The sequence below is a fragment of the Parapedobacter soli genome (assembly GCF_025460835.1).
GTDB lineage: Bacteria > Bacteroidota > Bacteroidia > Sphingobacteriales > Sphingobacteriaceae > Parapedobacter > Parapedobacter soli.
This window is the reverse complement of record NZ_JAMXAY010000029.1, coordinates 1-57671: the sequence shown is the minus strand read 5'-3', so window position 1 is coordinate 57671 and position 57671 is coordinate 1. Positions and strand designations below refer to the sequence as shown.

Annotated in this window: 29 protein-coding genes (1 of these 29 running past the window's edge); 4 read left to right on the top strand and 25 right to left on the bottom strand. The window is 52.8% G+C overall.

Features of this window, described 5'->3' with window-relative positions:
• On the top strand, positions 1-71 hold the 3' end of the coding sequence (locus NGM62_RS13260) for a DUF4136 domain-containing protein (RefSeq protein WP_262248623.1). The gene continues 505 nt to the left of window position 1, outside the view; 71 of the gene's 576 nt are visible here — the last part of the coding sequence; the start codon falls outside the window, past its left edge; its stop codon occupies positions 69-71.
• Positions 72-108: 37 nt separating this feature from the next.
• Here NGM62_RS13260 and NGM62_RS13255 read toward each other — a convergent pair whose 3' ends face one another.
• Positions 109-1140, bottom strand: a complete 1032-nt coding sequence (locus NGM62_RS13255) for a GntR family transcriptional regulator (protein ID WP_262248621.1) — start codon at positions 1138-1140, stop codon at positions 109-111.
• A 46-nt stretch (positions 1141-1186) separates the two neighbouring features.
• Positions 1187-1501, bottom strand: a complete 315-nt coding sequence (rhaM, locus tag NGM62_RS13250) for an L-rhamnose mutarotase (RefSeq protein WP_262248620.1) — start codon at positions 1499-1501, stop codon at positions 1187-1189.
• A gap of 106 nt (positions 1502-1607) precedes the next feature.
• Between rhaM and NGM62_RS13245 the strand changes: the two genes are divergently transcribed.
• On the top strand, positions 1608-3461 hold the full coding sequence (locus NGM62_RS13245; protein ID WP_262248619.1) for an SLC13 family permease: 1854 nt from the start codon (positions 1608-1610) through the stop codon (positions 3459-3461).
• Here the strand turns inward: NGM62_RS13245 and NGM62_RS13240 are convergent.
• Genes NGM62_RS13240 through NGM62_RS13230 form a run of 3 tightly spaced genes read right to left on the bottom strand, consistent with a single transcriptional unit; the run spans position 3424 to position 8777 of the window.
• Positions 3424-3645: a hypothetical protein gene (locus NGM62_RS13240; RefSeq protein ID WP_262248618.1), complete on the bottom strand. Its 222-nt coding sequence runs from the start codon at positions 3643-3645 to the stop codon at positions 3424-3426. The two genes, NGM62_RS13245 and NGM62_RS13240, sit on opposite strands and share 38 nt — an antisense overlap.
• A 4-nt stretch (positions 3646-3649) precedes the next feature.
• Entirely contained in the window at positions 3650-5650 is a 2001-nt protein-coding gene (locus NGM62_RS13235) for a RagB/SusD family nutrient uptake outer membrane protein (RefSeq protein WP_262248617.1), read from the bottom strand.
• Between the two features lie 10 nt (positions 5651-5660).
• Entirely contained in the window at positions 5661-8777 is a 3117-nt protein-coding gene (locus tag NGM62_RS13230) for a SusC/RagA family TonB-linked outer membrane protein (RefSeq protein WP_262248616.1), read from the bottom strand.
• Between the two features lie 286 nt (positions 8778-9063).
• Here NGM62_RS13230 and NGM62_RS13225 point away from each other — a divergent pair, with 286 nt between their 5' ends.
• Positions 9064-12789, top strand: coding sequence for a hybrid sensor histidine kinase/response regulator transcription factor (locus NGM62_RS13225; RefSeq protein WP_262248614.1), 3726 nt, complete (start codon positions 9064-9066; stop codon positions 12787-12789).
• Positions 12790-12923: 134 nt separating this feature from the next.
• On the top strand, positions 12924-14222 hold the full coding sequence (locus NGM62_RS13220; protein ID WP_262248612.1) for a rhamnogalacturonidase: 1299 nt from the start codon (positions 12924-12926) through the stop codon (positions 14220-14222).
• A 294-nt stretch (positions 14223-14516) separates the two neighbouring features.
• Here the strand turns inward: NGM62_RS13220 and NGM62_RS13215 are convergent, their stop codons facing one another.
• From NGM62_RS13215 to NGM62_RS13120, 20 genes are all read right to left on the bottom strand, one after another.
• On the bottom strand, positions 14517-17300 hold the full coding sequence (locus NGM62_RS13215) for a glycosyl hydrolase (protein WP_262248610.1): 2784 nt from the start codon (positions 17298-17300) through the stop codon (positions 14517-14519).
• A 15-nt stretch (positions 17301-17315) separates the two neighbouring features.
• On the bottom strand, positions 17316-19478 hold the full coding sequence (locus tag NGM62_RS13210; protein ID WP_262248607.1) for a hypothetical protein: 2163 nt from the start codon (positions 19476-19478) through the stop codon (positions 17316-17318).
• Between the two features lie 22 nt (positions 19479-19500).
• A complete protein-coding gene (locus tag NGM62_RS13205) occupies positions 19501-23130 on the bottom strand; it encodes a DUF4450 domain-containing protein (protein ID WP_262248605.1) in 3630 nt (1209 codons plus the stop codon).
• 2 nt (positions 23131-23132) lie between these two features.
• Positions 23133-24599 carry a glycoside hydrolase family 28 protein gene (locus NGM62_RS13200; protein ID WP_262248604.1) on the bottom strand — a complete coding sequence of 489 codons (1467 nt, stop codon included), beginning with the start codon at positions 24597-24599 and terminating at the stop codon, positions 23133-23135.
• 532 nt (positions 24600-25131) lie between these two features.
• Positions 25132-26043: a PorP/SprF family type IX secretion system membrane protein gene (locus NGM62_RS13195; RefSeq protein WP_262248603.1), complete on the bottom strand. Its 912-nt coding sequence runs from the start codon at positions 26041-26043 to the stop codon at positions 25132-25134.
• A gap of 13 nt (positions 26044-26056) precedes the next feature.
• Positions 26057-32587, bottom strand: a complete 6531-nt coding sequence (locus tag NGM62_RS13190; protein ID WP_262248601.1) for a LamG-like jellyroll fold domain-containing protein — start codon at positions 32585-32587, stop codon at positions 26057-26059.
• A gap of 3 nt (positions 32588-32590) precedes the next feature.
• Positions 32591-34201, bottom strand: coding sequence for a RagB/SusD family protein (locus NGM62_RS13185; RefSeq protein ID WP_262248600.1), 1611 nt, complete (start codon positions 34199-34201; stop codon positions 32591-32593).
• A 13-nt stretch (positions 34202-34214) separates the two neighbouring features.
• Positions 34215-37343 (bottom strand): SusC/RagA family TonB-linked outer membrane protein, encoded by a 3129-nt coding sequence (locus NGM62_RS13180; RefSeq protein ID WP_262248598.1) that lies wholly within the window; start codon positions 37341-37343, stop codon positions 34215-34217.
• Between the two features lie 11 nt (positions 37344-37354).
• The gene (locus NGM62_RS13175; protein WP_262248596.1) at positions 37355-38944 is read right to left on the bottom strand and encodes a fasciclin domain-containing protein; all 1590 of its coding nucleotides are present in this window, start codon (positions 38942-38944) and stop codon (positions 37355-37357) included.
• Between the two features lie 11 nt (positions 38945-38955).
• Positions 38956-40566 (bottom strand): fasciclin domain-containing protein, encoded by a 1611-nt coding sequence (locus NGM62_RS13170; RefSeq protein ID WP_262248594.1) that lies wholly within the window; start codon positions 40564-40566, stop codon positions 38956-38958.
• A 9-nt stretch (positions 40567-40575) separates the two neighbouring features.
• Positions 40576-42045, bottom strand: coding sequence for a RagB/SusD family nutrient uptake outer membrane protein (locus tag NGM62_RS13165; RefSeq protein ID WP_262248593.1), 1470 nt, complete (start codon positions 42043-42045; stop codon positions 40576-40578).
• A 12-nt stretch (positions 42046-42057) separates the two neighbouring features.
• Positions 42058-45312, bottom strand: a complete 3255-nt coding sequence (locus tag NGM62_RS13160) for a SusC/RagA family TonB-linked outer membrane protein (RefSeq protein ID WP_262248592.1) — start codon at positions 45310-45312, stop codon at positions 42058-42060.
• 33 nt (positions 45313-45345) lie between these two features.
• Positions 45346-47547, bottom strand: a complete 2202-nt coding sequence (locus tag NGM62_RS13155) for a fasciclin domain-containing protein (protein WP_262248591.1) — start codon at positions 47545-47547, stop codon at positions 45346-45348.
• 187 nt (positions 47548-47734) lie between these two features.
• Positions 47735-48937: a glycoside hydrolase family 88/105 protein gene (locus NGM62_RS13150; RefSeq protein ID WP_262248589.1), complete on the bottom strand. Its 1203-nt coding sequence runs from the start codon at positions 48935-48937 to the stop codon at positions 47735-47737.
• Between the two features lie 344 nt (positions 48938-49281).
• Positions 49282-50442, bottom strand: coding sequence for a glycoside hydrolase family 88/105 protein (locus tag NGM62_RS13145; RefSeq protein ID WP_262248588.1), 1161 nt, complete (start codon positions 50440-50442; stop codon positions 49282-49284).
• Between the two features lie 24 nt (positions 50443-50466).
• Entirely contained in the window at positions 50467-51252 is a 786-nt protein-coding gene (locus NGM62_RS13140) for a rhamnogalacturonan acetylesterase (RefSeq protein WP_262248587.1), read from the bottom strand.
• Positions 51249-51416 (bottom strand): hypothetical protein, encoded by a 168-nt coding sequence (locus NGM62_RS13135; RefSeq protein WP_262248586.1) that lies wholly within the window; start codon positions 51414-51416, stop codon positions 51249-51251. Before NGM62_RS13135 ends, NGM62_RS13140 begins: the two co-directional genes overlap by 4 nt.
• Positions 51417-51524: 108 nt before the next feature.
• Complete coding sequence (locus NGM62_RS13130) at positions 51525-53189, bottom strand: RagB/SusD family nutrient uptake outer membrane protein (protein WP_262248585.1); 1665 nt, start codon at positions 53187-53189, stop codon at positions 51525-51527.
• An 18-nt stretch (positions 53190-53207) separates the two neighbouring features.
• Positions 53208-56492 carry a SusC/RagA family TonB-linked outer membrane protein gene (locus NGM62_RS13125; RefSeq protein WP_262248583.1) on the bottom strand — a complete coding sequence of 1095 codons (3285 nt, stop codon included), beginning with the start codon at positions 56490-56492 and terminating at the stop codon, positions 53208-53210.
• Between the two features lie 45 nt (positions 56493-56537).
• Positions 56538-57629 (bottom strand): DUF4990 domain-containing protein, encoded by a 1092-nt coding sequence (locus NGM62_RS13120; RefSeq protein ID WP_262248581.1) that lies wholly within the window; start codon positions 57627-57629, stop codon positions 56538-56540.
• Between the last annotated feature and the right edge of the window lie 42 nt (positions 57630-57671).

The following is a 57671-nucleotide window of genomic DNA, read 5'->3' as shown; positions in this document are numbered from 1 at the left end:
AAGAAGCTATCAACAAGCTGCCCGAAATCGTTATGGGCGTATTCGGCGAATTCCCGGTTGCTAAGCAATAAGCGGCCAAGGCCAATGACCCACTATTCCTATTCCATGTTATATGGATTGCCGTAACGTGAGGTAAAACGGTACCTCCTCGTGCCGCTGGGTGTCTTCTAAGATGAGTCGGGCGGCCGTCTCCCCCATCCGCTTAAAGTCTGTCGAAATGGTCGTGATACCGTCGAGGATGAACTTCTTCAGCGGGGTCTCATTGTAGGAGATGATACCGACGTCGCGGCCGATTTTCAATTTGAGCGGGATGATCCGGTCTAACAACTTCACCAAATCATCTTCCATCAGATTGATGTAGACCTCACCTGCGGAGATGGGTTCATCCGAAATGTCACTCACCAACAGGTGATTGAAGGCATATTGCTGGCAGAATCGGTAAAACCCTTTAATAATCCCCTTCGGGAAGTAGCTCTTGTCTGGAAAAATCAGCTTCAACGTGTGGTATTTGCTTAGCCGTTCTTTGGCCTGCTCCAATGCATTGTAGATGTCCTTCTCGAAATTTTCATAAACCGCGGCGTATTCACCGCCGACCTCCGGCACCAACTTATCCACGAGCACCAGTTTCTCTTTGGGGATATTGTTGATGATTTCGCCCGCCTTATCACGCCCTTCAATGAAATGGGGGATGATAACATAATGCGTGTAAGTCTGTCTAAGATTCTCCAGCAGCTTACGGAACAGCGAAAGGTCGTTGTTATAAACATAAAAATCGACAGAAGCATCGCTACCTATTGCATCCACAAATGCATCATAAACAATTTTCTTATGTGCACTCAACTTGTTGAAAAATAAAACAATCTGAAGTTTGCGCTTAAAGTCTGCATTCGTTACATAATACCCTTTTCCGGGCACAGACCCTAAAACCTCCAATTGTTTAAGATGTTTATATCCCTTTTCGGCCGTATCACGTGATATTTCCAGTGCATAACTCAGCTCATTGATAGAGGGAAGCATCTCATCCTTTTTGATGTTCCCGTTTTCTATGGCACTTATAATCGCATTGGCCAGCTGTTGGTATTTAGGTGTGGCCGAGTATTCGTTGATATGGATATGTTCAAGTACAGACGCTGGTTTCATAATTTATTCCTTTTTATTACCAACTTCAACCGTGATATTTCGTTCATTATGGCAAGTAAAATACCTCCATGAGGGGGACGGCAACCGGCGAGTTATCCGCATTGGTCTCCATAATATCGGCCATATAGGCCCACCATCGCTGCACAATGGGGTTGCTGCCCAAATCCTGCGACGATTGCCCACCCTCCTGCCCCTGCACGGCAAACAGGGTATTGGTATCTTCATCCAGAAAAATGGAGTAATCACACACCCCATTCGCTTTCAACAGCTCAGCCAATTCAGGCCAGATTTCATCGTGGCGCCTCTTATACTCTGCTTGGCACCCCGCCATCAATTTCATCTTAAACGCTATCCGTTGCATATCTTGTCAATTATAAGTCCATGCGATCGGGAACTGCCCGCGGTATAATAACCGAAGACAATAATACGATAAAATTTCTATTTTTGGGTGGTCCATACCGACGACTATGGTTATTACACTCCTTATCTTAGGTGCTGCCATCGTACTATTTGTTTCGGGCAAAATACGTTCAGACCTCGTGGCATTATGCGCGTTGTTGTCGCTCGTCCTTTTTGAGGTACTTACGCCCGAGGAGGCGCTATCCGGCTTCTCGAGCACGATTGTGGTGATGATGATCGGGTTGTTCATCGTAGGTGGCGGTATTTTCCAAACCGGCTTGGCCAACATGGTAAGCAACCGCATCGTCCTCCTGGCTGGCAGCAGTCCTTTCAGGCTGTATGTATTGGTTATGCTCACTGCCTGTGTAATCGGTGCGTTTGTGAGCAATACGGGGGTTGTAGCTATGCTGTTGCCTGTCGTTGTCAGCCTAGCCGCCACGGCAGGTATGAGCAGCAGCCGCCTGCTTATGCCAATGGCTTTTGCGAGCAGCATGGGCGGCATGCTTACGCTTATCGGCACACCGCCAAACTTGGTCATCAGTGATGAGTTGGTGAAGGCTGGATTTGAGCCGCTTTCGTTCTTCTCGTTTACACCGGTGGGACTGATTTGCGTGGCAACCGGCATGCTTGTACTATGGCCCCTAAGTAAGAAATACTTATCTAAAAACACCAAGCAAGAAAAGGAACGGAAACACCAAAAAACATTACTGGAACTCACCAGAGACTACCAACTGGCCAAAAGCCTATACCGTGTACACATAAAATTCGGGTCGCCGCTCGTCAACAAAAAAATCCGAGAGATGCGCCTGGGTGAGAGATATGGTATCACAATTTTGGAAATTGTGAAGAAAAGCAAAAAGCACATCCCTTTCTCTAAGGCGTTTTATCAAAAGGTGGTTTCTCCAGACACCGTTTTGGAATACGGCGACATCCTGTATGTAAGCGGCTCGCTTACATCCATCGAGTCTCTTGTGAAGGACAATAAACTGGCATTCGACGACTATGGGGCAGATGGAAGCCCAGTGCCGTTTACGGGCAACCTGATGTTTGATGAAGTGGGGCTTGCCGAAGTGGTTGTACTCTCAAACAGCCGCTTGGTTAACCAAACGGTCAAAGAATCCCTATTCCGCCAGAATTACCGGCTCAACATCCTGGGCATCCACCGTCGCAACCGCTACCTGGTTGACAACATCAAAGACGAAACCATCCGTGCCGGCGATGCTTTGCTCGTCCAGGGTGAATGGAAAAACATCGATCGGCTCAGCGGCGCGTCCAATGAGTGGGTGGTGGTGGGGCAGCCCCTTACGGAAGCCTCGAAAATAACGATAGACCACAAGGCTCCCTTGGCGGCCTCCATCATGGTGGCCATGGTAATGTTGATGGCTTTCAATATTTTGCCAGCTGTCACCGCCGTGATGGTGGCTGCCATGGCGATGGTGATATCGGGCTGCCTTCGCAATGTGGAGGCAGCCTACCAGACCATCAATTGGGAGAGCATCCTCCTGATTGGCGGTATGCTGCCCATGTCGCTGGCTTTGGAGAAAACAGGGATTTCTTCGGCGATATCCGAAATGCTGGTGACCCAACTCGGTGGCCAAAGCCCTGTGATCCTGCTTGCGGGCATCTACCTTGCAACATCGGCGTTGACCATGTTTATCAGCAATACCGCTACAGCTGTACTGTTTTCCCCCATCGCGGTTCAATCGGCCCTGCAGATGGGAGTCAGCCCCCTCCCTTTTTTATTTTCGGTGGCTGTGGCTGCCAGCATGTGTTTTGCCAGCCCGTTCTCCACGCCGCCCAATGCGCTTGTCATGTCGGCCGGACGCTACACGTTCATCGATTACGTAAAAGTAGGGCTACCTCTGCAGCTGCTTCTTGCCGCAATCATGATGTTGGTATTACCGCTACTATTTCCTTTTTAATCTGCACTCTATCCGGTTTAGCGGCCTGATAAGCCGCGGACCATTGGTACTTCTCGCCCCATTCGGCGGCACAGGCTTGGTAGCGGGTATCGGGGTTGATGGCATATAGCGCCATCAACCCCGTATAAATACACCGCTCGCACCCAGGCATTTGCCCGCTGGTATAGGTTGATGACGATTGCACGGATTTACCACCCCGGGTTTTGCATAGCCGCCTTCTCATCGGCTGTGAGCGGTCTCCCATCTTTCTGTATCGCGTCCAAGAAACTTTGGGGTATCGGGCGGACATAGTGTTTATTCTCCAGGGGTTGTGCCTCGTCGTTGAATAACGTTGCCCGCTTTACCAAGGTTTTTGTCCGAGCAAGGTCTTCCCAGCGCATCAACTCGCCCATCAGCTCACGCGAACGTTCGTTTAGGATAAAACTGATAAATTTATCCGCATCTGACGACACCCCCAATTCATCGTAAAATTCATTCGGGGAGTTGAAGATATCGGCGACACTATTGAACCGTAGGTTGTCAACGGTAGCGTCGGTGGTCTCGGCCATATTGTTCGATTCGAAATAGGTATTTCTATCGGAATAAGACACAAACTCGGCGGTATTGGCGGCCGTGTTATTGAGGTAAGAGATGCCACCATCTGAATGGAATGAACGGTCTTCATCTGTTTTATATGCAGCACGCTCGCGCAGCGCATTGATATAAGGTAATGCCTCGGCGAACCTGCCGAGTCTACCGAGTGCTTCTGCCGCGATCAGGTAAGTTTCGGCTACACGCGCCAATATGCCGTCGCGTTGCCCGAATTGTGATGAAACACTGGTACGCGAGCCATCGGCAAATTTGGAAAGTGCTACAAAACGGCTTGCTTCGAAGTTCCCATGTCCGCCTTTCATATTTTCCGGTTCGCCCGCGAAATAGCGAACAAACATATGCGGGGCGCGTCTTTCAATATTCGTGGAGAGGCCTGGGTCGGCCACGAGTGGGTCGGGGCTTGTATACCGGGTGTCTCCGGCGTTGTTCACGATGTATAAGATTGACTCTTCACCACCGGAAAACTTTGGCTTTCCCACCAAATCGGGGCTTGGTGCAAATGCTTCCGACCAAACAGGAGCATTATTCGGCCGATTACATAGGTACTTGGTTTTGAAACTCTTCCAAAAGCGGGAATCGTTTACGCGGTCATAAACATCCAATGCATAATCGGTGGAACGCAACCGTTGAAATTCCCGTCCACCGGGAATATCGCGCTGCATACCCGTAATATTTTGGTACACAGAAGGGTAGTAAAGATGTATCTGATTGCCGTACCGGCCCTGTGTAGCGACGTTATCGGAGAACTGGGCAGCCAAGATTACTTCCGACAAACTCTCGTTGGCACCATTCACCTCAGTAAAGTTCCATAAATCGCGGAAATCGGTGGCCAGGGTATGGTACCCACTGTTGATCACTTGCTCGGCATAGTTCAATGCCTGTTGCAAGTCGGCATCACGGGTGGAACTGTTCCAATCGTTATACAGCTCACTGGCACGGAACAGATACACCTTGGCCAGGAAATGCGCCGCTGCCCATTTCGTAATCCGCCCGGGTTGGGCCGGCGTTGCAGGAAGCAGTGTATATGCCTCGGTGAAATCAGCTATGATTTGTTCGTATACTTCTTGAGCGGTATTGCGGGTAAACATCAGTTCGACGGTTGTAGACGGTTCTAATTTCAGGGGTACGCCACCGAACTGTTTTACCAGTTTGAAGTAATCAAAAGCTCTCATGAAGTAGCCTTCGCCAAGACGCGTGTCCCTGTCAGCCCCGTCGCCATAGAACTGCGGGATATTCTTAATGACGATATTCGCCGTATTGATATTCCCATACATGTTGTCCCATATCGAGGCCACGTACCCCGTCATGGAATTCAGACCGGCATCATACGAGTTCCAAACCTGCTGGCCGCGGTCGCCTCCAACAGAAAATTCATCGACACCATAATTGGTGGTCACGTAGGCCCACTCGTAATTGAAGTGGAATTTCAGGCTTTGGTACATCCCCGTGACCAATCCTTCCAGCCCTTCCTGGGTTTCGAAGTCTTGCGTACTCCGCGCCGTAATCAGGTCCTCGTGCAGGAAGTTCTTGCAGGAAACCATTCCCGTAGCGCAACATACGAGTATGATATATTTAGATATTTGCGTTATTCTTTTCATCGTTATAGTCTTAAAAACCAACATTCAGTCCGATTACAAATCCACGATTATAAGTAGAGCCGCCCAGATCGGGGTCGATCCAGTCGATATTCGAATAAAGTAGACCGGGGTTCATTACCTGTGCGTATATTTTAAGGTTGTCCATGCGGAGCCTATTGGATATCGTTTGGGTCAGCGTGTATCCAAGCGAAACGTTGCGGAGCTTGATGAATGATCCGTCTTGATAATTCATCGATGTCCGATACGGGTCTCCCCCGGCATTGCCGTAATTGGGGGCCGGATATTCGTTTGTAGGATTATCGGGTTGCCAGTAGTCCAATTTCCGCTGGGCGAAGCGGCCTTGCAGGTATTCGCCGCCGCCGAGTGTGGTAAATCCGAACCGGCCGAAGATGAAGAAGGTCAAGTCCCACGATTTATAGCGGAACGCATTGTTGAAGCCTGCTGTCCATGCCGGTGTAGAATGACCTACGATGCGCCGATCAAAGTTAGCATCGATCCGATAGTCGCCGTCCAAGTCGGCCACCCGTATATCACCCGGCCGGAACGCGTGTCCATTTGCATTGAATTTCTCCATTTCAGCGAGGTCTTCGGCTGTATTCTGCCAAATGCCTTCTTTAAGGTAATCGTAATAGACCGATAGGCGTTCGCCGATGAACCAGCCGTTGTTGACATCATCGACCTTGCCGTTGGCCAGTTCGACGATACGGTCATTGCTGGCGGTCAGGTTCAAGTTGGACACCCATGAGAAGTTGGGCTTTTCTATATTCACGGAATTTATCGACAGGTCGACCCCCTTATTGGACGTCGAGCCGATATTGGCCCATGTTGTCGTATACCCGGTGAGGGAAGGGATGGACATCTGCAACAGCAGATCCGTTGTTTTTGAGGTATACACATCCAACGATCCGTTGATACGGTCACGGAAGAGGCCAAAGTCGAGGCCCAAGTTCCACTGCGTGGTCCGCTCCCAGCCGAGGTCCAAATTGGCCATTGGCGCCGGATCGCGTAGCGACGCGTCTGACGAAACGTAGCCGGGTTCAACCATGCTGCCCCATGTATAATATAAGGTTTGCACCCCTCCTTTTGTAAAATAAGGATCGATCGCCGCATTACCGGTGCTACCGAACCCAACGCGTAATTTCAACTGGCTTACCCAGTTTACATCGGCCATAAACGATTCCTGGTCCATGCGCCATGCAAAAGCCGCAGAAGGGAAAAGATCCCATTTATTACCTTCGGCAAGCTGTGAAGCACCGTCCCAACGGACCGAAGCAGTGAGCAAATACCGGCTGTCATACCCGTAGTTCACGCGGGCCATATATGACAGCAATTGCGACTCGGACAATCCGGAGCCGAAACCATCCAGTTCACTTACCGAATTCAATTGGTACCACCGCTGGCTATTCCAAGGCAAATCAGTGGCGGTCATTGTTGAAGATTCCGTGCGGTTGCCCGTGGCACTTTGCAGGAGGGTTACCCCCACATCGTGCTTGTCAGCAAAAGTCTTGTCGTAGTAAAGTAGGTTATCCAGTGTCCATGAAAATCGGGAAGTCTGGTTGAGCTGGGCATAATTCGTCGATCCGGGCTCTCCTGCACCCCGCTCTGCAGCTCGCTCGTCCATCCACCTGCCATTCCGGAAGTGGTAATAATCTGGACCGAAATTGAGGCGGTACCTTAAACCATCGAAAATATTCACCTCGGCATACACATTGCCCAAGGTTCGCAGCACGCGCCGCTCATTGATGGTAAACTTATCGTCGCCTATCGGGTTACGGATATTCACGTCGCCCCCTGGCAGATTAATCCGATCGCCGTTCTCATCGAAAGGGACAGCATAGGGCAGCATTCCCTGGGCCGCGAAATAGAGGTTGGCCGCACCTGTTGACCCGCTACCTTGATAGCCATAGTTCTGATCGCCACTGGTGGCGGCCAAACTACCACCAAACTTAAACCACTTCACCGGGTTCAGGTCTACAGCAAACTTGCCGGTGTAGCGTTGGTAGTCTTGTCCTAATACCGTACCGCCTTGATTAAGGTAACCAAACGAGCCGTATGCCTTCATCTTCTCCGTGCCGCCGCTTGCGTTTATGGAGTGGTCGTGGGTAACCCCGGTTTTCAGCACCATGCCGGTCCAGTCGGTGGTAGACACCAAGCTACCGTCCCACGTGCCGTTCTGCCATCCTTTGGCCGCATTCGCCGACGCGATGGCGTCACTGCCGAAGATACGCTGGTCTGCCTGTTCGGTGGGTACATCAGGATACCGATTCGGGTTATCTTCCGGCAACCGCCTATATGCATCCCGCCTGAACTCGATATACTCGGCTGCATCCATCATTTCCATGCGATCGTACATGTTTTCAATGGTGGCAACGGCGAGGTAATTGAGCGACAATTTACCCTCCTTTCCCTTTTTTGTGGTAACCATGATGACACCGTTCGCGCCCCTCGACCCATAGATGGCCGTGGCCGATGCATCTTTCAGGACATCGATCGACTCAATATCCGAAGGATTCAATGCCTCAATGCCACCCGCTGCGAGGGGGATTCCGTCTACAACATACAGCGGCGAATTGCCGGCGCTTAACGAGCGTACGCCCCTCACTCGCACGCTGCCCATTTCACCCGGCCGTTCATTGGAAGTAATATCGACACCGGCCACCATGCCCTGCATGGCTTGAAGGGCATTAGCAACTGGCATCCGCCGTACTTGCTCCGAGCCGATGCTCGCTACGGCACCGGTGAGGTCTGCCTTTCTAACCGTGTTGTAGCCCACAACGACTACTTCATCCAAATGGCTTACCGTAGGTGACAATCGGGCATCCAATGTGGCACCCACCACTTCTATTTCTTTTGATTCGTATCCAAGGAATTGAAACGCCAATACGTCTCCTTGACTGGCCGTGAGCTGGTATGCACCCGCAGCATCGGATTGCGTAGCCTGATTTTGGCCTTTGACCGCCACGGTTACCCCTGCCAACGGTATGCCCGAATCTGCATCGGTAACGCGCCCTTTAACCGTAAACATTTGCGCGTCCTGCGCAAACAACGGAACGATTGAGCATGCTGCCAGCAATAGCAAGCAACAGCATCGCTTGGCCCCTTCCATCGAAGTAATCCTCTTTTTCATCCTCTTTTCTGTTTATCTTGTTTAAATATTTGGTTTTAATTGCATCTGCTTTTACCCGGTGCGATTCCCGGTATCTCTCAATGGTTACTAATCGGATACTTGGCTATAACACTGCAAATCTACCGGAGAGACCCGCTGCGAATCGGTAAAATTGAACCAAAATACCGGCAAAAATGTTCCATTTACATTTTTAGGGTCGATGGATAGCCATACGAGTTGCAATTCCGCATTTCCCTCCTTATATTTACACCTACCAATTTTCAAATCGGGGGATAACCTAAATATTATGGTGATGCATTACCGATATATAATTACCTTTTTACTGATACCGTTGGCCATCTGGTGCAACGCCCAAGCACCCCATTTACGATTTGACCATATCACATCCGAGCACGGGTTGCCACAGAATACCATCCATGGTATTGTAAAGGACAAATATGGGTTTATGTGGTTCGGCACCTGGTCGGGGCTATGCCGATACGATGGTTACCAGTTTAAAATCTACCGTTATGACCCTGAAAATCCCAACAGTATCAATAACAACCGGATACATAATATCCTCAAGGATGAAACGCAGGACCTTTGGGTGATGACGTTTGACGAGCAAACCCTCTGTAAATACAACTACCAAACCGATGATTTTGAACGAATTCCGATAGATAAGGCGCCAGCCGATATGCAAAAATTGATATCGCGGAAAAACTACCACATGAACACCTCTTTCCTGCTGGGCAACCTTGAATGGCGGCTTGAACGGCGGACCAACACGCTGGTGGAAACCGACTTAACAACCGGAAAGGAGAAGCACTACACCGCGAAACCCGGTATCCGTGGCTCATTAAATGACTCTTATGTCAGTGATGTTTACCTTGACGACGAGAACATACTATGGGTAGGCACCTACAGCAACGGAATCAATAAAGCCAACCTAAATGCCAACCCATTCCATAACCACTACCATATCCCAACGGACAAAAACTCTATCATCGACGACAACGTGCGCACGTTGTGCGAAGACAAGGAGGGTAATCTCTGGGTAGGTACGCGCGACCAGGGCATAACAGTCGTAGGAAAAGATGGCAGTTATCGCCACCTACAGCATGATGTAAACAACCCGGAATCGCTTCGAAGCAACCAAATACGCTATATCCATTGCCATTCGAGTGGGAAAATCTGGATTGGCACCAAAGAAGGCCTCGACCAATACGATCCGAAAACGGAGAAAATCAGGCACTTCGACATGCTCGACCCCGACTACTCACCTATATATGGCATTACCGAGGATCGCGATAACCAGGTGTGGTTTGCCACATGGAGCGGCATTTATCGGTATGCACCGGATATCGACAGCATGATCCATTTTGCCCCTTCTGAAACGTTACTGAACGAACACGCATGGGTGGTGTTGGAAGACCGCAACGGTAAACTCTGGGTGGGCACTGAAGGTGGGGGAATAAGCATCCTTAATAAAGATACGCCCGGTAGGTTAACCCTCGAATATCAGTTCGTCCATAGACAAGACTCGGCAAACAGCATCAGCGACAACCGGGTATATGCCTTATATGAAGATAGCGATGGTTATATGTGGATAGGTACGGGTAACGGGCTGAACCGCTTCGACCCTGACAACCATACGTTCCAACATTTGTCGGTTTCTCCCAATGGCCTTCCAAACGCCATGATCGCGGGTATTACCGAAGACGACAACGGATTTCTTTGGGTAAGCCACAAAGCTGGTATCTCACGGATCGACAAACAGTCGCTGTCCGTCCGTAACTACTCACAGCAAGATGGATTGCAGAGCAACGAATTTCTGGAAGGCGCCGTATTGAAGAGCCGCTATTCGGGGAACTTATATTTCGGGGGGAATAAAGGCTACAATGTATTTAATCCCGACAGCATAATATGTGATACACGGCCTCCCGAAATTGCATTTACCGAGCTCCAAGTCCTCAATAAGCATATCCACGTAAACCAGAAGGTCAACGGCAGAGTACTTTTGGAAAAGCCGCTACACCTTACCGATAAGCTTGCGCTGGGTTACCGCGACAAAAGTTTTGCCATCCAATTTGCGGCCCTGCATTACACAAACCCGGCACGAAACAGATACGCCTACCTTTTGGAGGGATTCGACGAGGGCTGGATTTACACCGATGCTTCACACCGTGTAGCCACCTATTCCAACCTCGCCCCGGGCACGTATGTCTTCAAGGTAAAAGCATCGAACAGCGACGGGATTTGGAGCCCCGAGCCGCAAACATTGACCATCTCGGTTGCCCCCGCTTTCTGGGCGAGTACATGGGCCTATACCATTTACGCACTTATCTTCGTCGGTTTACTTTATGCCTTCTATTACTATGTAGTGCGCTATGCCAAGCTCAACAGCAAGCTGGCCTATGAAACCATCCTCCATGAAAAAGAAAGGCAGCACCACGAAAGTAAAGTCCAATTTTTCACCAATATTTCACACGAAATCAAAACGCCCCTTACCTTAATCCTGGCACCCATACAGCAACTGCTCAGCCTCAGCGGCACAAATGGAGCGATGAAGAGCCAACTGCGTACCATGAAGGCGAATGGGGACCGCCTCGTCAAGCTGATTAACCAACTGCTGGATATCCGCCGGCTTGAAACAGGCAATGAACGGTTAGCTGCCGAACAGCGTGACGTTATCGACTTCGTTCACGAGATCACCGATTCGTTCCAGCACCTTGCCCAGCTCGGGAACATCACACTGACCACGACAGCTGAAGTAACTCCCTTATACGGCCAATTCGATCCGGACAAATTGGAAAAGGTACTCTATAACCTGCTGTCCAACGCATTCAAATTCACGGGTGATGGCGGACATATTGACGTGCATGTACGCACCGAAAAACAAGATACCCCATCGGTCATCATCGAAGTAGCCGACAACGGTCTAGGTATCGCCCCGGAAGACCTGCCACATATTTTCGATCCCTTCCGCCAAGGTAAGCTAAACAGCGCTGGTGGCACCGGCCTCGGGCTGGCTTATAGTAAATCGCTCGTTGAACTCCACGGCGGCACCATTACCGTACAAAGCGAGACGGAGGGGATCGGTGAAAACCGGACCGTGTTTTCGGTCCGTGTTCCCTTAAAGACGGACAACCTGCCAGCACCACCTCAACCTTTTGCAGCCCAGAAAGACCCAACGGATGCGCCCCCAACGGATAATAGGCCATTAATTGATAAAACAGCTGGTGAACCATCGGGTGTAGCACCCAATTCGGAACGGCAATACAAACTGCTGCTTGTAGAGGACAACCACGGGATGCGGAATTACCTCGCCGATTTTTTTGCCAACCAATACCATATCATCAAAGCAGCCAATGGTGCGGAAGGGCTTGCGGCAGCCGTTAAACATGCACCCGATATTATTGTGAGCGATGTGATGATGCCCGAGATGGATGGATTTGCCTTGTGCAAAAAGCTAAAAGCTGATATCATAACCAGCCATATTCCGGTAATCCTATTGACTGCCCGAACGCTAATTGAGTATGAGATCGAAGGTATTAAAACCGGAGCCGATGATTACATCATCAAGCCGTTCAACCTGACCCTCCTTTCGCTCAAGGTGGCAAACTTATTAACCACTAGGATTAAATTGCGGGAAAAATTCAAAAGCCAGGTAACGATCGAACCGTCCAAGCTCAACACGGTATCCCCCGACGAGCGACTTCTAAAACGAGTGATGACTTATATCGAAGATCAGCTGGCCGAACCTGGCCTCAGCGTAGATGATATCTGCGAAGCAATCGGATTAAGCCGTACACAGCTATATCGCAAAATGAGGGCATTAACAAGCCTGAGTGTTGGCGACATCATCAGGGAAATCAGGCTCAAGCGCGCACAGCAGCTGCTTCACGACAAAAAATTCAACATCAACGAAATCGCATACATGACGGGGTTCTCTGACCCCGACTATTTCCGGAAGTGTTTCAAGGCCAAATTCGGCATCTCGCCTTCGGAGTATAGTAAGCGGAGTGTCTAAAAAGGAAACTGGCAACGATTGCGCAGTTATTTATCGGCATTCGTTTCGATTTAACTGGTAATGTTACTATCCTTGCTATTGAGTAGAAATCCAGTTATCATACCATGAGATTATTTTCGAGTATAGCATTGTTAATGGCCTTGTCATTTCATGCAGCAGCCGAAGACCGGTTTCCGGATGGCACACCGATTCCGGCTTGGTTTCGCCAGATTACGCCAACCGACATAAGCCAGCTGGGCACACCCTATCGGATTACGGACCATGGGGTGGCTAATGACAGCACAGTACTCCAGACCGAAAAGATACAGGCGGTCATTGATAAAGCGTACGGAGCCGGTGGCGGTGTCATTATCATCCCGGCCGGCACTTTTCTCAGCGGCTCGTTATTTTTCAAGCCCGGGACCCACCTACATTTGGAAGAACACGCAGTAATCAAGGGTAGCGACGACATCAGCCATTTCGAATTGCTCCCTACCCGGATAGAGGGACAGAACCGCAAATATTTTGCTGCGCTGGTCAATGCAGACCACGTGGATGGATTTACGGTATCAGGCAAAGGTACATTGGACGGGAACGGCCTGCGGTATTGGAAATCATTCTGGTTGCGCCGCGCGTTCAACCCCGACTGTACCAACCTGGATGAGATGCGGCCCCGTTTGCTGTTCGTATCCAACAGCAAAAATGTACAGGTATCGGGTATACGGCTTATCAACTCGCCGTTCTGGACAAGCCACTATTATAAGTGCGAACATGTGAAACTACTCAATTTACACATCTTCGCACCCCGTGCGCCGGTGAAGGCGCCGAGCTCGGATGCCATAGATTTGGACGTATGCCGCAATGTACTCATCAAAAACTGCTACATGTCGGTAAATGACGATGCCGTGGCACTCAAAGGCGGCAAAGGGCCTTTCGCCGACCAAGACGAGAATAATGGCGGAAACGAAAACATCATTATCGAGGACTGCCACTTTGGCTTCTGCCACAGTGCACTCACCTGCGGCAGTGAGTCTATCCACAACCGGAATATTATCCTGAGAAGAACCACGGTGAACGACGCACAAAGGCTTCTGCACCTGAAAATGCGGCCGGATACACCGCAGAAGTATGAGTATATCTTATTGGAAGATATCGAAGGCAGCGCCCAGACTATGCTCGACATCCGGCCGTGGACCCAGTTTTTCGACCTGCAAGGTGAGAAAGACATCCGCTTGGGCTATGGCTCACATATCACCCTCCGCCGTATTGCCATGAGCACAAACACCCTTTTCGGCATCAAGGCTTCCGACCAGTATAAGCTGTCGGATTTCACGCTCGAGGATGTTGCTGTCATAGCCGAAGGTGAGCAAGAACCACCTAAAGGTTTCATCCGAAATCTGCTGTTGGATCGGGTCACGGCAAACGGCGAACTCCTTTTAAACTTTTGGCAGTAATTGGCAGTAATTGGCAGCGATCACTGCCAATCGCTGCCAGTTGTTCGACAGTTGTTCGAGTGGTCTTCGACTGCGCTTCGACAATCCTTCAGGAATCCTTCGAGAATCCTTCGAGACTGCTTCGGGAACGGTTCGGCTGCCCTTCGGCAAGCAGCCGAAGAATAGCCGAAGGCCAATCGAACATCCCGCAGACATGGGCATAGCCAGATCCAGCCTATTAGCGAACCATTTTGCTTGAATAATTCATGAATTAGAAGCCATTCTGCAGTTCCAAAGATTTGGAAGACCTGCTTTTCAATACAAACTGTGCTGATATCGCACAATGGTTACCGGTCCGGCCAATCCGGATGGTTGCACGGTCCAATCTGACGCATCAAACGGTTCATAATCTATACTTACGAAGTTGATTTCATGGTAGCGCCGCCATTCTTCATGCCGCCTATCTTTTCCGCGAATACGGTTGGCCATGAGATTGGCCACTTCAATACGAATTGTGTTTTTACCTGCCTTTAGCAAGTGACCAACTTCCAATCGGAAGGGTACACTCCAAGCGATGCCTGCATCAACCCCATTGACGTATACATGCGCGCTTTCGTAAAGGTTATCCAGTTCCAATACATAGACAGCATCTCCTGCCACCGCGGCCACATCAAATGTGCTTTCATAAGCCGCTATTCCACTAAATAGATGATACGTAGTATCGCTTAACGTTGTCCACAATGCCAACGTATCCATCGCGACGGCTTTGGGTAGTGTAGGGCCACCGGATTCGAAGTGGAGTTCCCATCCCCTATCTATGGTTATTACCTCTGCTTGTTTGCCAAGGTAACGCCACGCAGGTACCGATTTCAATTCATTGCCGCCAAACTTCACCAGCAGGGCCTCGCCCGGCTGGAGCTGCACCCGTATACCGTACATGCCATTCCTCTCCACGCATGTTACCTTGCCAAACCCGCCTGTTTGCGGATCCAGCAACAACGCCTCTCCCCCTGCTGCAGCCTGGAAAGGCACCCACTCATCGATGGATTGAGCACCGTGGTTGACCGTAAAATAATAGGTACCGTTTGGGGTGCTGCGGCGGATAAATGGCAACCCATGCCGAACCATCTGCTCGCCTTGGATCCCCTGTAACTGTAATGCATGGATGATATCGGCATCAAATACCAGTTTGGCTTGTTGCCGCAATAAGTTCTGCAACTCCTTGAAACGGTCAGACCTAGCGGCATAATCGCCGAAACCCGGAACATCTTCGGGCATGGCTTGCAACACTACCGTTGCCCCTTGCCGAACTAAATGGAGTACTTTTTCCAATGTGCCTACCGGCATGCGCCGCGTCACGGGTATAACCAAAGCTTTATACGGTGTATTGCTATCGGCAGTATGGATAAGTCCTTCGCGCACCGAAACCCGCGACAGGAGATCATCCGAGATAAAATCTACAGCATAACCATGTTCCATCAGGCGCTTCGCCTCTTTGTAAAAAGGAGTCGGGTGCAGCCATTGATCGATATTATGTACAGTAAACTGCTTGAGCCTCCCATCCGGGTCATCCCAGTTATCATAAACCGGCCAGTATAGCAACAACTCACTATCGGGCTTGCCGGCTTGCAACACCGCCTGTACCCGCGCGATGTACTGATTGAGGCCATTCAGATGAGGCCACCAGCTGTTCGCGGGCACAAAATTGACCGATGCATAAAAGAGCCATCCTGGCCACGTAACCTCCTCGGGTGAATAGGTGATACCGTGGTAGAACACATGGTTCACGCCCGCAAGGAATGCTTGTTCTACTTCGGGTTTGCACTGTGATAAGGCCGTTTTAAAGTGTTCGGTAAGCCAGGTGAATGTTTCTGAAGACACCAGCGGTTTGCCGGTAACTGCTGCAGCAGACGACGCAAATTTGAGCATGATGGGATCCGGATCGACGTTGCGGATATCTGCGCTGTCGCGCCTTAAACCTGGTATAGGGAAAAAGCTGGACCCAAATGTCTCCACTTCGGGGATGTCCACCGTAGCATACAAATCAATCAAGTTACCGGGCGAGCCGTGGGCCTGGTTTTTCGTGATGCCATCCCGATGATGTGCCCAAGCCGTCCAAGGCTGTGTGAACTTCTCCAACAACAATTCCGACAGTGTCTGTCGGTAATCCGATTTGATGCGGCCTATAAGATCCGTACTGTCGGTTGAAAGCAACTCGCGCACATGCAGGCGTAGGTCATATCCGCGCCGCCGTTGGAATGCGTCATACAGACCGTCGGTCCAGTCGGCCCCGTATACCTCATAGCTGTCGTTGTAGAACGCACGTACACCCAGCGGCTTGTCTCCGAATGCGTTGTCAAAACGGGCTAAATAATGATGGAGGGCCTTATCGGAAAAGTGATTGAGCGTAAACCCCTCGCCACCCGGTGCCGCACGTTTAACCTTTTGGTCTGTCTTACCAACGAAAACGGCATAGAGCTCCCATTGACCGGGACCGGCCGTCCAGTCCAAGGTGCCGTCATCGGCAACCCGGTCGGTAAGCAGCATCGGGTCGGCCGTGCCATTATATGCAGTAAGCGACTGCAGTACGGCAGATCGGTGTTTGGGGTCTGCGGGCACGATGGTATCCGTAATCGCCCGCCCGCCCTGCACATGGAATACCCGGAATAATACACGGGTCGCGGCATCATCCACGCTCACTTGCGGCCCGCCAAACGGCCACCCCGTACCAGTGGTCAAATCAATGCCCATGCCTAGGCGATTAGCCTCGTCGGTCGTATAACGCAGCATATCCACCCACCGCGGGGAGAGGAATGGAATGTAACTGTTTTCATACCCCATTGCTCCGTAAATCGGAGCGATCTCCAAACCACCGAACCCTGCATCGGCGTAAGTTTGCATCAGTTGCGAAACGTTATGTTCATCCACAGCACTCCCCATCCACCACCAGCGCGCCCAGGGTTTAGCAGTATTCGACACGTCGGGCCAAGGCGTATGGTGCTGGCCCCGAGTTGCAAGTATTGTGCAAAAACAATATCCCAACAACAGGAAATAACGGAGTGCTTTCATCTCAAGTATGATATGTTTGTAATTCCCCATCAGGCTATTGTCTTATTAGGGCATTTTCTTAAAACCTTCGGCGCTTATCACCCATGTGCCATCTTTCGGAAAGCCTGGCGTTTCCCCTTCGCTACCATCCCAACCGCCTGCCATCATGGCCACGGTAGCCAGCACACCACCATTTCCGGGGAGATAGATGCGTAGCCGTCCATCCTGGTAATTATGGCCATTTTTCAGGTATGTGTTTGTCTGCACATCCATAAACAAGGCGTCAAGGGCCCGCTCGGGCCGTCCCAGCCGAGCTGCATTCATCGCTGTCATGGGGAAGTCCCAACCCCACGTCTCATCCCAAAACCACGTTTCCCACACCTTATCCAGCGTATTGGCCATCACCTGCTTGTCGAGCTTCGGCGACTCCGGCACCATACCCAACGCCCCCAACACGGAGGGGTGGTCGGTACGCCACCGGTCATTCGTATACGAGTCGGGCGCACTTTCGGTGGCTAGGTATACGCCATCAAGCTGCGGCAATGCGGCCAGCTTATCGATGACCTCGTCCCACCGTGCCTCCCGCTCCATCCCGGCACGCTCGCGCCATTGTTGGGCGATACGCAAGGCCCAATCCCAATAGGCCACTTCGTAGGTGGGGTTGAAGGTTTCGCTGTTAGGGAAAACCTCTTGGGAAGGGATAACGCCCTTTCCCAGGTTGTATCGGTCGTTTGCGGCATCGTACGTGGGAAAATCGGCCATGAACTCCGCCGTGGCGAACACGAGGTCCTTGTATTTTTGGATGATGGCCGGATCCTGTTTATCGCGGTAAGCCAATTCGGCAAGGTAGATGAAATGGGGCTGCTGCCAGATGAGGAAAGCGGCCACTGACGAGGGTGACTCCTGCCCTTCGTTGTCGACCATCTTAGGCCATCGGATCCCTTCGTAACCCTGGCGTTCGGCGAGGGCGCGCCCTTTATCCGCGATATCGGCGTACCACGAAAGGCTCTTTTCCATCAGGTCTACGCGGTCCCACAACGCGAAGTGTACCGCGTGCCACCAATGCATCTCAAGATGCGGCTTACCGTACCAGCTATTGAAGGTGAGGCCGGTTTCCTGCGGCGGTTCGTTACCCGCGCATTGTACCTTGGTGAGGTACTGCGAAAGCACCACCCGGCGCTCCAGTTCGTTGGCCCTCGGGTCGGTACTGCCAGCAAAGTCGATGGCGGCACCGCGCGACCAGAACGCTTCCCAGCCGTCGCTGCTGCTCGTTGCTACAGCATCGAAGCCGGGCAACGTCGCGGGGTCTCCGGCCTCGGGGCTGAACAGCACGGTGAGTTCAAACTCATCCCGATCTGTGTCCGGGCTCACTTGATAATAATGGGCAGTGTCGGTGGCGGCAAGGGTGGCCCCTTCGGTCCACCGCAGCAAGGTGTAATAAGTAATGCTATCCATCTTATGCACCAATGCGCTGGCAGTTTGCTCCTGTGTTACATCGCTATCCACAATTGCCGTTTGATGCCGATCATGATGGGCATAAAAGTTAGCTTCATCCAAAAACTGCGCCGTAGGATACGGATAGCGTATCCGGATTTTCAATCGCCCTGCTTTGATAAGCGGCGAAGTGGTCTGCACCGCTATCGCGTCAGTCTCTTGGTGGCCCACGGTCGTTACCTCCACGGGCTCACCGAACGCCTTGAATCGGCTGTGCACTTCACCGGTCCAGAGATTGAGTGTCTGCTGGATTTCGGTGATATCGTCGGGAGTCATCAATTGGCCCTCCAGCCCGTAAATATCAAACCCTACGTTACCGAGTTGCAACCGGTGCGGGTTTTCCCGGAACCAGTTGGACGCCTCGCGCTGCCGGCCTTCTTTATGTTGCACGCTATAAGTGGCTTCATGGCCGTCGTTATTGAAATCGTAGGTACGCAACGTTTCTTCAAATCGATAACCTATGGTATCGGTGAACCGGTCCCAACCCCATTCGGATTGCGTGCCGAGCGACACACCCTTGGCATACCGATCCGGGAAAGTCTGCAGTCCGGTAACATCAACAGTGAATGCAAATGCGCCATTGCCTACGGTCAACGATGTCAGCGAATCGACGGCCGTGTTGACCACATTGTGCCGGGATACAACCGCATGGCGGTCGATAGCCACTTGATTGCTGCCGCAACCTATTGCAGCGGTGATTAAAAATAAAGCTCCGTATTTGAAAAAAGTGTTCATCTGAGTTGTAAAAACGGGTTACTTAATTTGTTTTCAACGTGATGCCCATCAAGCCGACAACGACCTCGTTGGCCAATGCCCGAAGGGTCAACGATTTTAATTCTTTCGACGGATCCAGCGGCATATCCAACAAGGTCGCAGCACCACCATCCACAGCCCGGTCTGTAAAACCTTTGATAGCCGTATAACGGGGCGCTTCGCGGTGCACTTCACCCGTCTTCAGGTGGATACGGTAGGGATGCGGTTGGCCGGTAACGAATGCGTAGCCATCCCGGTAATAATCCTGTTCAATGGGCCACCAATTACCTGGATTGCGTAATGGCAATCGTGCCTCGGAGCCATCTTTATAAGTTACGATCACTTCCGCATTATCGAACTGGCTTTGCATCGGATTGGTCGAACCCGCCATCACCAGGTAGGCATGGCTTGCCGTACCCGAAAGCGGGACAGTTGCTGCTTCGGGATAATTGTCCCACATCGAAACGAACAGGATATTCGATTTATCCACCTTGCCCGGCGTCCGGAATGGAATACCCTGGGGCAATTGGAAAAGACCATCGCTCCCCGCCTCGCGCCGCAATCCGCTGTCATCGATATTCGCCTCGGTTAACGGATAGCACCAATTACCGATGCCTTGCCAAGGTAGTTGCAAGGCGGGCGACGTCGGTCGGGGCGATAAGTAGCGCTGTTCGAATATGGCATCTACGTGTGCGTTAAAGGCGCTTGCCATATCCACTGCGGTATAGCTGCCCCGATGCCTTACCCCGTCGTTCCACGTAACCAGCTCATCGGTCAATACGGTCTTGCCCCGTTCGTCGGTAATCTCGATCCGATTGGTTCCGAATACTGCTTTTGCTTCGGGCAGTTCCATTTCCCGATAACCACCGGTGTCCAACGTGAGCGACTGAACCGCTTCCGAATCGTTATAACGGATACCTATCGATATGGCTGGCCCATGGTTCCGCAGTGCAAACCTAAGCCGGCCTTCATCGTGGTCAGCGAGCCGCTGCATTTCAATGCGACGGACCTGGACCACGTTTATGGCTTGCCACCAGACCTGTTGCCCTTGCTGTAATTGCACAAAGCATGTTTTGGGACCGATTTCGGGGCGAAAGTGCACTTGCCAATCGCTGTCCCTTTGGGAGGTCCGTTGGATGACATCCTGCGGATCGTGCCACCCTACAATGCGGGCGTATTTTGGTGCCAGGAGCATCGGTGTGCCGGAGCATAACGTGTCGGGAACGGATAACACTTCCAACGGGTCTCCCGCCCAATGGAGTTCCACCGCGTAGCTTGCCGCCGGCGGCGCATCCACAATGACATGCGCCATCCCGAGGGCGGTATCCGGCCGCCATGATACGGGTTGTCCGTTCAACCGCACCACCCTTAAGTCGGTTGCCCGTGCCGGGATATCCAATACCAATCGCAGGGATGGCCACCCGTGCGGTACAATCTCATACCTTTCGTACCATCCATCACGTTGGTATGCAAAGCGGATGTCCGGCGACTCAAACGAAGCATGGTCCCAATCCTTGGGTAAGCCGGGCCGGATATGCAACTCGCCATCCAGTGCTTTCGGATGGATACCGAAAAGCCCTTCCACCACGGTACGCGCCGCAACCCCGATCGGGTCTGCAAAGTCGCGGTACAGTTCGCCCCGCCGCGCGTCGTAGAACGATAATTGCTGGAAATTCCCCGGGCTCGCCCCGAGGTACATGCTTTCAATCAAGCTGCTCCGCCACAGGTGGAAAGCCGTCTCAGGTCGCCCACCCTGCCAATAGGCCAGGGCGGTATTCAATGCTTCTGCCAGCGCCACGTTATTCACTGACCATGTATAAGGTTGCCAATTGGTGGTCGATACGGTATACAGTGTGGTGTCTTCGAGGCCATGGGCGCGTATCGGGATGTGAGGGATGTGGTTATCGATATAGCGAAGCGAGCGGTACGTCATAAATGGATTGGCCACACCGGCATCCAATGCATGGTAGATGGTCCACACTCCCGGATTTTCGTGCACCGATCGGTTGCCCAGTAAATCGCGGTATTCGGCATACCACCCCTTGTCTGCCATCCACAGCTGGCTGTTCATCGCCTGCTTGATCTTCGCTGCCTCGCGGAGGTACGGTGCACCATCCTCACCGAGCAAACGGGCCAGCTTGGCCGCCATCCGGTTTGCACGATAGTTGTAGGCCGAGGTATGGGTAACACCGCCACCCGAATATTGCAGGGCATCACTGGCCCAGATGGCGCAATAGGCATCATACAACCCATCCCCGTCGGTATCGAAATTACGTTTCTCCCACGCGAGGTGCCGTTTGATATAGGGCCACATCTCGCTGACAAAGGCTGTGTCGCCCGTCCAGTTGAAATGGGTGAGCATCTGATCGAAAAACACCAGGTTCATATCGTAATGGTGCGGACGGGTATTGTTATTCGGGTTGCGGGAAATGTAACCGCTCGAGAACATCGCCGTCCCCATTTCTTCGAGATGCCTCGCCAAATGCAACGCGGTGTCCATCACTACCGGCGCGGAGTCGGGCGACAACACCTGGGAGCGGCTGTAGCTCTCAAAATGACGGCGTGAACGGTTGCTCCACCCGAGCAGATCGCCCGCATAAGCACCCCGCCAGGCGTTCAAACGCATACGCCATGCCACGGCACCGTGGAGAAACGTCGGGTCTTCCCAGATGGCATCGGCAGCCACAGCGAGAGCGCCCCCCAGCGTATTGATATGGGCATCGGGCGTGTGGATGGTTATGCGCCCGGCCAATTTCTTGCGAGCCTCCTCGGCTTCCACGAATGCAACTTCCGGGTCGGCGTAACGGGCACTGCTATCAGCGGCAACCAAGAAATGGTAATCGGTAGCTTCTTCCGGCGTAAACGCCATGACGAGCACCGGTTGGCTTGATGCGTCAGACGCGCGCACGTTGGCCGGCGAGGCCAAGGCATTTGCGTCGCCCACCTGCGCTACGGCGGCGGCTGGGTAACTGCCCCACAATCGCCGCTGTCCATCCCGGCCATGCACGTAGTCAAGTCTGAACCTATGGCCTTCCAATACATATGTATTGTTATCGCAGTAATCGGCGTGCAGATAGAAACCCGATTCGGGATCGGCGCCGATATCTCCGCCCCGGCTGAACTTCTTGCCGTTCGCGCCCCCGAAAAGTGCTATCAGCTCTACACCTTGGGGCCATTCACCATCCACCTGCGCTTTCAATACCATCCCTTCGGCATCTGCCAGTGCCAACACTTGCAATTGGAGCGTCGCACGGCCCAGCAGCGCGTCCTTGATTTGATAAATCATGGTTCCGGGCCGATAGCGCGCTTCGATGTCATCGGCCTCGGTGAGCCATTTGCTTTCGTTTCCAGCGATGACACCCAACTGGAAGTTGCCGCCCACGCCGGGGAGGTATAGCGCAAACTCGGGCAGGTCGCCCGCTTCCACCCTAAATGCCGTATTGGTGCCGTACAGCGCCCGGTTGAACCGCCGGTCACCATCGTGAATCACAAAGTCACCGCCCTCCGGACGGTACCGCACTTGCCGCTCCACACCGTGCCACCAGGTGTTTTGGGCTATCCCATCGCTCACCGACACCAGCAGGCACAGCAGTAAACACCATCGCACCATGCGACTGTTCAGTCCTCCATGCATGACTATTTGAATTCCTCCGAATTGATCAACGCTTTTTCTTCGATGACGACGTTTGTCAGTATCATGTTCTGTACGTTGTTGGCCTTGATCGGCGTCTCCACACCATGCATCGTCACATTGACCATCCGGAAATCCCGTACGGGCGATTCCGCATATGTGTTGGCCAATACACCATACCGTCCGCCCCTTTCCACCACCATGTTTTCCACCCATACGTTGCGGATGGTAGGCATGAAATCACCCGGCTTTTCGTAAAACATATTGAACCGCACAGCGGCCTCCTTATAGGTACCTACCTTGGTATCTTTCATAAACACATTTTCGAGAATACCCCCACGACTGGAGCTCGTTTTGAGGCGCAATACCCGATCCAACACGGGGCTGTCCATCGTATTATTTATGGCAAAAACATTACGCACGCCACCGGAAACCTCGCTACCGAGCACTACCCCGCCGTGGCCTTCCTTCATCATACAATGTTCGATGATGATATTTTCGGAGGGCACGCCAATTCGCCGGCCATCGCCATCGCGCCCCGACTTAATGGCAATGCAGTCATCGCCCGTATCGAAATAACAATGGCTGATGAGCACATTCTTGCTCGACTCGGGGTTACACCCATCGTTGTTGGGCCCATGGGAAATCACCTTTACCCGCTCAACCGTCACGTTTTCGCACAAGACCGGATTGATGTTCCACATCGGCGAATTAATCACCTTTACATCCGAAATCAGTATATTCTTACTCTTATAAGGCTGGATAAAATTGGGTCGGAGGTAATACCCGTCGCCAAAAACCCGCGTTTCGGGGTCGGTCTGCAAGTCGTTGAGCACATGCAACGAATCGCGGGCCGCTTTTTGGTAACCGATGTGTTTACGCCCGCCATAGCGTTCGGCGCCGTTCCACCACCACCAATGGTCGTTATCGGCATTCCCATTTAGCGTACCATTGCCCGTTATCGCAATGTTCTCTTCTTCGTAAGCGTAGATGAAGGCCGAATAGTTGACCAGTTCCATGCCCTCCCACCGCGTAAACACCAGCGGATACTGCGTGGTATCGCGACTGAACAAAATCGTTGTACTATCCACAAGGTGGAGGTTCACGTTGCTTTTCAGGTAAATGGCACCCGTTACGAACGTGCCCAGCGGCACCACCACACGGCCTCCGCCGCTTTCGTGGCAAGCCTCGATAGCCGCTTTAAAAGCCTCGGTATTCAGGGTGGTGCCATCCCCTACCGCGCCGTAGTCGGTCACCAGAAAATCGCGGTCGGGAAACACCGGCGGGTTGATCAGTCCACGTACCCGTTCCAGCTCGGCAAGGGGCTCGTCAATCGTGGTCCATGGACGATAGCCGTCGTCGGCGGTGGCGTTCCCGTTGCCGGTTTGCCCCGAATGGCCCGGGGAACAGGCACCCAACACGGCACCCAGCAGCCCCAATCGGATGGTTTTTAAGAAAAATCGTGCATTCATCAGGTGTTATATTTTATGTTTTTTGATTTATAATTCAGCCATCGCTGGCATCGGTACTCCGCTTCGCAACAACCACAAGCAATGATACAATAAAAAAAAGTGAAAGTATCCTGCATCGTCCTGCGCGGAAAGGCACACAAAATATTTAATTAACTGAAAAACAAAACATTATAAGCAAAACACCTCTCCGTACCCAAAATACGCAATCGTTACCGGACGAGCTGTTTTGCACGGGTGCGTGACAAAACCTTCAGCACCGGATATATTGGAGACTTACATCTGCCGTCTAACTGCCTTCTAACGGCTGCGGTTGAGTGCGCTATATGCCTGCTTTCCGCTGGCAGTTTGCCAGCTGTTTTTAGCACCGAGGCCGCTGGAGGATAACAACCAAACCACTAGCAAACCCTTCCGTGATGCGACGCCTTACCGATCTCATTCGGCCCCCAATGTACGGGCAAGTACTTCCGGCCACTATTGTGGGTCCGTACTACTAAAACGCATAATGCGAGTCGCATGGTGTTCGATTTGAAAGTTAGTTCGATTGAACGATGTTCCACCCCAACCCGACTTCGAATGCATTCCCTGCATAACGGCTCAACGAAGAAGTTTCCATACTGTACATGCCAAGTACCTGCAACTTCCCGATACCGGCACCGAAACCCACCGTTGCATTCCGCGAGGTATGATACAATCCCAGCACCCGGAAATGCCCCGCAAAACGGAAGTCCATCCCGATATCGAAAACATCATCGGTGCTTCGTATTCCGCGGTAACAGACCTTGGGCGTTAGCGACATCGAGCCATCCCGGGCCCCGAGGGGAAGGGTGTAGCTCACAGCCGAAAAATAAAGCGGTCTATTGGCCAGCACCCGGTCATCATTGCGGATATTGCGGATCAGGTCGCCCATGGCAAACTCCGCCACCAACTGCCGGTACGTGTAGGCCAATCCGAATTTCGCATCGAATTCGGCACCCCGCTCATTGTAGGCCGCCAATACCGGGTCGTAGCCCGTGCCGTTTATGTCCGTCATATCCAGCCTGCTCCACAGCAGCGTGGCCGACAAGCCGAAATGCAGTCGCTGCCCATCGGCCGCCAGTGGCAGGTGGTAGGCGTACCCGAGTGCGCCAGCCGTGTGGCGCACGGACCCGACCGACGTATTATCCAACAGTAACCCGATTCCCGAACGGCCGAAACCGTGCTCGGCCGAAAAGGCTTGGTTGCGAGGCGCGCCGGGCATGCCGTTGGTGGTGGCCCGCACCCCCAGATTAAGGGTGGTGCCGCCATCCATCCCGGCGCGGGCCGGGTTAAATAAATAAGGGTTCTGGAAATACCCCGTGCCCATGGGCGACAGCTGCGCCTGTGCAGGGGCGGCGATGCCGCACCCCAACGCAAAGACCAATGCCGCAGCCGCCTGCCTTCCGAATTTTCTTATCGTCGTATTCATATCGATCTCTTATTTACCGGTTGTCATTAATGATGTTGATGTATCCTTTTTGCGGTTGCCGGCCATCGCCATATTCGATTACGTAGTAATACGTGCCATCAGCCAACGGCCTTCCTTGGTACGTGCCGTTCCAATTGTTCCGGTAGCCGGCGGCTTGGTACACCACCCGTCCAGAGATATCAAACACCTTCACCGAATTGTTGGCGTAATGCTCGATGTTCTTCACCACCCAGGTATCGTTGATCCCATCGCCGTTCGGCGTAATCACATTGGAAGCTTCCAGCGCTGCTGGCTCATACACTTCAATCGTGATGGACGCTTCGTCTTCGCAACCGGCGTCATTTACCGCTTTAACCGTAATCGTGGTGGTTTCGGTAACCTGTGCGATCAACACATCCGTCTCGAATGTCTGGTCATCCCACGTCCACGTTAGCGCTACCGGATGCCGTGCATTATTCCGCACTACAAAGCGAACGGATTCGCCTTTCTGCACCCGTTGCTTGTCAGCCAGTATACTGATATCCGGCTGGGCAGCCATTAGCAACGTAAACGTCTGCGCATAGGTGTCTTGCCCACCGTGCTCGCTGCCGCCGTCATCCACAGCGGTGACCGTTACCGATACCTCGTCATCGATACCCGCTTTGGGGGTGTATGTGAGGTAGGCCACGCCGTTTTCCGGCTGGCTGATCGACAGCGTATGGAACATCCGCGATGGATTGGCCTGAAGCGTTAATTCAACCGTTTGGTCCGCTTCCAAGCCCGGGTTGATTCCCGTGATCGGAATGATACGCTCCTCCGGACTGTAGCAGTGGACCTCCGACGCAATCTCGTCAAACGAAGGTGGTGTGTTTACAAAGTTGACCACCACCTGGAAAATCGCTTCCTCGGCTTCGCCCAAACTGTTGCTTACCCGAACCCCAACTTCCAGCACCCGGCCTTCTTCGTATTCGAAATCGTCTGCATCCTTAATGCGCAGTTCGCCCGTCTCGGCATCCAACTCAAACGCGTCAACGCCGTTCGCGTTCACGTCCGTGTTGGTGGAAATCCGCCAATTCGTCAACACCTCGCCCGGTGCATTGTCGGCGGTCAACTGAGCGATCAACGTGCCCGCTTCACTGTATTGGTTTACGGACAGTATTTCTTCGTTATTGATTACCGGCAAGGCGAGCTGTTCAGTTTCGAACGACCAGATTTCGCCAGCCTCCCAGATTTCGCCAACCAATGCGTCCACTTGCCAGTAATACGTGGTACCGTGGGCCAATGGCTCCGTAAGCGTAAACGATTGTAAATCGGTTTCCTCAACAACCGGTGCAAGGTCACCGATGGAGGTGCCCAAACGTAAGGTATACGCCGAAGCATGCCCTTCCCAAACAAATGTGGTACCACCCACCAGCACGTCCTGTGCCTCGTTTTCCGGACTGATGTTACGGACTTGCCGTACAACCGGTTGCGACTGGAACAAGTTCTGGATTTGCATGGGCGACAAGGCAAAATCGTAAAGCCGAACATCGTCCAAATCGTCGCGGAACGGCTTCTCTTCCACCGAGTTACCGACAATCAGTTCCAGATCAGGCTGTGCAATACCGTTAACAGTACCGTCATTCCCCTCTTTTACCAACTCACCGTCGATGTACAACTTGAGCTTCTCGGCGTCGCGGTCGCGCACCGCAACTACGTGCTTCCAGTCTCCGCTATAGAGATCCACATCGCCAACCGCAGCAAACACTTCGCTCTTTACCGCGTCATCATCCACCGCGAAAACAATGCGGTTGTTGTGATGCAGTTGGATGCCGTACCATTTGCCGACCCCGCCAAACGTACCTTTTGAGATGAGGTACGCATTCTGGTCCGACGACGTATACGTGTTTTCTGCAGCTCGCATCCACAGCGATATCGTGAAGGAGCGCTGGTCGAAAGCATTGTACTCGGTTGCAGGCACTACAATGCCGCCCGTGGGCGCCGTCGTAGTGTAATGGAGTGCACCGCCTTCCTTTCCATCGCCGATCCAAGGCGTCGGTCCGAAATCCCGTAGCGTACCGTGGTTCGCGTTCGGGCTGGAATCGGTTGCCATCGTGCCGGAGGTTTCATCCAGCTTATAATGGGCAACCGGTTGAGCTTCATCCAACGGCGGGTCAAACAGCTCCAGTATTTCATCTTCACTCAACGCATAGTTGTAGAGCCTTACATCGTCCAAGTCGTCGCGGAACGGCCGGTTCTCGCGCGAGTTACCGATGGTGAGGTCCATTTCTGGCATTGAAATGCCTTCCGTTGTCCCGTCTTCTGCTTCGGCTACCAACACACCGTCAACGTAAAGTTTCGTTTTTACCGCATCGCGGTCGCGCACGGCCACCACGTGTTTCCATTCCCCGCTGAATAAGCCGACATCATTTGCGTTCGCCGAGGCGTCCGTCTTCACCACGTTGTCATCGATGGAAAAGTTGATGTTGCCGTTGTGATGCAATTGAATGCCCCACCACTTGCCACCGTCCGCAGCGGCAAACACGCCCTTGTGGATCAAGTAGGCATTCTCAGCCGAGGTTGGTCCGTACGTATTTTCCGCGGCACGCATCCACAGCGATACCGTGAAGGAATGCTGGTCAAATGCGTTCTGCGCAGCGGCGGGGACCACAATGCCACCCGTAGGCTCAGTAGTGGTGTAATGGAGTGCTCCACCCCGCTTACCGCCACTGATCCAGGGGTCGTCGCCGAAATCCTGCAGCGTGCCGTGGTTGGCAAAGGGTGTGGCGTCGTGTGCCACTGTTCCCGACGTTTCATCCAACCGGTAATGAGCTACCAGCTCGCGGTCGGCCCACCCTTCAAATAGTGCACTTACTTCCTCGCCAGAAAGCGCGTAATTGTACAACCGCACGTCGTCCAAATCGTCGCGGTAAGGCTTTTCTTCCACCGAGTTGCCGATCAGCAGATCCAAGTCGCGCTGGGCAATACCACCCACGGTACCGTCACCGCCTTCCTTCACCAACTCGCCGTCGATATACAGTAAAAGTTTCTGCTCGTCGCGGTCCCGAACGGCCACCACGTGCTTCCATGTGCCGCTATATAAATCCACCTCTTCCACATCGGCAAACACTTCACTCTTCACCACGTTATCATCCACCGCAAAAACAATCCGGTTGTTGTGGTGCAACTGCACGCCGTACCATTTACCAACTCCGCCGAACGTTCCCTTCGAAATCAGGTAGGCGTTGTCGCTGGATGGCGTGTACGTGTTTTCCGCGGAACGCATCCACAACGAGATGGTGAACGAGTTATCGTCAAATGCAAACTGATCGGCTGCCGGCACTACAATGCCAGCGGTGGTCTCCCCCTCCTGGGTAGTGTACTTCAGGGCGCCCCCGCGATGGCCATCGGCAATCCAAGGGTTTTCTTCAAAGCCCTGCAACGTGCCGTGGTGGGCATACGGGCTGGCGTCGTGCGCCACGGTACCCGAGGTTTCGTCCAACCGGAAGTGGGCGACCAACTCGCCCGTTTCGGGAACGCCACTAATCGTCTGGAACGTCCATACATCGCCTTCTGCCACTTCATCGGCAGCCACCGCGTCCACCCGCCAATAGTAAGTCGACTCCGGCTGCAAGCCGTCAAACGTATAGGAAAATTGATCGGGTGCCAGTTCGGCTTGTTGTTGGAGCGCATTCTCATCGGTTCCTAAATACACGATGAATTTCTCGGCCAGCACGCCACCCGCCCAGGAAACCTCCACGTGGTCCGGTTCCTCCGTCCGCTGGCCGCTTTCGGGCATGGGCGTATTCACTTTTTGCAGCCCCACCCCGCGGGCGTATTCTTCTTGTACTTGTTGCAGGCTCAGCGCCTGGTTGAAAATCCGGAGTTCATCCAGTTGTCCGGTATAGGGCGCCGATGCATTCTGCGAATCCAGAAACTCATACTCACCGATGTTGCCGACAACTAGGTCGCTGTCTTCGCCGATGCTGGCTTGGGAATTGATGGCCGTCTGACCGACCGCCTCGCCGTTGCGGTATACGCGCAGTTCACCCGATTCGATGTCGCGGATGACCACTACGTGTACCCATTCGTCTACGAAAAATGGCTGGCCATCGATACTCACTTCGTCCTTTACAATGTCATCATCTATAGCAAACCGGAATTGGTTGTTCTTCAGTTCAATATTGACTCTTTTTCCGGTAGCGCCCGTTGCGGCATTCCGCGTAATGGAACCTTTGCAGAGGATGTACGCACTGCTGTTGTTGTCTGGTGGCAGGTTGGCACTTCCCCCTTTCAGCCAAAACGAGATGGAAAAAGACGATTGCCCCAAGTAGAGGTGATCGGCATGGGGAATGCTCATCGGGTAACTGCTATGATCCACGGTAGCCAAATCGATGGCCCCGCCCATCACACCCGGAACCCGCACCTGGCTCACATCGTCCGTACCCAACAGGCCATGGTTGGCAAAGGTCGACTGGTCTTGCAACTCGGCACCTTCTTCTTCATCAAACGACCAATACCCGATCAAGCCCGGCGCAATCTCCGGCGTCACGCGGAAGGACCATACGGCTCCGGTAGCCACGCCCTTGTCGTTACCTGCATCCACCCGCCAATAATAGGTCTGGCCGGCAGCCAAGCCCGTCAACACGTGCTCCAGCTCGTCCGAGCTGGCCACTTCGGCCACTTGGGTCAATGCGGCTTCTGTATTACCGAAATAGACGGTATACGTATCGGTATTGTCTGAGCCTTGCCAACGGAGTGCCGCCGTCCCTCCCTCTCCAAGCTGCACATAGCCGTACTCGTGGCCCGGGCTGGGCTGCGACGGTGCTTCCGGCGCGGTCGGAATGGGCGGGGTGGTTACCGATCGGAATACGTACGACGATTCCCCGTCATCGGTAACGATTTTGAGCCGATAATAATACGTCTCGTTGGGAAGCGTACCGTCAGCGTCCGCGTAAGTTTCGATACCTACAGACACCTGGGCTACTTCCGCATAAGTTTCGCCGTCTGGCGAGCGCTCGATGACGATGGAACCGGATTCGTTGCCGTTATCGCTCCACGTCAGCGTGATGGTGCTGCTTGCCGGTTCTTCCTCTGATTCAGCCGCCAACACGATCTGCGATGGCGGCCGGATAAAATCCGGAGCTTCGCCATCTACGAGGCTGTTGATGTACACTTCGATGTTCAGGTAATTCGGATCGATATCACTTTCAGCTAATGCATCCGCAGGGTCGTTTTTATCCAACCCGTTGGCGTCTTCCCACGCATCGGGAATCCCGTCGCCGTCGGTGTCCAGAGGCGCCGGGGCACCATCTACCACACCCACGCCGCCATTCGCAAACGGCAGGTCGCTTTCGCGGTATACATACGCCGCTTCCGTACCGATCGAACCTAACTCATCAATGAACAGTTGGTCCACCTCGTCCCTCCGTGGAAAATTGGCACCCACATTGGCCAATACCCAATCGTAGGCCTGCTCGGCCGTGAGAGCGTTTGCGGTATACGGGTAATCATAAGCCTGGCTTTGGAAATTACCGGGCTCGATACCGGGGTAGCCGGTTGGATCTTCCGGCACCAATGTACCGTTCAACACCCCGTCTTTGTTGCCGTCCCAATAGTTGCCTGAAGCATACACGTGGAACGTGGGGGTACCCCGCGAAAACGGGGTGGTTTTGCTAGGCGTATGCGGGCCTGCTATAAAATAATTATTAACAATGTTTACATGCGACGTGCTGGCCGACCCGCCCATGATGTACCCGTCGCCCGACACCGTGTGGTCGTATACGTTTCCGGCGTTTCCAAAATTGTACACCACGTTATTCACAAACTCGTTGATGCCCTTCACTTTGGGGTTACGGGTTTTGTTGCTGTGGTACAGGCTTTTTACGATACTCACTTTACCGCCTGGTTCCATCAGGCCACCCGCCGAGTGGTTGTGGCGATGCACGCCTTGCCCGATAATTGTATTCTGGATGGTGATGCTGTCTGGGTCTCTCCCCCGGTTATCCCAATTGATGGAAAACACCTCATCAATACCCCACGAAACCGACAGGTGATCGAAAATCATGTTGTGTCCGTTCGCAATGCTGAGGGCATCCTCGTTGCGGCCGGCACCATTGTCGACGCCGCAGCGGAACCGCATATAACGGGTGATGACGTGCTCTGCACCGCTGTACGAGATGCCCCGTCCGTAAACGACGATTCCATCTCCCGGCGCGGTTTGGCCGGCAATGGTGGTGTTGGATGAGATGACCAAGCGCGTCTGCAGCTTGATAACCCCTCCTACGGCAAACACCACAAAACGACCGGGTTGGCTTACGGCATCACGGAAGGACCCCGGACCACTGTCGTTGAGGTTGGTTACCACATACACCTGCGGATTGGCATGCCCGCGTGCACCCTGCGAAAAACGGCCGAAACCTTCCGCCCCAGGGAATGCGGGCGTTTGTGCGGCCCCACCCAACGGCAGGCCAAGCAGCAGCATCATCCACACGGCAAAGACGGCGCCGAGCGTACCATTCAATAGCTTCTTCATAGCGGATTGTTGATATAATTGGTAAAAAATCATCATGTTCTCTTTCTTCATTGGCTACAATGGATAATCTACAAACCAGTTCTCCGGGTTCATCAACTGGTCGTGTATCGCCTGTTGCATTCCCTCGTCGTACTTGGCACTCACCCGGTCGGCCAAGATCGTTGGGTCGTTCCACCGCCTCGCAATGCGGATCATCGCAAAATACGAACGGGCCTCGCCTGCGCTTTCCATGCAGGTTTCCTCCACAATCAGTTCGTCAATTGCCTTCTTGTAAGCGGCTACCTTTTCGGGCGTATCCAGGTCATTCTTAGAAAGGCCTTGCGGATATACCGGGCCTACGTCTACCCGCCGGCGGATGCCCCAGTTAGCTGCCAACCGGGCGTTCCACACTTCGTTGTTGAAGGGGTACTGCAAGTTTCCGGCGTTGCGCGATAAATAGAGGTTGATGCCGTCGTTGAGTAACGCCTCGGCTTCATCAAACAGTTCCAATTGGTTGAGGGCTTCCAAGATGAAGAAATGCAAGTCGGAGTCGCGGTACAACACAATGTGTACGTTATTCTTATGGATTTCGGATGCAGATTCGCGATCGCGCGAGAACTTGCGGATTACCCAATCGCCGTTCTGCAGGGCAAACGTATAGTTTTGCCCACGGTAGAAATCGCCAATGGTGTTTCCATCAAGGCGCACCTGCCGCCTGAACCGGTCCATGGCCACGTCAGTGGGCCGTAGGTAGTACACGGAAGGATACGTATTCGAGAAAAAACGGATCAATCGGTTCGTCTGGTTCCGCTCGAAATCAAAGGGGACAATGTTCATCAACACGCGGGTCATTGACACCGGGTTGCGTGTAAACGGCTCTATCCACTCGCCGTTGTAGAAATTGTTATCAATTAAGTAATTGGTAGTCGCAATCAAAGGCATCCCGATTTCGACTACCCGGCTGTACTGCCCGGTCCAGAGGTAGAGCTCCATGAGCAACGGCTCGGGCGATGGGCAGATCATGTTCCACACCAAGTCTTGCTCTTGAACGTTGACCCCGGGATACAAGATGTTACCCCAGTTCAGCACCGTTCGGCCGTGGATGCCATTGGTACCCGCTTCCATCAGTTGGATCAACCGCGGGAACAGCTCATCGATGGTGAGCACAGGTAACGACGCGAGTCCTTCCAATTCGATGTGGGGTTCATCGGTGTAGGCGGCTTCGCCGTACAGCTTCCCCAGCATGAGGTAAGCCCATACCTTGAACCGGATGGCTCCACTCACCAACGGGCCGATGTGCTCCGCTTCTACCGCGCGCGGGTAGTTGGTGCGGAACTCCAGTGCTTTGTGAATGTAATTATTCGCATTCAGGATCACCTCATAATACCCTTTGGGGTCTGCAAAGGCATTTCCTTCCAGCGACTGGTGGTTATAGATGTCCCACAGTTCTTGTGGGGCGTTGGCCGTAGGTTCCAGCAGATCGCCCCGCAGTTCGGATAAAAAGATAGCGTGGTCTGCCACCGCCTGCATCTTGGCGGCAATGCCCATGTAACCGGAGTAAAGTTCATTCCCTTCACCGATGTACGCTTCTTCCTTCAAGAGGTCATCTGATTCGACATCGAAAAACGTCGAACAGCTTGTCGAAAACAGGAGCAGCATGCATGGGATAATGATCTGTAATTTCATCGTTATTCGTTTTTTAGAATGTCAAATTAATCCCCGCCCTGAATGTTTGGGGTTGGGCCAAATTCCCGTAGTCGAGCCCCATATACATCGGGTTGCTTCCATAGGTGGTTTCGGGGTCGAAGCCCAGGTATTTGGTCCATGTAGCCAAGTTTTCACCCACCACATAGATTTCGGCACCATTGAGCACCTGTATCCGTGCATTTTCCACCCGATAACGCAGGGTTAAGTTCGCCAGCCGGAGAAATGAACCGTCTTCGATCCAGCGCGATGAAAACCGAGCATTCCCCATGGGGTCGCCGTATTCGGCACGTGGAATGTCGGTAACCTGTCCATCTGCCTTCCAACGGCGCAACACGGCGGTCGACTGGTTGGCATAGCTCTCCATCGATTCAGAATTCCGGCGCACACCATTGTAAATTTCGTTGCCGTAGCTGAAGTTGAAATGGCCGGTTAGTGATAGCTGCTTATAGCGCACATCGAAATAAGCGCCTCCGAAGAAATCTGGGGTGGGATCGCCGATAACCGTGCGGTCGGCCCTGTCGATCACACCATCGGCGTTACGATCGGTAAAGCGGATATCGCCGGCACTAAAAGGAAGCCCCTTGAAATCCACCAGACCGGCTGCCGCTGCGGCACTGGCCGATGGCATGACTTCGTTCGCCTCAAATCCGTAAAACGCATACGGTGCTTGGCCAACGGCCGAAATCATCGCAACCCCGTCGGCCAGTTCATGGATGCGCTGCTGATCGCCACCCAGACTTGCCACCTCGCTGTTGTAGGTCGAAAAGGTTCCACCGACGGTGAGAGCCACATCGCGCTTTTCGATCAATGCGGCCGACACGTCCACTTCAAACCCGCGGTTGCTGATCTCGCCACCGTTTACATACTGGAAGCCGAGACCGGCGACAGGCGATGCGCCACGGGCTTGGACGAGGTTCGTTGAACGGGTCTGGTAATAACCCAGCGACGCACGGATCCGCTTGTTGAGGACACCCAAGTCAATCGCAGCATCGAAATTCCGGTTGTCTTCCCAACGGAGGCTGTTATTCGGTATGTTTCCCACAATAATGCCCGAAAGCTGGCGGTACAGTTGGCTGGTGTAAGCGGGCTGGCTCAGCTTTGATGAGTACTGGCTGTTGCCGGTAAGCGCATAGCCTATCCGGATATCGAGTTGGTCTAACCACCGGTTGGCTTTCATCCCTTCGAGGTTGGCGAGTTGCCAGCGCACTTCGCCGCCGGGGAAGAACCCAAACCGATCGGCTGCCGCGCCGGTGGACGAAGCACCGTCTACCGAGAGGTAGGCTGAAAAGGAAAGCAGGTTGTGCCAGTGGTAACGCCCGTACGCATACGTGCTCATCCAGTTCCACGGTTCATTGAACCCCCAGAACGCTCGCCCATCCACACTCACGTGGCTCAGGGTGCGGTAAAAGTCGGAGCTGGTATTCCGCCCGCGGCCTGCATCAAACTCGTTGCGCACCACCATCAACTGATAGCCACCACCGGCTTCCACCCGGTTGGCACCCAATTGCTTTTCGTACTGCGCACTGAGGCGGTAGAACAGATTGGAAACCTGCCCCGAGCCGCTGCGTGAGGTGTTGAGCGCGATACCGTTTTCCAGCGGAACAATGGACCGGCTGGACAGGCCGGGGATGAACGTAGACTGCCGGGTGTAGTTGGTGTAAACACCGAACGTGGTGCCGAGGGTCCAATCGGCATTCGGCCGGTAATTCAATCCGGCATTCACAAACACATCATACACATCCGACCTGATCCGGGTGGTATGAAGTACGGCCAGCGGATTACTGATATTGAATTGCCGCACCACATCGTAAGTGGGCAGTTCGTTGTTGTATTCGTCTTTGGTATACGGACTCAGGATCGGCGCTTTGTTCAAGGCGGTCAGGATAGGGTTTGTTGCCTGCAGCATCCCCTGCTCGTGCAGGTTGCCGGTAAGGTACGACAAGCCGACCGTTCCGAGGAGATCTATTTTCCGGCCCAGGCCCACCGATGCGTTCAGCCGCGTGGAATAGCGTGTGAGTACGCTGTTGTCTAAGGTGCCGCCCTGGTTGGTTACACCCAGCGAAAGGTTATACTTGGCCACCGCATCACCGCCTTTCACCCGCAGGTGGTTGTCGGTTACGAAAGCGGGGCGGTAAATCATACCCTGCCAGTCGCTCTCGGCATTATACAAAAAGTTGTAGTAATAACCTGGATCATCGCGCAGAAAAGGGAAGAAATTGAGCAGGTCTGCCATGTCTTCAAACTGGGTTAAACCCACGTCGCCGATCAGGCTTTTAAAATCGTGTGTATTCAATACGGGCAGTGTTGCCCGGTTTTGCGCCACGCCGTAATGCCCGGAAAACTCGATCACCGTTTCCATATCTTCCGGTGCCGATGTTTCGATTAGCAACACGCCGTTAGACCCCAGCGAGCCATATAAAGCGGTTTCGGCCCCCTTGAGCAGGCGCACGTGGTGTATGTCACGGATGTGGAACGGGTTGAAAGGGTTGGCGGAGTAGCCCCCAATGATAGGCGATAAACCGGCATCCGGCATATAAGGTACGCCGTTTAGTACTACCAGCGGTGTATTCGTTCCTTCGAACGACCGTATGCCACGGAAGTGCATTGCTGCGCCGTCGCCGGGCATGCCGCCCTTGCGGATCACATTCAGCCCAGCAAACTGCCCCTGGATCGCTTGCTCAAGCGATACGGCCCCCAACCGGAAATCGCGTTGGTAAAGGGCGTCCCCGACGCGGTGTAGCGGGTGCTGGGCCGGCTCGCCATCGTAGTATTTCACGCGGCTATCCGGCACCAAGGTAACCACGATGTTGCGGCGCCCCAGTATAGGCAGCGTGGCACTGTAATACCCCGGCATCCAGAACATCACTTCCACTGCCTCGGCGGGCAGTGTCAGGCGGTACTTCCCGTTCCCATCGGTTTGGGCAACCTGGTCGGAACCCGGTATAGACACCACCACATCCGTGAGTGGTGCACCGTCAAAACCGCTCATCACCTGTCCGGTCAACACCACGCTGTCCTGCTGGGCATACGCCGGCATGGCAAGGGATCCTAACCCGCATAACGAGGCTACCCAGAAAAGGAGGCGGCGTCTTGTCTGCTTATTATTGAAAAAAGTGTTCACGATCATAGCTGTTAATAGTTATTTTGGGTAGGTACCAATGCCCAGTGGTAGGGTTCTATCATTTCGACAGTTCCACTACTCAATCCGGCAAATTCAACTTTTATCCTGAAACTCCGTATCGCATCGCCGTCGATGACAACCGGGCCAACCAGGCCACCCCATCCGTTGTAGCGCGTGCCGGATACGGTGTTGGTGGATCGGTCGTAGTTCCACGGCGTAGACGGAACCACATTGAGCGAGTTCCCGATTAATTTCCCATCCACATAAATGTTTACGAAAGGGTGCCCGCTCGAACGGAAACCCATATAGAGGTTGTATTCACCCGGAGGTACTTCCACCACGCGGTAACCGGTCGTCCCATCGGGATTATTTTCGAGCATAATGGGAGTGAAATCGATGCTCAGGGGTTTGCCGGGAATCAATGCACCCCGCACAATCAGCGTCCGATAGGTCCACGAGTCGATGCCGATGGACGGGAAACTGACGTTGTCCCGGTTCGTCGGGAGCACCTCGGTCACGTTATTCAAGGTAAACAGCTCCGCCTTTTCCTCGTCGGGCACGAACTCCCAGTAATGGAAGAGTTGCTTAATCATCTGGATATGCACGTTGTTCGGGATCTTGAGGTGGGTGACTTCATAGATCCTGCCATTGCTCATGCGGCGGAAATTGGGATCAACCTGCTGTACGTCGGTGCGCCACAGCTTTCCGAGCGCCGATACCAAATCCCGTTCGCTGCCGTAATAGTCCAATACGTAATCATAGAAGGACGCGTCACGTATCCACTGGTAGGCAATCAGGCTGTCTTCCGGAAGGAAGTCTTTGCCAAACTGTTCATAGAGCCGGCCCAGGTCTGCAAAACATTGCTCGATAACCGCATTGCTGGGCAAAAACATGGTCACTTGCGCGAATTCGGAACGGATGTTGGCCGCATCGAAAATCGGGTTACTGATCACGAACACCGAGTCATACAGCGTGTTGCCGGTGGGATCCACTCCAATCGGGATGCTGTTTTCCATATCGAAAATCGTATCGTTGAGCGCCAGCACCGAGTCGCGGATGATGGAATAATCTTCACCGAGGGCCAAGAGGTAGTCATAGATGCTCTCTTCGGGCAACATCAGCTCGTTTATTTCGTGCACTACGCCGTTCCGGCACAGCTGGTTGCCCTTGGTCACGTAGGAGTCGCCTACCTGGATTTCATCATCCGTTCGCGTTACCTGGATGTACTTGCCGTTGAGGGTCTGCAACCGCAGGCCCGACCGCAGCTTCGTATAATCAAAGCTCAGGTAGTTGATGTGATAGGCCATCACGTACTGTTCGTCAAAGCCCAGTGTGGCCAACCGATCCATCTGATCGTTTGCCACCACCCATATCGAGAGGTTCTGGTCGCGCGTCAATTCATCGGCAATTTCCAATTCTTCCAATTTTTCGACGAAACGGCTGTACTCGGGTACGGATTGGAGATACTCCAGCAAATTGAGCGGCGACACGATGCTGTCGGTATCGCCGTCACCTTTGAAGTGTTCATCCCATTTCTTCTGACATGCGAGAGTAGCCACTGCTAAGCAGGCCACCATCATGAATTTATACCATTTTTTCATAACTGAATATCCTATTGTATGGGTTCAAAACGGATGTAATCCAACGTAATCAAGCGCCCATCGAGCGAAATCACGCGCAGCGTATGGCTCGTCGTTTCGTCGAAGGTGACCATCCCGAGGGTCTCTTCCAACACGCGGTCTTCCCGGGTGTTGGATATGGTGTGCTGTGGGCGGAGCATCTGCCCATCGAGCGCAAAGGAGCAAAGACCGGTTGGATTGGCTTGCCGTGGGCTGGGCCATACCACTGTCAGCCGATACGTACCCGCCACAATCACGGGGCTCTCCATTTCTATCCAACCCGATTCGCCCAGTTCGATGCGCAGGTGGTCGTAATTGAGCACATCCGTATAATAGATACCGTCGTTCGACCGGTTGTTGCGGTAGGTCAGCACGTTTGCCTTATCCTCGGGCTGTGCAAACCAATGGTAGCTTTCCAACTCGCCGAGCTGGAAAGTACGGTTGTATTGTGCCCCCAGCGATGGGTTGCGGTACTGGTCTACGTTGGCCGCCAAGTCGGGGTAGTCGGTCAGTTCCCAAATCACTGTCGTTTGCGGCGGCGTGAATAGGGGGGTCCAGTTGTCCAACTCATGCACCACGCCGTTTTTACCCGGAATGTCGAATTCCACGAACCGGACTTCGCTGCCGGCCCCGGGGTCGTAGTTCACAATCAGTTCACCAAGTTCGTCCGTTATGCTGATCAGTTGATTGCGTGCATACGTATTGAGGTTTTTCACGCGTTCACCTTCGGGGAATGCCCCCAGTTCGGCAAACGAACGCCATTGATCCATGATGTGGTACGACACGTACTCGTGCAGCGGGTTGGCCGGATCGTCATACGGTCCGCTACCCGCCTGCAACTGCTCGGCCAGCTCGGCCAGGCTATGGATTTCGGCTTGCGCATAGACCTCGTCGGCCACGGCAAACACCGTATACCGGTACCGTACTTTGATGGGAAATCCACCGGGGCCAACCTCTTCGGTGACAACGGTGCGCAGCATGTCTTCATAGCCGGTGGCCACGACAGCTTCGTAGAAGATGCCATAGCGTTCTTCGAGCCGGTCGGCGATGGTTGCCGTAAGCGGAACGACCACATCTTCAATGGCGTGGATGATACCATTTGTTGCCCGGATATCAAATTGGAGAAACCGCGATTCACCATTCAGATAAAAGGCATCAAGCCCGCCATCCCGCACTTCGATAGACAGGTTATCATCCGTTTCATTACGGTCGTTGATGGCACCACTCTGGAATTGCCCCAGGTCTACCTCAACGCCGTGGATGAGGTGGTAGCGCACCAAGTAGGCGGCCTCATCTTTGGGAATATCGGTCACCGACCCGTAGCCGTGGGCTTGGAGGTAACGGTCTACGCCCTCATTGGATGGGGCAAAAAGGGTGTAAGTGGTATTGAGGTTCAGCGTGGCATACAGCCCGGCGCGTTCAAGCAGGGCCACCCACCGGCCGAACTGATCGCCGTTTTCCTTGAGGTACATCCCGATGGGCAGCTCCTCGAACGCCGTGAACGTTTCGTCTTCATACAAGTCTTTGCACGACTGGAAGCAAAAACACAGCGTCAGGAGCAGAAGACTGTATTGTTTTGCGGAGACTAATATATTCTTCTTCATAACGGTCATTTATTGACTAAGGTTATCGTAATACGGATTCTGGGTCAACAGCCGGTTGGCCTTCAGCTCATCGAAGTGAATCGGTAGGTAGTGGCTGTTTTCATTGAGCAATTTCGACCGGATTACCGGCGCCGATCCGCCTTGCACACCGACGAGCACCTGGGTGATCAGGTATTCTTTGTATTCGTATTGGTTGCGCTTGGCTACCCGGAGGATATCGTACCAGCGCTTGGCTTCACCGACAAATTCCTTTGCCCGCTCGTTGAGTACTAGATCCAGCATTTCCAGCTCGGTGGACGCGCCGGGCAACGGAGCGCTGATACCGGCGCGCTGCCGGATACGGTTAACGAGATCCAGTGCTTCGCCATACCATGCCTCGCCTTTCATCACCAAGGCTTCCGCCTTCATCAGGTAGATGTCGGCCATGCGGTAGAGTATCCAGTTCTGGTCGTTTTCGGGTCGTGGAATCGTCGTGTTGGCCTCAGCACCCAGGTATTTCCAAAGCCGCAGGTCGCCGGCCGTGTACGTTGCCCCGGCACCCCGGATGTCTTCGGGCGCGAAGCCGAATTGCTCCACCAACACCGGCGAAATAACCCATTGGTAATTGCTTCCGAACCATGAAATCAGGTCGTTGGTTTGGCTTTGGGCAAAATCAAACTGGAGTTCAAAAATACTCTCATTGGTATTCCCTTCGCTGAAAATGGTAAACCATTGGTTTTGGTTGTTTACCATGCCGTCGAGCAGGCCAATCCAGCCCGATTCGAGGATGGCATCGCACGACGCGATGGCCTGATCGTACTGTTCGGTCCATAGCGACACATCGGCCAACAAGGCATGGATGCTCCATTTGGTGGCCCGGCCTTTGCTTTCCCACTCGGTGGGCCAGGTTTCCTTACTGGCCGGGATTGCTGCCTGCAGATCGGCGACAATCTGCAAATAGATATCGCCCTCGGCCGATTTCTCGACTTCAAACTCCTGCTCATCGCTCATGTAAGGCTCCAGGATAAGCGGCACCTCCCGGAAGTTGCGTACCAGGAAGAAATAGCTCAAGGCCCGGAGGTAATAGGCTTCCGACAGGAAGGAATGCATCACCGGCTCGCTGAAGGAAGGGTCCCGTTCCACCACATCGGGTGCGTACTTGATGACCATGTTGGCCAGGTTAATAATCTCGTAATACTTGCCCCACTTCACGAACTCATTGGAGGGCGTAAGGTCAAACTGTTTCATGCGGAGTACATCCACGAACACAAACCCTCCTAGTGCCAGCCCATTGCCGCGTGCTTCGCCCCAAATCAGCTGGGTTTGCAGGGTTTCGCGCAACCGTACATAGGCTGCGCCCAACACGGCTTCCACTTCTTCGCCGTCTTGCCAGTACAGGTCGCTCACCTGCTCGTTTTCCGGCAAGGTATCCAACCACTTCTCGCATGCGCTCAGGGGTACCAGCGCTATTATCAATACATATATCCAAATTCGTTTCATCGTTGCTGCGGATTAAAAGTCAAACATGATACCCAGTGCATACCGCCTGGGGCGGGGTGTATTCGCGCCGTCGCGGCTCAGCATAAAAATATCGTTGGACAGCGACACTTCCGGGTCCAACCCGGTGTATTTGGTCCAGGTGAAGAGGTCCTGGATGGTCATAAACACGTCGAAGCGTTCGACGCCGTGGCGCTGCAGGAACGTTTTGGGCAGCGAATACCGCAGGGACAGCGATTTGAGCCGTATGAAGGAGGCATCTTCCACGAAACGGTCTGACCCGAGGTAGTTGTAGCCTTGGCCGTACAGCGCTCGCGGAATTTCGGTGTCGTCGCCTTCATGCCGCCAGCGCCGCAGCACCGCTAAGCTTTGGTTGCCCGGCCCGATCATACTTTCCGTGTTCATGCGTGCGGCGTTCACCACTTTGTTTCCGAACCGGCCGTGGAAGAACGACGTAAGCATGAAATCTTTGTAACGTACCGTGAAGCCCCCGCCACCGGTGAACAGCGGCATGGCGTTGCCGAGGTAAACGATGTCGTATTGGTTAATCACGCCATCGCCGTTGATGTCGGCATATTTGGCATCACCGGGATAGACTTGGCGCGGTCCGTTGAACATGTATACGGGTTCACCGTCGATGTCGTAGATGAGGTTACCCTGTAAATCCCGGGCGTAGGTCTCATCCACGTTCTGGTACACGCCGAGGTGCCTGTAACCGTAGAACGAGCCAATGGGGTTACCTTCGACGATGCGGTGGGCGTAGTCGCCGTTTTTAAACTCGTAGTTTTCAAACTGCATGTTATCTGGCAGTTCCACCACTTCATTGCGGTTGCGCGATAGGTTGAAATTGACTTGTACCCGCCAGTCAGTATTGCGCACGATATCGTAATTGAACATCAGCTCCCACCCGCGGTTGTACAGGACACCGGAGTTGTAATATTTCATCGTTCCGAACCCGGACGAACTGGGCATGGTTACATCTTTCTGCAATAGATCGGTGGTCTTGCGGTCGTAGATGTCTACCCCCATAAACAGCCGGTCGTCCAACATGGACACCTCGAAGCCGAAGTTGCTCTGTGTGATGGTTTCCCATTTGAGGTTCTCCAGCTGCATCCGCGTAGGATTGATGGCCGTCATACCCATATATCCGGGCGTTATCGGCTCGAACACGCCGAGGTAAGGCCATGCGCCGCCGGGCGCATTTCCACTCTTGCCCCAGCTGTAGCGGAGCTTCGCCAGTTGGATAAAGCCAAGGTCTTTGATGAATGGCTCATCGCCCAGGTGCCAGGCGGCGCCGAAGGCGGGGAAGCCGGCCCAGCGGTGCTGGTGGCCAAGACTTGAATTGGCCTCCCAACGGTACCCTCCATTTACGATGTATTTCCCTTTGAAAGTATAATGGAAGTTGGAGATGGCCCCCAAGCGACGCTCCAATTGATTGCCGGAGTTCATGGCAACCACCGATCCGCCCGCTGTGGGGTCGGATAGTCCAGATGAGGCGTTCCCAGCCGTCTCGCTGGCGTAGCTGAATCTACGCGACTCGTTGGTTTGGAACAATGCACTCAGGATGAAATGGTGGTCGTCGCCCACGGCCTTATTGTAAATGAATTTATTTTCGGTATTGAGGTGCAGTTCGTCTGAGAGCATGTCAGACCCCCGGTTGAAGTATTCGTTTACCCAAGACACACCGGTAACGGATTGGGGCAGGAATTTCCGGTTCTTGTTTGAACGGGTATCGAAACTTGCCGTACCGGTATATTGCAGGCCGGGAACAACGTCGTATATCAACCGGAAAATAACCCGGGCATTCTCGCCCACCGAGTTGTTGAGCGATTCGTTGACCATGGCCACGGGGTTGTAGATTTTACTCTTTGCCGACGCATCTTCGAAGCCGCCCTGGAAATTGAGCCGTGGCGTGAAATACTCGTCGGTCCAGCGGCCATCGGGCCCGATTACGTAGGGGCTCATGTTGGGCATGCGGGTCATGGCGATTGCCCGTGGTGTTTGCAGGCCACTCATGGACCATGAGCTGTTACGGTTGCTCCGCGAATACGACATATCGGCGACCACCTGCAAGCGGCGGGAGAACTTGTAATTGATGCTGAGCAATGAGTTGTACCGGTTGAAATCGGTGCCGACGGTAGTGCCGATTTCGTTGAGGTAGCCCAGCGACAGTCGGTAGGTAGCTTTCTCGCCGCCTCCGCTCATGGACAGTGAATTATCGATGAAATAGCCCAGTTGGGTCACCTCGTCCATCCATTTGGTGTTTTGGTTGTACTCATTGAAGTATACCCAGTCGGGGTTGAAATTGATTTCGTTGGTGTTATACAGCAGATCCGTATAATTGCTTCCCCCCGAATATCCGAGGTCATTGACGGTATTCCATACGCCGTCCTGAATAAGGCTCACGTACTGGCTGCCATCAAGCAACGGGATGGTGCCCGGCTCGCGCTTCATATCGAGTTTGCTGGAGAACGAAAACCGGGTTTTCCCTGTGCGGCCCCGCTTGGTGGTGAAAATCAATACGCCGTTGGCGCCCTGCGACCCCCAGATGGCAGTAGCCACCGCGTCTTTCAATACTTCGATGGATTCGATATCGGCGGGTGAGATATTAACCATCGCCCCGAAATCCTCGTCGGTAGCCGTGGCAAAATCAAAACCATCCTGGATGGTGGTGGGATACGGCACGCCGTCCACGACAATCAAAGGTTCGGAGTTGGCGTTGAGCGAGGATGTACCGCGGATGCGAATGGAACTCCGCGACCCCGGATCGGCACCGGCTACGATGTCTACGTTGGCCATACGGCCCTGTAGGCCGGCCTCGATGGAAGTAAAAGGCATCAATTCCACCTCTTCCATATTGAACCGCTCGGTAGCCGACACCTGGTTGCGGTATGATATTCCCATGCTATTGATCTGCTGGGGTTGGCGCGCTTCGACGGTTACCTCTTCGAGTTGCTGGTCGGCCAGCGTCAATGTGATATTGAGCGTTCCCTGACCGGTGTACGGCACGCGGCGTGTTTCGTAGCCGATGCACGAAAAAACCACGGTCAAGTCGGACTGACCGGGTACGCCGATCTGGAAAAGCCCGTTGGCGTCGGTAGACGAGCCATTCAGGTTCCGGTTTTCCCGGTTTTCGATGAAAACCGTGGCCCCTGCCAAGGCACTGCCGTCGGAACCCGTTATCTTGCCCCGCAGTATGTCGGACTGCTGCGCAATGGAACAGGTGGTCCATAGCAACAAGAAGCCCAATAAAAGTCTTTTACCTTTCATTCCTATATTTTTTAAACGCATGATAACCGCCAATTAATTTGCTGACAGTAGCCTGTCTATTTGATATATCGCTCCGTCATTGAACGTTTTGGGGAAATCGCTGATGATGTTAGCCACTTGCCCCGATGCATCTCGCAGTTGCAGCCCGTTGCCTTGATCGGTCAACGATAAGACGGAACGTTCGCCTTCTGATATATGCGCGGTACGCCAATCGCCCTGCACCCCGAATCCGGGGAACGGATAGTCGCTGAGGGAGTTTTCATTGATGGGCACGAAGTAGTACTTGAGGTATTCCGCCAGGGCGTCGCTATCGTCGGGGATGATGCCCCCGGTTGTGAGTGCTGCACGGATTGCTTCGTTGGAAGGTGCAAAGAGCAAAAAGCGCTCGCCCAGCAAGAATGATAACTGCGCGCCGCTTGGGAGTAGCCCGGCACGGTTGAGCAATGCGGAAAATTCAGAAAACTCATTCAGTGTACTTGTTGAACTTGTGGCACCTGCAATCGAAAATTTGAGGCTGCCGGGCTCCCGCAGCAGTGCGGCGTCGGTGGCATACACGAGGCCGTTCGTCCAATCGCCGGGAATGGCTCGGACGGGGTGGAAGATGCCCAAGTTGTACGACGCCGGCGAGGCTACACCTTCGTCTGTAACGTACAAGTAGTTAAATGGCATCCGCGTGCGAAACACCTGTTTGCCATCGAACTGCGTGATGCGGCCGGAAGCGATGTGCGTAGACACAAACTGATCCATGGCCCCCTGCCCCATGGGCACCCGGATTCCCTCGGTGTTTTCCACTTCCACGGCTTCGTCGCCGTACCTGAGGGGATGGCCTTCGTTCCAAAAGAGGAAACTCTCGCCATATAATGTGTTTTGCACAACTTCGTCTGACGGAATGAATAAGGTATAGTCTACCACATCGCTCATCAACGGCTGGATGACGTTCGTACTGGCGATCATGTGAAGGAACATTTGATAATCAGGGTTTTGCAACAGCGGACCGGTAACGCTATAAAACATTTTGGGTACCACCACGGTATTCAGGCCATAGAACACGCCATTGGTACCCAGCCCTTTGGCCGATACTTCGGTATAGGGATCGAACACGATCGGGTTTCCGTAGGAACTGGTGATTTTGTCGCCCTGTGCAATCTCATCGGGGAATACGATGTTGCCCTGATAAACGTGGTTGTTGAGCAGCATGGCCAGCGGTAGGAAATTGACCTGATCGATCGACGGATAGTAGTCGGCCCAGTACGACTGGAAGAAATCATTGAGGGCGTCGTTATTCGGCGCAAACACGTTGAATGCTTCGTACGAAAGGGCTGCGAGGTTGGCGTAATCACGCAGTGCACCCTCTCCGTTGTATGACCACTCGGATGCAATCTGGGGTAGCGACCCATGACGTACGATGAACAACGAATCGGCCAAGCCGCTATACTCCGCGGTCGTGGCATCATCGTACCAGAAGTCTATAAAGCGGTCGTAGAGGTCCGTGAACTTCGTGTATGCCGGCTCCCGGCCCAACAAGGCATGCACAGTTTCGACCGGTTCAAGCACCTCGTCTATGACATATAGGTACCCATTGTCGGTTGGAATAGCGTATTCTTCGACGCCCGCGTTCGCGATACGGAATTCGCCCGCGCTTTCATCCCATGTGTTTTGGGGGTAGAAATATTCATAATTGCGCTTGGCATCGATTTCTTTCGTAGCGAAATGAGTTGCTGAAAACACCGGTAAAAAGCGTTCCTTATGGAATACGGTGCGGTCCAACTGGGTTACCGGATCGCGCCACACGGTGACGGTATCGCGGCTCCGGGTGCGGTGTTTGTAAAACAAGCCCGCTTCGTCCGGCACTTCGAAACCAAAGCCGTAAGGTTGGTAATTGTCAAACTTCGCCCGGTCGTACGCATAATAGACCAGGTGGAATCCAATCAATTTCCGCAGCACGTCGATCGGGATGGTCTCTACCGCACCTAAGCCGTGCGCCTGAAGGTAGGCTTGCATGGCTTCATCATTGGGAGCCATTACGGTAGCAACCACTTTACCGGTGAGAACGTCCTTGAATCCGGCCCGCTCAGCAGCTGTTAGAAACAAGCTGAAATTACCGCGTTCTTCAAGCACTTCCCATGCGTTACCCCGTAACCAGTCAGGCCGTTCATAGTGCTGCTCCCAGGGTTGTTTCTCGCATTGCGTAAAACACACCAAAAGCAAACAAGCATAGCAAAATAATCTAATCATCGGTTTATACATAATTCATTAGCGTTAATACTTGGCAACCAGGCTACCATATAGCGCAATAGGTCTTTCCATTCGAAAAAGCGTACCGTGCACAACATTTGCACGAGGCGGGCAACTATGGCCAGTTGGGTAAAAATTATTACATATAATTCGTTTTATCTACTATTATATTCGATTCAGCGTACGTTCAATCGGCCAACATACGCTTCAATTTAATCACTTCGATACCCGCATCGATCACCGAGCCGACACCATGCTTTTCATTCGGCCGGGCCGGTCGGGTGTAGTAAAACTGCAAGTCATCTTTGATTCCTGTCCCAACGCAAATGTCGCTCACCTGTCCATCGGGCTTGATGAAGTGTTCTTTCATCCCCTCCCATCCTTTTAGTGCAACGGAGGCATAATTTTTCCCCAACCAGCCTTCGTTCACCGCTTTGGCAAAGCCTTGCACAAACATGGCCGTGGCGGAGGTCTCCACATAAGAATCCGGCTTATCGAGCAATTGATGCCAAAGGCCATCCTGGTTTTGGTGCCGGGCTAGCCCGATCAACTCCTTCTGCAAATTGCGGATGATAGCTGCCCGATTCGGGTGGTCTTCCGGAAGGCGGTCTAGCAGATGCAATTGGGCGAGTACAATCCAGCCATTGCTACGCCCCCAATGTGCCACTCCGTTTTGGCCCGTGGGTGAATAATAGCAATGGTAATACAGACCGTTGTATGGGTTCCATAAATACTTGTCGAAGTTGAGCACCTGGTTTACGGCATCATCAAAATAACGCGGATTGCCCGTAAATTCAGCCATACGCGCGAGAAAAGGCACACTCATGTAAAGGTCATCTGCCCACAACGTTTTATCTACCGGGAAAGTGCGTACCAACGTTCCATCGGCCAACCGCGCCTGCCCCTCACTGAGCCGTTTTATACCTCGCATGACATAATCGCGGTATGCTTCTTCAGGCTGCAACTTATAGACTTCCAATATGCTGGCGCTCATTGCCCCGAAATCGTCCAGTTCTTCCATGGTCCAAAGCTGGCCGAACGGAAACTGGTGGTGGGGGCGATCATGTTTAAACCGCTGTTGAAACACCGCGTAGTTTGCAAACCCGAAAGCTACATGGTCTTTCGCATACTGTGCGTATCGCTTGTCGCCCGTGAACGCCGCGAGATGAAGCATGGCCATATTGACCACCCCATTGGTATAATGCCATGCACCATAGGTTGTCTGGAATGCCGCTTCAACCCCTTCGGGAATATCGCTGGCCTTGCTATATATGTTTCCTTCTTTGTCGATAAAACCGAACGCTGCCGTATCCAGCACATAATCCGCAACCCGCCGGACAATGTCGATGTCGCAATCCTGTGCGTAGCCCGTCTTAGGTTGAGCCAGCAAAAAGACAGCGACACAGAGTAATTGAAAAAAGACCAGTTTCCGTAAATGACGCGATAGCATTGACCGTAATCTAAAAGTTAAAATCCTCGAAATTATTTACTCAGTTCAATCGGTTTCAACAACCAGTTTATAACAGCGATTAGCTGATGCAATATTACGCGTTTTAAGAAGCGACAGCATCCTGTAGCGTCCTGACCGTGTCATCAAAACACTTAAAACAAAATGCTATATATCAGCGCAATAAAAAGAAAACGATACGCTATTCCCAATTTACGCAATCGATACCGGTATCGATTGCGGAACATGGTGAATTACAGCGAAACCGACTGCGTGTTCTCGGCTACCTACCTGCTGTCATTATTCCCACCCGCCATTTTATACACCTCGGTACCTGCGAGCAGGAAGCACCCTAAACCGTAATCCTCGAAGTCGGGTCTGCTTGTAAACGTTACCGGCTGCCCATCCTTCGGTTCCTTGCCCGTGCCCTGCACGTAGCCCAGGAATCCGTCTTCGTGTAGCGCTTCGCTTGCAAGGGCGTGCCAGGCCTTGGCAACGGCCGGCAGGTACACGTCACGGTCCACCAGCCCCTTGTTCAGTGCCCACGCCATGCCGTAGGCAAAAAGCGCCGTGCCGCTCGTCTCTTTGCCGCCGTAATGGTTGGGGTCGTGCAGGCTCACGTTCCAGAAGCCATCTGCACGTTGCAGCGGCACCAGCGCCGATAACATGGCCTTCAGGTCTTGTTGGTATTCTTCATAATGCGGATCGGTCCGTGGCAACTCCTCCAGCACCCGCACCAATGCGGCAACGACCCATCCGTTCCCGCGCGACCAATAACAATCTTCGCCATTGGGCTCCCGGTACGGCGGTACAAAGTCTTTGTCGCGCCACCACAGTTTATCTTCGGGATTGTAGAGCCCGTTGCCGCCCTCCCGGTATTTGGCATGGCTATACAACGCATACATCTTATCGAAGTACCGTGTATCATCGAAGGTAGCCCCCAGCTTCGTAAATACAGGCATTGCCATCTGGATGGCGTCGATCCAGTCCCAGTCGCCTACGCCCTCACTGTTTACCATCAGGTCGACATTATCCTTGATGTTTTGGATATACACCGGGTTGTTATCGATGCGGTAAAGATCGATATATGTTTGTCCGCAGCATTGGTTGTCGGCATTCCGGGTGATGGGTTGGTATGCTGTGGACCACTGGTGCTTCTCACCCCATTCGACCGCATAGTCATAGTACCGTTTATCGGTATCGATGGCGTACAGTGCCATGAGTCCTTCGTAATACACGGCACGCGTCCAAATGTTGGCGGGCCGCTCCCTGTTGGTCACGATGGTCTTTCCGGGGTCCGGCCACTTTTCCATGAAATATGCATTGGCTCGCCGCAGGTCTCGCAGCACATCGGCCTTTGCAGGCAATTTGTCGCTGCCGTAACCAAGAACGGGCAGTAATGTGGTCAATACGATTGAAAAAACAGGTAACCAGCTTTGCTTGTTCATCTCAGGATTCAATTTATGTCTGTTTTAAGGTTCTGTACTAGATTTCCGGGCAGCGCTGTTAAAAGCATTGGCCACGATTTTCGCATTGATTTCAGCGCCCGCCAAACTCGTATGGGTGTGGTCGTCTTCGAACAAATGAGCTACCCGCTGCTTCCCTATCTCATCGTAATAATCGGCAATCAAGTCGTGCAGTGGAATGAAATCGCAGTGCTCGCGTTCGGCAACCTGACGTGCCCAAAGCGGATAGCCATCCGTACCGCGCTTTACCTCCCCCTCTTCCCACTGGTTTCTGGGAATCGGGGAGCATACGACCGTATACACCCCTTTCGACCGGGCATCCTGTATAAATTTCGACAGGTACCATCCATAGGTATGGACTGTTTCCTCTTGCCGGGTAATGGGATTGAAAATTTCACGGGTATCCTCCCCGATACCGCGTATGGTACCCCGGGCCCGTGCGGTATCATCCAGGGGCCCTCCATCGTTATGGCCAAACTGGATAAGTAGGTAATCGCCGGCCTTCATCTGTGCCAACACCTTTTCCCACAACCCACGGGTTAGGTAGGTCCGCGAACTGGTACCGCCCAAGGCGTGATTGGCTACTGCGACTTCCGTGGTATCGATATAAGCCGGCAACACCGAGCCCCACCCCCATTGGCCGTTACGGCCATCACCTTGGCCATTTTTCACTGTCGAATCGCCAATCAGGTGAATCGTTGGTTTCTGCTGCCTCAGCGAAAACGACAGGAGCGTGAGCGCCACTATGGCAACAAGCGACACCGATACGGTCATGCTAAATTTTGTCGTCATTTTTCTTTTGATTTTTCTGCGTTATTCCCCACCTGAGCCGACGACGGAATACCTTCGTCCAGGTAAAAGCCAGGATTATCAACCAACAAACGCCATGGAACGAACACATCACCTCCTCTGTCCAGCGAGGCCCATAGCAACTGTTTTGTAATTATCCCCAGCATAACTCTGTTTTGTTAATGACAAGATTCACCACAAAACTACCGATTCAACGCAGGGCTGACCCGTAATAAAAAACCAATTTTCGGGTAAAAATGTTCCAGACACAGCCTCTAATACCCCTCATTCTGGGTATAAAAGCCCGGTTTCACGTTCAGCTGAGCCAGCGGTATGGGGTACAAGTACCGCCCGCCTTGCACATTGCTATTATTCGTTCCTTCGGGGTTATTGTAACGATCGAACATGGACGTGATTGCCGATTGCCATTCATTCCAACGGACAAGATCGAACCACCGGATGCCTTCGCCGAGAAATTCGATTTGGCGCTCACGCTTCACAAGGGCAAGTGCTTCCGCAGCATTTGACGCCGTCTCGGGCGAACACCCTGCCCGTTCGCGTATGCGGTTTACGATAGCCATGGCACCATCTACATCTTTCGGCGCTAATATTTCAGCATACATCAGCAGCACATCCTCCAACCGGATGATGGGCAGGTTCACCCCCCAGTCGTAATCATCGACCAGCCCGGCTTCCGCATCAATCGACATCCCCAGCGCGGCAATCTTGCGTTTTGACGGAAGGAGTTTATAAACCATGGTACGTGTAAGTACGTCAACCACACTACCGTCAGCGAGCTCAAGCGGTTCGGTCACATTGGTATAGGCGGGGAAATTAGGTTCGCCGTCAAACCCCGTCAGGATGGAATAGCCATGCCCCCGTGCATCCCGTTGGGTTTCTCCATCAACGGTATAATTTTTATCAAACTCATACATCAGTGATTTCTCGACATAGATATTATTGCCAAATATCCGCCTGCTTGTGTAGGTCGGCGGCAATGCCGGACTTGCCCAGAAGATAGCCGGATTCCCCGTGCCGCCGGTGCGGTATTGTATTGCGAAGATGGAATATTTATTGTAATAGTCTTCTGCGGGCATGAATTGTTTGCGCCATTCGGTACTGTCTGGAGCCCAATATTTATTGCCGTTGCTCTCCGAGAACGCGATGACTTCCCGCAGCTCCGTCTCTGCCAGCGGCAATGCCGATGCCTCGTTGAACGGGAACCCTGCCAGCGTCATGTATACACGTCCAAGCATCGCTTGTGCTGCAATACGGTCAGCACGGCCACTGCCGGCAATGGAACTATTGGTGGCATCGACCATATCAGCACCAAGTGGTAAATTAGCTTTCGCTGCTAATAAATCGGGTACAACCACCTGGTCGATGATTTCCTTTGCCGTAGATTGCGGAATTTCTTTTACTTCGGCCGGCTTCATCGGCCTGTCAATCAACGGCACGTTACCGAATAACCTGGCCAGCTCAAAATATGCCCACCCTCTTAGAAAATGGGCCTCGCCCAAAAACTGTGCTTTCATCGCATCGTTCGTGCCGAAATCACTTTCGGGTATTTTCTCTATTGCTATATTGGCGTTGTAAATGACCCTATACCACGCGTTCCACGCATTGTTAAAGGTGCTGATATCTTCTCCGGCACGGAAAGTACCGATCTCTGAGAACTCCCGGAGTCCGTTGGTTTGGGGCTCCACCCATGTGTTGTCCGAACGGCATTCCGACATGTATAGGTATTCATCGGTCGCCAAGTCCCTTAGGTTAGCATAAATACCAATAATGCCTTGTTCCGATTGGGTAGGCGTTTGGTAGAAACCATCCGAACCCAGCAGGTCAGTTGGTGGCACATCCAAGAAATCGTTACACGAAGTAGCTGTAAGCACCATGAGTGCCGCTACGGTTAGCTGTTTAATATGAATTTGCATTTTCATTGTATTCCAATTTAGTAGTTAGAACGTAAGATTTACCCCGAACGTGAATATACGGGGTATGGGATACCCACTATAATCCAGTCCAACGGCACTCTGCCCGCCTGGCGAGGCGCTGGAGGCTGTATTCGCCGCTTCGGGCGAATACCCTCCGTAATACTTATCCCATCTGGCCAAGTTTTCAACCGACAAGAATAGTCGTGCATGGGAAATGCGTGACTGTACAATGGGTAGCTTGTACCCTAATGTCAGGTTCTTGACACGTAGGTAATCTGAAGAATACAACCAGCGGGAATCCAATGTCGTACCCGTTGTGGTGCTCAGCAGGTAGGGAACGTGGCCGTTCCCCGGTTCGTCTTCCGACCACCATGCATCCCGCCAATGGCCCATTACGTTGCTACTTGCTCCCATGCTTGGACGGTCAATGGCACGCCCAATCACCCCAAATATTTTACCGCCTGTTTGTGCAGTGAGCAAGATCGACAAGTCAAAATTTTTATAGGCGAATGTATTGCTCATCCCATATACCATTGTCGGTGTAGGGTTACCCAAAAAGTCGCGATCGCCCTCTTTCGTGAAAACACCATCGCCGTTCACGTCGCGATAGCGGATGTCTCCCGGGAAAATGGTTTTCCCCTCAAAGGTAACAGGTGCCCCGCCGTGAGCTGCACTGAAGTCGTCGATTTCCTGTTGCGTGGTCCAGACCCCTACGGCGTCATACATGTAGAAGGTATTGATGGGGCGGCCAACCATCAAGACGTTGGATGAATTACTGCCATCAAAGCCCGAATAAATCGGGGTATCATCCACACCCAGTGCGACGACGTTGTTTTTGTTATAAGAAAGGTTAAATGCGGTGTTCCACTTGAAGTCTCCAGTGAAGTTACTGGTGTTCAGCTCAATTTCAAAGCCTTTGTTGTGAATGGTACCCAGGTTATCCCATACGCTTGTGAACCCAGAAGCCCCCATGGTAGGAACTTGATACAGCAGGTCTTCGGTTGTCTTGGTGTACCAATCCAATGACAGTTGGATACGATTCTGTACAAAACCTAAGTCGATGGCAAGATCAGTACTGTGGGTTTTCTCCCAACCGAGGTCGGGGTTGCCGAGTGAGTTAGCACTGTAGCCTGCCTCGCCCGCGTATATGGCTGCGGTAAGTGAGGGGTAAGCTGCTGTATAGCTGATCGCATTATTACCCGTGGCACCATAACTCGCCCTGAGTTTCAGCAAACTCCACCACGAAAGATCAAAGTCTTTGAAAAAGTTTTCGTTAGAAATCACCCATCCACCGGAAATCGCCGGGAAGATACCCCATTTGTTGTCGGCTCCGAAAACCGAACCGCCATCGTAGCGTAGACTACCCGAGAGCAGGTATCGGTCATTGAAATTATAAGATAACCGGCCGAATACCGACGCGAGCTTGTTTGGAGTCAACTGCCGTACCGTTGAAGCACCCACGGCCACTTTCGACCCATCGAACGAATAGACAATCGCGTCGTTGGGGAACGGTCTGTTAAAGGATTGGTTGGTACCGAAACCGATGTTACTCTGTTCTGCTGACGTACCTACCATAGCACTGATAGCATGTTTGCCGAACGTGCGATCATAATTTACGAGTGCTTGGAGCAATGAACTCCATTCGCGCTCGGTATTGTGACTCCCGGATGAATTCACCCCATCACCCTGCGCCCAGTTACCACTGGTACTGGAAAACGTGTAAGTCGCTCCCTCTATATCATAGTAGTTGGCCGAGGCAGACAATTCTACCTGTAACCCTTCAAGCGGCGTTATCCGCACAAAGGCACTACCCATACCCCGCAGTAGGTCATCATGACGGATGTTGGTGTCCATGAAATAGGTTGGGCTGGATGCGCTTCCGGCCCAGTCATAACGTACATTCGGTTTTACATTAGTGAGGTAGCCCACACCGGGTCCGGCTACCGGCGTTGATGACAGTACATGGTGCGACCTACTGTCTTTGCCATTGGCCCGCCCTGCACCATCACGGCGGATGTAGGTTGGTGCCAGCGTCAATCCCGCGGAGAGGTAATCATTGATTTTGGACTCTACATTCGTGCGGAAAGAAAATCGATCGTACGACGTGCCTACCGCCATACCTTCCTGGTTCATATACCCGCCGGAGAATACATAGCGCGTATTTTCGGAACCGCCAGCCACATTGATATTGTAATCCTGGATGGCCGCATTCCGGTAAAATTCGTCTTGCCAATCCAATATGCTCAATTCCTCGGGGTTGGGGGTATAAGAATATTTGGAGGAGATGTCATCGCTCAGGTAGTTGAACCAACGTTCGTCGAAAATATAATTAAACCCGCCCGACGTACCTTGGGCTATACCCATATTCTCCAGCCTTTCAGCATTCGAATCGGAAATACTGGCGTCCGTGATACCCCTCGCCCGCACATCGCGTAGGTAAGTCGCATCATTGCTCTTCAAGCGGAACTCCATCCATTCGGTTGCGCTTAATATATCCATTTTTTTCTCCAGCGCCTGGCTGCCATAGTTCGCATTGAATGAAATCTGTGGCTTACCCCGTGTTCCCTTTTTCGTGGTGACAATCACCACTCCGTTCGAGCCACGGGAACCATAGATAGCAGAAGATGCCGCGTCCTTTAACACCTCGATGGAGGCAATGTCCGCCGGATTAATACCGCTCAACGTATTGATGGGCATCCCGTCCACCACATACAACGGATCGGAACTGGCGTTGACAGAAGCAGCGCCACGCACCCGGATCTGCATATCCGCACCGGGCTCGCCCGTGGTGGTACGCACAGCAACACCCGCCAGCTGCCCTTGTAAAGCAGATTCGGCACGGGCCAGCGGCCGGTTTTCAATGGCCCGGGCATCCATCCGGGAAACTGCTGCCGTCAGTGAACTTTTCTTGACGGTTCCATAGCCGATAACCACGGCTTCGTCCAGCGTATGCTCATCTGGTATAAGGGCCACGTTAATCGTTGTTTGCCCGCCCACGGCAATGGTTTGGGTGGCATATCCCAAGTAACTGACGGTTAGCCTTGCACTTTCCGGTATATTGGTCAATGTGAAACCACCGTTTTCATCCGATACAGCGCTGATTGACGTTCCCTCCACGGCTACACTTGCGCCAGCGATGGGTGTTCCGTTTTCATCAATGACCGTTCCTTTGATAGCGGATTGTTGGACAATTCCTGCCGCTGGGTTACCTGCTTGGGCCACGATTGGCGACCCGCCTGCAAACCCCGCACACAGCAAGGCTAGGAGCAATGGTTTGCTGCAGAACTTTGTTACTGTAATTTGTTCCATCCTGTTAAGATTATTGTTTATATGGTAAATTCGTGCTTATTCTTCTCATGGCCTGGCAAAAGCACCGAAACTATTCTCGCCCTTCAGTTGCAACAGCGTGATATCGGGTAAGGTGCCATCGGGCTTTCGGGGTGCCGACAATTGGGTTTCGTCCAAACTGACAAAATCCGAGTCGGTGAACTGCTGATCAAATGCATTATTTAGCATCAAGCAAGTCGTTTCTACAATACGTGTCAGGTTGGTGCTGCGGCCTTTGAAACTTAAGTTATTAACCAGCACATGGTTACGCCCTGGCACGAAGCTGAGCGTCGTTGCATCGGGGGATGCTTTGGCTGCTGTTTCCATGTGGAAATTGTGGTTGTTTCGGTAAGCCGTATTGTTATACCATAACAGGCCTGCCGCATGGTAATTGGCATCAAATCCCTTCGATTTGTTCCCCACCGCCAAACTGAACCTCACTTCGTTACGCGGTACAGGCACCGGCAGTTCAGAAACCTCTGGGTTCCTTCCATAGCCACCCGCCTTAAAGCCGTTACCATCCCCTCGGGAATGAAAAGCATCGGCTTCACCCTCATACGAATAACCGTTGTAAAACGCCCAGCAGTTCTCTATGATGGTTACCTCGCCGTTATTGATGCAATCAAACCCGTCGTCGCTGTTGTACCATGCGCGGCACCCCCTAAAGATATTCGGCCCATCGCCGGGCGAGCTATAGTGGCTACCGAATCCGTCGACGTTACCACCGTTGGCGCCGCCAGCAGCGTCGCACACCGGATCGTAATTCCGCCATGCATCGCAATTCAGGATGAGGTTGTAGCCACCTGCTCTGGAGAAAAATCCAATCCCCATCCCATCGTGCATCTCAAGGCCTTCGTAAATGTTGTGGCTGCCACTATTGGAAAAACACTCCGATTGCGTATTCCTGTCGGAGATGGTTACCTGCACACCGACTACTTCAATGCCTTTTATGTGCAACCAATCGGCATTTACCCAAAATGCCGATACCCGCTTCCCTTCCGGCTTGATGTTAGAAAAATCAAATTTTGGCTTTTCACCGGGATAGGCGAAATAGTATATCCGTTTATCGGGGGTGCCGCTCTTGGTTAAATGCGTTACGCAAGCATAGGCCCCTTTCAACAGGGATTTCGCTTTTAAAGTTTTAGCACCTTTTCACGGTAT

Excerpts from the sequence above, each read along its gene's own strand:
- NGM62_RS13190 (WP_262248601.1), bottom strand. The coding sequence starts at position 32,587 with ATGAAGAAAGAGAACATGATGATTTTTTACCAATTATATCAACAATCC.
- NGM62_RS13205 (WP_262248605.1), bottom strand. The coding sequence starts at position 23,130 with ATGCATGGAGGACTGAACAGTCGCATGGTGCGATGGTGTTTACTGCTG.
- NGM62_RS13210 (WP_262248607.1), bottom strand. The coding sequence starts at position 19,478 with ATGAACACTTTTTTCAAATACGGAGCTTTATTTTTAATCACCGCTGCA.
- NGM62_RS13170 (WP_262248594.1), bottom strand. The coding sequence starts at position 40,566 with ATGAAGAAGAATATATTAGTCTCCGCAAAACAATACAGTCTTCTGCTC.
- NGM62_RS13195 (WP_262248603.1), bottom strand. The coding sequence starts at position 26,043 with ATGAATACGACGATAAGAAAATTCGGAAGGCAGGCGGCTGCGGCATTG.
- NGM62_RS13175 (WP_262248596.1), bottom strand. The coding sequence starts at position 38,944 with ATGAAAAAATGGTATAAATTCATGATGGTGGCCTGCTTAGCAGTGGCT.
- NGM62_RS13215 (WP_262248610.1), bottom strand. The coding sequence starts at position 17,300 with ATGGGGAATTACAAACATATCATACTTGAGATGAAAGCACTCCGTTAT.
- NGM62_RS13135 (WP_262248586.1), bottom strand. The coding sequence starts at position 51,416 with ATGCTGGGGATAATTACAAAACAGTTGCTATGGGCCTCGCTGGACAGA.
- NGM62_RS13245 (WP_262248619.1), top strand. The coding sequence starts at position 1,608 with ATGGTTATTACACTCCTTATCTTAGGTGCTGCCATCGTACTATTTGTT.
- NGM62_RS13130 (WP_262248585.1), bottom strand. The coding sequence starts at position 53,189 with ATGAAAATGCAAATTCATATTAAACAGCTAACCGTAGCGGCACTCATG.
- NGM62_RS13225 (WP_262248614.1), top strand. The coding sequence starts at position 9,064 with ATGGTGATGCATTACCGATATATAATTACCTTTTTACTGATACCGTTG.
- rhaM (WP_262248620.1), bottom strand. The coding sequence starts at position 1,501 with ATGCAACGGATAGCGTTTAAGATGAAATTGATGGCGGGGTGCCAAGCA.
- NGM62_RS13220 (WP_262248612.1), top strand. The coding sequence starts at position 12,924 with ATGGCCTTGTCATTTCATGCAGCAGCCGAAGACCGGTTTCCGGATGGC.
- NGM62_RS13125 (WP_262248583.1), bottom strand. The coding sequence starts at position 56,492 with ATGGAACAAATTACAGTAACAAAGTTCTGCAGCAAACCATTGCTCCTA.
- NGM62_RS13160 (WP_262248592.1), bottom strand. The coding sequence starts at position 45,312 with ATGAAAGGTAAAAGACTTTTATTGGGCTTCTTGTTGCTATGGACCACC.
- NGM62_RS13145 (WP_262248588.1), bottom strand. The coding sequence starts at position 50,442 with ATGAACAAGCAAAGCTGGTTACCTGTTTTTTCAATCGTATTGACCACA.
- NGM62_RS13185 (WP_262248600.1), bottom strand. The coding sequence starts at position 34,201 with ATGAAATTACAGATCATTATCCCATGCATGCTGCTCCTGTTTTCGACA.
- NGM62_RS13235 (WP_262248617.1), bottom strand. The coding sequence starts at position 5,650 with ATGAAAAGAATAACGCAAATATCTAAATATATCATACTCGTATGTTGC.
- NGM62_RS13155 (WP_262248591.1), bottom strand. The coding sequence starts at position 47,547 with ATGATTAGATTATTTTGCTATGCTTGTTTGCTTTTGGTGTGTTTTACG.
- NGM62_RS13140 (WP_262248587.1), bottom strand. The coding sequence starts at position 51,252 with ATGACGACAAAATTTAGCATGACCGTATCGGTGTCGCTTGTTGCCATA.
- NGM62_RS13230 (WP_262248616.1), bottom strand. The coding sequence starts at position 8,777 with ATGAAAAAGAGGATTACTTCGATGGAAGGGGCCAAGCGATGCTGTTGC.
- NGM62_RS13255 (WP_262248621.1), bottom strand. The coding sequence starts at position 1,140 with ATGAAACCAGCGTCTGTACTTGAACATATCCATATCAACGAATACTCG.
- NGM62_RS13200 (WP_262248604.1), bottom strand. The coding sequence starts at position 24,599 with ATGAATGCACGATTTTTCTTAAAAACCATCCGATTGGGGCTGCTGGGT.
- NGM62_RS13165 (WP_262248593.1), bottom strand. The coding sequence starts at position 42,045 with ATGAAACGAATTTGGATATATGTATTGATAATAGCGCTGGTACCCCTG.